This window comes from Kitasatospora sp. NPDC051164, from assembly GCF_044455625.1.
Lineage (GTDB): Bacteria > Actinomycetota > Actinomycetes > Streptomycetales > Streptomycetaceae > Kitasatospora.
Window position 1 is genome coordinate 1 of sequence record NZ_JBITFB010000005.1, and the last position, 55,437, is coordinate 55,437.

Consider the following 55,437-nt stretch of genomic DNA (forward strand, 5'->3'; position numbering starts at 1 on the left):
AACTTCCCGGGCAACTTCGGTTCGTCGTACACGACGGTCATGAGCGACACGGTGAAGAACCTGTTCGAGGCGCCGCAGGTCTACAAGGTCCAGGGTCAGAACCAGTACCTCATGATCGTCGAGGCCCGGGGTGCCAACGAGCAGCGCTACTTCCGCTCGTTCACGGCCTCCAGCCTCAGCGGCGCGTGGACCCCGCAGGCCGCCAGCGAGAGCAACCCCTTCGCCGGCAAGGCCAACAGCGGCGCCACCTGGACCAACGACATCAGCCACGGTGACCTGGTCCGCAACAACCCCGACCAGACCATGACCATCGACCCCTGCAACCTGCAGTTCCTCTACCAGGGCAAGTCCCCCACCGCGACCGGCCCCTACGACCAACTGCCGTGGCGCCCGGGTCTCCTCACCCTGCGGCGCTGACCCGCCGCCAAGTCACGGTCACGCCACCGCGAGCCGTGAGAGCCGACCGCTGGTCGGAGCGTACGGTTCCTGAGCCTCGCCACTTCGCCATCGGAAGTGGCGAGGCCCCGCGCGTCCTCCGCCCGCACCGACCGGCAGCGCCGAGGCACGTCCGGTCGGCGACGGCTACGCGGCCGGCACGTTCGTCCTGCTGAACGCGGTCGGTTCGCCGCTGGACGAGCGGTCGTTCGCGGCGATCGTCCGCGCGGGCCGCCGGTACGGCGTGCCGGTCGAGGAGGTCGAGCCCTCCGAGGTGCCGGCTGTGCAGTCGCTGGACAACGAGCGGCCGCTGCGCGCTCTCCACCTGCCCGACGAGGCGTTTCTGGACGGCCGCGGTTGGCTTGAGTCCCTGGACGCCGCGCTCGACTCGCTGCCGAACGTGACCCGCGTCCCCGACGCCCCGCTGCTCGCCCCTTGGCGACCCGACCGGGCTCCGATCAGCGACTGGACCGTCCAGGAGGCGATCTCCGAGGCAGCCTCCCAGCACCAGGCCCTGGCCTCGGAAGCCCGCATGCGCCCACCGCTCACCGGTGCCTGGCCCCAGGCCCTCGCCGATGCCTACCGCCGGCTCCCCGACGACTTCGTACTCCCGCCCGAACTCGCGCCGCTTGCCTACGAACACGCGCCGGCCCTGACCAAGACGATCATCGGCTACCTGCAACGGCGCGACCTCAGCAGGTAGCCGTACCTCGTTCAGTGGCACGGCCTTGCCGGCCTGCTGGGTGGTGGGCCGCTCGGCCACGCAGAGGATGTTGCCCTCGTTGGTTCGACCCCCGACGCCGGTGCCCGGCCCGCTCGCGGTGAGCGGGCCGGGCACCGGCGGGTCGACCGGACGTCGACCGGCATCAGCCGGTCGCCGGCCGGCCGTCAGCCGATCAGTCGTCCGTCTCGTCGTAGCGGCCGTGGCCGAGGTGACGCAGGTCGAAAGACCAGATGCCGCGGCCGAAGGTGGCGGCATAGAGCTTGCCGTCCGGGCCGATCTTGAGCTGCTGCACCGCGGTGGTGGGCAGGTTGCGGCCAAGGACCCGCCAGTCGGTGGTGCCCGGCGCGCGGTAGAAGGCGGCGAGGTCGGAGCCGAGGGCCACACCGCCGTTCGGCAGGATCTTCACCGAGGTGGCCGGGACGTCGGGCAGGTTGGCCGAGATGTCGGTCCAGGTGGTGCCGCCGTCGTGGGTCTCGAAGAGGTGGCCGACGCCCGCGCCGGGGCCCTCGGTCCAGGTGCGCGAGAAGCCGTTGAAGGCGACGAGGACGTGCTGGGCGTCCTTCTCGTCCACGGCGAAGGAGGAGATGTAGCGGTTCGGCAGGGTTGCGTCGACCGGCAGGTCGAGCTGGTGCCAGCCGGTGCCGTCGGTCTTGCCCACCGCGATGCCGCGGCTGAAGCCGACGTTGTTGCACGGGCCGCACCAGCCCGCGTACACCGTGCCGTCGACCGTCGCGACCGCGGTGGCGACGTGGCCGGTACCGAGGTCGTAGGCCGAGGTCCACTCGTTGCCGCTGCGGATCGCGTAGCCCTTGTGCTGTACCCAGACGTGCCGGCCGCCGGCGATCCAGGTGTTGCCGTCCTTCGGGTCGCTGGTGATCGGCGCGATGAAGCGTGCGGCGCTGGTGTTCTTGTCCGGCGGGGCGACCTCGTAGGAGGTGGCCTTGCTCGGGTCCTTCGTCCAGCTGCCGTCGTTGACGGCGCAGTTCTGGGTGACCCACATGTCGAGGTAGACGTACTCCTCGGCGATGTTGCAGCCGTTGGCCGGGTCGACGAGGGTGTCGGCGCCGTCACCGCCGAAGTTGGAGCCCATCACCTTGTCGTGGGCGCGCAGGATCGACTGACCGTTGTCCTGGAGGCCGCCGCTGACGATCACACCCCGGCCCGAGCGGTCCGCCGGGTCCTTGCCGACGCCGACCGAGTAGTACTGCAGGGTGTCGATGGTGCCGTCGTTGAGCGGCGTCCAGTCCTTGGCGTGGCCGTACGCGTCCAACTGCCCGTTGGCCGGGCGGCGGTAGATACCGCCGTCGTTGCCGACGTAGACGTTGACCTTGCCCTGGTAGCTGCCGAAGGCGACGGCGTGCTGGTCGGAGTGGGTGGTCGGCGAGCAGTCGCCGGTCTGCTTGGCCGGGTCGATGCTCCAGCACGGGAAGCCGTTGTTCCAGTACGGCCCGACGGTGGCCCACTTGGCGCCGCCGTCGGTGGTCTCGAAGACCTCCTCGAGACCCGCGTAGACGTGGTCCGGGTTGGCCGGGTCGACCTGGAGGAACTGGTTGTACCAGGCCTGGATGCCCGGCTGGTAGCCGTCGTCCTGCAGCGCGGAGCCGGAGCCCTTCAGCTTGTCCTTGTCCGCGACCAGCGTCCACGGACCGGACGGGGAGCCGGACTTGGAGACGTAGATGCCCTTGAGGCCGGTGTCCGGGTCGCTGGCCATGACCGCCGGGGACTGGTCGATCGCGTAGTAGCGCGAGCCGTCCGCCGAGCGCGCGAAGGTCACGTTGCCGACGTTCGCCGCGTCCGTCGGCAGGTCGCCGAGCGAGCCGACGCGCTGCCAGGTGCCGTCCGCGGCCTTGCTGTAGAAGCCGTTGTAGGTGTCGCCGCCGCGCCAGCCCACCGCGAGGACCACCTTGTTCGGGTCCTTGGGGTCGATCGCGATGTCGTTGGCGATGTTCTTGTACGGCGCGGCCGGGTCCCCGGCCTTCGAACCACCCGGCAGGTACTCCGGGTTGGGCGCGAACTCGAGCGCCCACGGGCCCGACAGCGTGGTGGTCGAGTGGCTCCAGACACCCCGACTGGTGGCCGCCCACACCTTGCCGCCGGCGAAGCGCAGCGCGTGGATGATGGTCGACTCCAGCTCGGCGCCGCCGACCCGGTTGCCCGGCTGGAACTCACCGTGCTTGGGGTCGGCGAGCACGTACACGCCGGTGCCGACGTACGAGGTCGCGCCGGTGTTGGACTCGCCGGTGGCGTACCAGAGCCGGCCGCCGTCGTCGAGGTTCAGCGTGCCGGTGGACAGCGTGGGCAGCTTGTCGGCGATCGGCTCCCAGTTGCCGCCGCCGGTGCGGGAGCGGAACACGCCGCCGTTGGCACCGCCCGCGTAGACGTAGCCGTCCTTGTCGGCCGCGAGGCCGGTGGTCCGGCCCGTCACCAGGCCGGATCCGCCGCTGGAGTTGGAGTTGACGTCGCGGTAGCGCGGGTCGTCGGAGTTGTACGGCTTGTCCGTGACGTGGTCCCAGCTGCCGCCGGTGTGCGGCATGGACTGCAGTTGGGCCCAGGCCGCGCCGTAGGCCCCCGGCGCGACCACGCCGGGGGCGGTGCGGGCCTCGGTGTACTGCGCGGTGCCCTCGGCGGAGTTCTCCGCCTCGTCACCGCCGTCCCCGGCCTCGGTCTCGGCCCGCGGGCTGAGGCTCGGGGCCGCGGTCGTGGCGCCGGTGGCGCTCCGCACCTTCTGGGCGTGCGCCTTCCCGATGTCCGCCTGGTGCCGGACCTGCCACGGTTGCGGCTCCCGGGGTGCGGGCGGCGCGGCGAGCGCCTGGGTGGTGGTCAGTCCGAGCGCGGTGAGCGTGACGGCGCTCAGCAGCAGCCGTCGTCGTTGCCTGGTGGGCACGGTTGTGGTCCTCCCCTGCGGCCGGTCGCGCGGTCGCGCGACTCGGCGGAAACAGGGGGACAGCCTGCTGGTCCGATCCGGCCAGGGGAAGGGCCGTACGGTAAGAAGGCGGTAAGTTCCTTACCGATTAGAACAGTTGGCATTCACCGAATACGGAGGGCACACCGGACGGACCTCCCGGGCGGCGGGCCCCCGGGCGGCAGGACGCCCCACCGCGAGCGCGTCGGCTGATATCGTCCGATCACCGCCCGCCCCGTCACCGCCCAGCCTGTCACCGCCCGCGCACTCGCCGCCGGGCCGCGCGCACCGAGGTGACCGGGTCGAAGGAGCCGGGGCGGTCCCGGGTCAGCGGGTAGCAGGCGAATCCGATCAGTGCCGCACTGAGGTGGCCGACGCTGGTGTAGTCCCGGCTCTGCTGGACGCCCAGGCCGTAGACGACCAGCACCCCGGCCGCGTACAGGTACCGCCAGGGCCGCACGATCAGGTAGGTGAGCACCGCGACCACGCCGGCGAGCGCGTAGCTCACGCCGTAGTCGAGGGTGTAGACGGCTTTCGGCGAGGCGAGCCCGCGGTGGATCGCCCAGCCGAGCACGCCCTCGCTGAGGTAGGTCGCGCCGACGTGCGCGAGCATCGCCACCGAGATCCAGCGCAGCGTGCCGAGCCACCGCTCGGCGGGCACGTGGAAGAGGTTGTAGAGCAGGAAGTAGGACAGCCACCCGCCGCCCGCGATCCACAGGGCGCTGGTCACCAGGACGCGGACCGGCGAGGTCTGCAGGTGGTGCAGGTTGGTCGAGCGCCGCTCCAGGATGCGGTCGGCGGTCAACGGATCGACGTGCCGGATCACCTGCGTGGTGACGAGCAGGATCGCCAGCCAGACGTAGGTGCCCGGGGCGCGCCGGACGTAGGCCCACACCGCGCGGGCGGCTCGCGCCCACCAGGGCCGCCGGTGCGCCTCGGAGTTCCTGGCGGTGCTGCCGGCCATCGACTGCCTCCTCGACACTCCTCCCCTCGACACTCCCCCCTCGACACTCCCTTGCCCCCCCTCACCGCTTCCCGTCGCCGCTCCCCCTCACCACTTCCCCCACCCTCGCCCCGCCCCGCCGCCACCCGCCGCCGTGGCGGCCCGTACGGGTGATCCGGCCCCTGCCTCCCGGCGGCGGCGCCACCCGTCAACCGCCCGAGGGCGGCATCCGGCGGCCACGCTCCACTGACGTACGCTGGCGCTCTGACCCTCCCGGCCACGACCTCCTCGGCCACGCACCGGGCGTGCCGGTACCGGGAACAGCAGACAAGGGCGCCAGGCACGATGAGCGATCGCCTCGCAACGAGGGCACCGACCGACACCGAGGCCTCCCGGCAGCCCGCGCTGAGAGCGGCCGCCCGGCTGCGGCTCACCACGGCGTACGTCCTGCTGCTGACCGTCACCGCTTCCTGGCTCGCCGCCCAGGGCCACGCCGAGCGGGCCAGGTTCGTCCGGCACAACAGCAGCAACGTGCACCACATGGAAGTCGGTAAATGGTGGACGATGTTCACCAGCGGCCTGGTGGTGGACGGCGTACCGGCCTGGGCGGGCATCGCCGCGGTCGCCGTGGTGCTGGGCCTGGCCGAGTGGCGTTGGGGCCCCGCCCGGGCCGCCGCCGTCTTCGCCTTCGGGCACCTGGGTGCCACTCTGCTCACCGAGGGGGCCATGTGGGTGATGCTGACCGCCCACATCCCCGGCGCGCTCTCCCGGGCCCGGGACGTGGGCATCAGCTACGGGCTGGTCGCCACCGGCGCCTGTCTGCTCGCCCTGGGTCCGGTCCCGCTGCGCCGCTACGGTCTTCCGGCGCTGGCCCTGGCCCTGGCCACCGCCTGGGCGCTGGACCAGCAACTGGCCGACGCCGGGCACCTGGTCGCGCTGGGCCTCGGCGTACTCGCCTCCCGGACGGCCTGGCTGCGCGCCCGGGCGGCGCCCGTACCGCGCTGACGCCGCACCAGCGGGGACGGGCCGGACTCCCCCGGGAGTCCGGCCCGTCGCGGTTCCCACGCTCTTCCCGCCGCCTCCCACCGTTCTTCCGCCGTTCTTCCGCGCTCCGCCCGGATCTTGCCCACCGCACCCGGCACCGGGCCGACGGCCGTCCGGCGAACCACCAACCACGCCGCAGCGCAGATGAGTTGAGCGGACCGGCGGTCGACGGAGGGCGGCTCCGCAAGCAGTCACCCGCATCGACTCGATCGTATGCTCTTGCGTTGCTCTGCAAATCTATGCCACAGTTCGGGCATCGGATCGAATACGCCGAATCCCGTCACATATCGCTGAATCAGGGTCCCGCTCGCGCGGGTCTAAGGGTGCATCCATGTCGAAGGTCTTGAGCAAGCTGCCGGTCGGTGAACGGATCGGCATCGCATTCTCCGGCGGGTTGGACACCTCCGTCGCCGTCGCGTGGATGCGCGAGCACGGTGCGTTCCCCTACGCCTACACGGCCGACATCGGCCAGTACGACGAGCCGAACCTCGCCGACGTCCCCGCCCGGGGCCGCGCGTACGGCGCCGAGCAGGCCCGGCTGGTCGACTGCCGGGCCGCGCTGGTCGAGGAGGGCCTGGCCGCCCTCGCCTGCGGCGCCTTCCACATCCGCTCCGCCGGGCAGACGTACTTCAACACCACCCCGCTCGGCCGCGCGGTGACCGGCACCCTGCTGGTCCGCGCCATGCAGGAGGACGAAGTCTCCATCTGGGGCGACGGCTCCACCTACAAGGGCAACGACATCGAGCGGTTCTACCGCTACGGCCTGCTCGCCAACCCCAACCTGCGGATCTACAAGCCGTGGCTGGACCAGGCGTTCGTCGACCAGCTCGGCGGCCGTAAGGAGATGTCCGAGTGGCTCGCCGAGCGTGACCTGCCGTACCGGGACTCCGCCGAGAAGGCCTACTCCACGGACGCCAACATCTGGGGCGCCACCCACGAGGCCAAGCGGCTGGAGTACCTGGACGCCTCGATGGAGATCGTCAGCCCGATCATGGGCGTGGCCTTCTGGGACCCGGCGGTCGAGATCCGGACCGAGGACATCACCGTCGAGTTCGAGTTCGGCCGCCCGGTCCGGATCAACGGCCAGGAGTTCGCCAACGCCGTCGACCTGGTCCACGAGGCCAACAGCATCGGCGGGCGCCACGGCCTCGGCATGTCGGACCAGATCGAGAACCGGATCATCGAGGCCAAGAGCCGCGGCATCTACGAGGCCCCCGGCATGGCGCTGCTGCACATCGCCTACGAGCGGCTGCTCAACGCCATCCACAACGAGGACACCCTCGCCACCTACCACACCCAGGGCCGCCGCCTCGGCCGGCTGCTCTACGAGGGCCGGTGGTTCGACCCTCAGGCGCTGATGCTCCGGGACAGCATGCAGCGCTGGATCGGCCACCCGGTCACCGGCAGCGTCACGCTGCGGCTGCGGCGGGGCCAGGACTACTCGGTGATCGACACCCAGGGCTCCAACTTCAGCTACCACCCCGAGAAGCTGTCCATGGAGCGCAGCGTCGACGCCGCGTTCGTCCCGGACGACCGCATCGGCCAGCTGACCATGCGCAACCTCGACATCGCCGACTCGCGCAGCAAGCTGGAGCAGTACGCGGTGCACGGCCAGCTGGCGCCGTGGAGCGGCCTGATCGGCGAGCTCGCCCCGGGCGGGGCCGCCCCCATCGCCGCGGGCACCGGCGACGCGGAGGAGTCCACCGCGCTCGACCACGCGGCGATCGAGTCCGGCACCGACTGACGGGTCCGGCACCGACCGAAGGTCGTACAGCGACAAGGCATCGCACCGACCGACGGATCCGGTGCGATCACGGAGGCCGCCGCACCACACCGGTGCGGCGGCCTGCGCCGTTCACTCCGACGGCCGCACCGGCCGTGCACGCCGGGCACCGCCGTAGCTGAATGGCGAACGTGCGCCCGGCGACGGGAAGGCAGGACCCGCAATGGGTGAAGCGGTCGGTTCGATGCTGGCCTCGGCGGTGGCGGTCGCGCTCAGCCCGCTGCCGCTGATCACCGTGATCCTCATCCTGGCCACCCCGCGCGGCCGGACGAAGGGCCTCGCCTTCACGGCCGGCTGGGTGCTCGGCCTCGCCGTGCCGGTCGCCGTCACCCTGGCGGTCGGCAGCGCGCTGAACCGGGTTCAGACCACCCCCACCTGGTCGTCCTGGCTGAAGCTCGCCCTCGGCGCGCTGCTCCTGCTGTCGGCCGCGCGGCAGTGGCACGACCGGCCTCGCGCGGGCCACGTCACGGCGCCGCCCGCCTGGCTGCAGGGGATCGACCGCTTCTCGCCCGCCAGGTCCGCCGGCCTCGCCCTCGCACTCGTCGCGCGCAGCCCGAGGAGCCTGCTCCCGGCCGTCGGCGGCGCCGCCTCGATCGCCGCCACCGCGACCGGCACCGGCGCCGAGGCCGTGGCCGCGGCACTGCTGGTGTCGATCGGCTCGCTCTGCACGCTCCTGCCGCTCGCGGTCCACCCGCGGGACGGAGCCCGGACCCTCGGCGAGTGGCGGGCCTGGACGGCCACCCACCAGGCCGCCGTCCTGACCACGGTCCCGGCCGTGCTCGGAGCCGAGTACCTGGGCGACGCGGTCTCCGGGCTCACGTGAGCCAGACCCCGTCTAGAGGGCACGCGGTCCACGGCCGCGCGCCGGTCGGCCCGCGCCCCTCACCGGATCCGCACCACCCCCCGCCCCCGTACCGCCCGGACGCCCAGCCTTGCGGGGTCCGTCCTCGGGTGCGCCGCCACCGCCTCCCGCAGCGTCAGCAGGATCTCCCCGTCGTAGCGCTCCGCCAGGACCCGCGCCAGCTCGGCCGGACCGCCCGGCCGCACGTCCGGCGCCAGTTCCGGCAGCCGGTCCGGGGCGCTGAGGTCCTGGGCCTGGGCCGCCCAGCGCGCCGCGTCCCGCCGCTCGCCCTCGGCGGTGTAGTGCACGGCCAGGCAGTGCACGGCCAGCTGGTCCCCGTACTGGGCGGCGATCCGCCACCAGAAGACGCCGTCCGGCGCGCGTCCCATCCCGTACAGCAGGCAGCCGAGGGTGCGGAAGGCGGTCTTCTCGGCGAGTTCGAGGTCCAGGGCCAGTTCCGCGGGCTTCACGGCGCCCGCCACGCCCGCGCACAGGTGCCGCAGGTCCCGGCGGAGTTCGGCCCGGCGCCCGGCCCACGGGGACTGTCCCGCCCCCGTGCCCGCGCCTGCACCCGGCCCCCCGCCCGAACCCGAGCCCCAACCCGAACCAGGACTCCAACCCGGCCCGGGACCCGGTCCCGAACCAGGTCCCGGGCCTGCTCCCGGGCCCAGCCCCACCCCCGCGCTCGACCCCGACGCCGGAGCGTGCGGCGGTCGGGCGCCGGCCGGCGGACGGGCGGGGCGTTCGCGCACGGCGGGGGCAGGCCGACGAGCGGCGGCGAGCCGCTCGGCCAGCCGCCGGGTGAAGGCCACCGGGTCGTGGTCGTCGAACTCCCGCTCCAGCTCGGCGGAGTGCGCACGCAGCAGGTCCCCGACCCTCACGTCTCCGCCTCGTCGTCGTCCGGGTGCTCCAGCAGGTACTCCAGGTGGCGCCGCCCCAGGCTGTAGTAGGTGCGGGCGGTGGTGTGCGCGATCCCGAGCGACCGGCCGATGTCGGGGTACGACAGGCCGGCCTGGCGCAGTCGGACCACATCGGCCTGGACCGGCGCGGCCCGCGCGAGCTCGTCCATCGCCCAGTCGAGGGCGTCCAGTTCGGCGAGTTCGTCCAGTTCGTCCTGGCTGTTGTCGGGGCTGCGCTGGGCGATCACCCGCAGTCGTTTGCGTTCGGTGCGTCGGCGGTCGCGCATGACGTCCACCACCGCGTCCTTCACGACCTTGAAGGCGAAGGCCTGTGGATCGGCGCTGGCCAGGGCCCGGCGCCAGTTCTTGTAGAGCGTGGCGCCGGCGTTCTGGACCGCGTCCTGGGCGTCCTCGCGGTGCCGCAGGCGCTGCTGGGCGTAGCGGAGGTAGCCCGAGTTCTCGCGGGTGAAGAAGGCCTCGAAGTCGTTCGGCAGGTCGCCGAGCGGGTCCGCCCGAAGGCCCCGCTCCTCGCCCGGCCCGGGACTGTTCATGCACGCCCCCTCTCGTGGGTCAGCTGGCCGGCCCACCGGGTGGCACGCCGACGGCCCCTTGGGGGCTCGTGGTGTAACCGTCCGGGAGGCGCGGGATGTCGACCGGATCGGGCGGACAATTGGTGAACGTTTCCGTTCACTTTTGAACAGCACGACTGACCTGCCGATTCGGGCCCTTCAGCCCCGCCGGAATACCGACTATGTGACCCAGATCACATCGGACGGGGCGTCGGCTTGACAAGCCCCATGGTGCCGATGTGGCGACACCGGACGCCACCCGCCAGCGCCACCCCGCGTCACCACCCTCGCGTCGCCACCCCCGTCGGCAGCCTCGCGCGCTACCCGGCCCTACGGCGCCGGCTCCACCGCCGCCGAGTCCAGCGCGGCGGTCACCCGCTCCAGCAGCCCCCGCAGCGCCGCCAGGTCCTCGACCGGCAGCCCGGTCGCGGTGAGCAGACGGCGCGGGACCTGCCCGGCCCGCTCGCGCAGCGCCGACCCCTCGGGCGTGAGCGCGACGGTGACCGACCGCTCGTCCTGCGGGCTGCGCTCGCGGCGCACCAGTCCGGCTGCCTCCAGCCGCTTGAGCAGCGGGGAGAGCGTGCCGGAGTCGAGCCGCAGGCGCTCGCCGATCCGCTTGACGGGCAGCTCGCCGTCCTCCCAGAGCACCAGCATGACCAGGTACTGCGGGTAGGTCAGCCCGAGGTCCCGGAGCAGCACCCGGTAGGTGCCACCGAAGGCCCGCGAGGCCGCATTGAGCGAGAAGCAGATCTGCTGGTCGAGGCGGAGCAGTTCCTCGTCCGCCATGCCGGGAAGCGTGGTCATGGGTCCATGGTACCGATCGCACTCGCGCCACTTAGTTGTGCGCAATTGAATTGCGTGCTCTACTTATCTCACGGCAGGGCACCGGACAGGCCGCCAGAACACCGGCGGCGCCCCCGGGCCCACCCATCCGAGCAACGTGAAGCACCACGAAGGGGACCGACCATGGACGCGCTCTACACCGCCGCCGCCACCGCCAACGGCCGGGAGGGCCGCGCCGTCAGCTCCGACGGCCGACTGGACCTCCCGCTGGCGATGCCGGCGGCGCTCGGCGGCAACGGCGAGGGCACCAACCCCGAGCAGCTGTTCGCGGCCGGCTACGCCGCCTGCTTCGCGAGCGCCCTCGGCCTGGTCGGCCGGCAGTCCCGGGTGGACACCAGCGAGGTCTCGGTGACCGCCGAGGTGTCCATCGGCAAGGACGGCGCCGGCTTCGGCCTCGCCGTCGTACTGCGCGTCGAGCTGCCCGACTCCCTCGCGGGCGAGACCGGCGAGCTGCTGGTCAAGCAGGCGCACGAGGTCTGCCCGTACTCCCGCGCCACCCGGGGCAACATCCCGGTCGAGCTGGTCGTCGAGTAGTCGGGCAACTGCGTGGGTCCGCGGGTCGCGATACCGCGCCGAAGCCTTCGCAGGCACACCGGGCCCGCCGCACAGCACGTGCGGCGGGCCCGGCCCCTGCGCCCTGCGCGATGCCGCCCACACCGACACGCGCCGGCTCAGCCTCCTCCCGGCCCGTTCGCCGAGCGCAGCGTCTCCAGTCTGTGCCGGTACTCCTCCGCGTCGATCTCGCCCCGCGCGAACCGCTCCGCGAGCATCTGCTCCGGGGTCGGCCCCGACGCCCAGCCGCGCGAGCCGCCCGGCCCATGACCGCCGGGGCCCGGTGCCGCCGGACCGGGCGGGATCGGCTGCCGCGAGCGCGAGACGTACCGGAACAGGGCGACGGCGAGGACCACGATCAACGCCAGGACCAGCAACGTCCCGATCACCATCATCCCGACGCCCCAGCCACCCATGCCGTGGCCGTGCCCGAACCCATGCCAGTGCCTCATCAGGACCTCCTCCTCCGGCCCCGTCGGGGCCCGCCGAGGTGATCAGCGCCTTACCACCATCGTGCGCCCGGCACCGGTGAAAGTGCCGTGAAGAAAGCCTGAAAAAACGTTCCGGCGCCCCGGCACGCACCCACGGGGGTAGCGTGCCGCTTGTGAACCGGCACCCGCCCACGACCCGCCACCCGCCCGACGACGGCCGCTCCCCCGAGCAGCTCGTCGCCGCCGGAGTGCTGCGGCGCCACGCCGACCCCAGCCCCCACCCGACGCTCGGCCACTCCCCAATCACCTATGTCGCCACCGCGCTCTGGGCCGAACTCGCCGCCCTCGCCATCGCGCCGTCCGCCGCCGAGGCCACCGCCACCGCCCTGCTGCGCGAACTCGCGGACCAGGCCGTGGACGCGGCCCTCGCCCCGGGCAACGAGCACGCCCCGCGCGACGACCTGTACGTGACCGACCCCGCCCACATCGGCCGGAACCGCCGCGCGGTCTGGTTCCACCGCTTCGGCCCGCACGGCCCGATCACCGCCGCCTTCGCGCCGTGAACAGCAAGCCGTACGCGCCGTGAACAGCAAGCCGCACACGCCGCGAACCACAGGCCGAAGGGTCCGTCCGTCTCAGCGCTCGACCTGCAGGCTGTGGCAGACCCAGCTGAGCCGGTCCGGCCCGTCGATCGGCGGCCGGTCGTGGTACGTCCCGTCGGCCACGGACAGGTTGACGATCAGGTAGGCGTGCCAGTTGGACCCCACCCCGTGCAGGTCCGCGTAGACCAGCTCGTCCTCGACGTACCAGTCCACCGAGTGTGCGCCGAGCACCACCCGCAGGCCGAAGGTCGCCCCGGGGCCGATCCCGACGCCGCCGCCGTGCCAGTACCGGAAACCGCCCCGGACGTGGTTGGAGATCTCCAGCAGGTCCGGGTTGTCGGGGTGGTACTCGAAGACGTCCACCTCGTTGCCGCCGTCCCGCCAGGTCCAGATCGCCGGCCACGCGCCCAATTCGACGGGCAGCGTCACGCGCGCCGACAGCACGTCCCCGGTGCGGACCTGGAAACCGTCCGGACTGCCCTCGGTGGTCAGCAGGTTGCAGCTCCACAGCCCGCCGCTGCTCCGCCGGGTGGCGGTGAACAGTCCGCCGGGGCAGTACCCGCGGACGAGGTAGTCGAGCTTGTGGTCGCTCCGATTGGTCGGCCCCATCCGGGGATAGGCGCTGCTGCGCCCGGTAATCCACTGCCTGGTCGAAGTGAAGTCCGCGTCGAACACGACTGTCACGGCCGCCTCCCCGGTGCACCGATGTCCCGGCAGCCATCAGCCGGGCACACAGGGTGAGTTACCCGATACGCTCCGCTGTATGCGAAGTGGACCGCCCGGGTCCGAGCCGGCACTCACGGCGACGGAGCCGAGAGGCCGGAACAGAGGGCCGGAAGCCGGATCAGCCGACCGTCGCCGCGCCCCCGGCACCGAGCCGGTCGGTCACCGAGACCACGCCGTCCACCGAGCGGCACAGGTTGAGCACGATCGGCACCAGGTGCGGTTCGGGCACGGTGCCGCTGAGCACCACCCGGCCCTGGTTGACCTCCACCCCGATCTCCGCCGGGCTGACCCCTTCGATCCGGCCGAGCACCTCCTCGACGATCTCCCGCCGGATCACCATGTCCTCGCGCAGGAACACCCGCAGCAGGTCCCCGCGGCTGACCATGGCGATGACCCGCCCCTCCTCGTCCAGCACCGGCAGCCGCTTCAGTCCGTGCCGGCTCATCATGCGGGCCGCCGCGACCACGCTGGTGCCGGGGGTGGTGCAGACCGGTTGGGCCGTCATCAGGTCGGCGGCGGTGACCTCGCCGCCCGGGCCCGCCTGCACCGACTCGGGCGCCGGCAGCAGGCTGCCCGGGTCCTCCTGCGCGGCCAGGGTGCGCAGCAGGTCGGCCTCCGAGACCACGCCGAGCGGCCGCCCCTCCGGGTCCGTCACCGGCACCCCGGTGATGTCGTACTCGCTCAGCAGCGTCACGATCTCCCGGAACCCGGTCTCGGGGGAGACCAGGACCACGGGGCTGGTCATCACGGATTCGACAGTGGCATGCCGCACGCCGGTTCACCTCGTCCAACAGTGCTGGTCCGACCGGGCGCGGATCGTCCCGGCCGGTTACCGGCAGCATGGCGCGCGGCCGCGCGGATCGCCAGGGGCCAAGGGGCCGAATGGGTGGGACCTTGGGCCCCGGCCCGCTCCTGGTACACGGCCCCGACCGGAGCTCCGCGCACCCCTCGATCGCTTCCGATCGCCCGCCGGGATCCCCGGACGGCGCAACCATCACATGATCGACTCGTTGGACCGTCCACCACGACAGCACCACGGCTCCCGGGAGGCCCCTTTGCCAGGACGGACGGTGGGCGCGGCAGCGCCGGCCCGAGGGGTCCCGGCGCGTCCCGTGGCCCGGGCGGAGGCCGCGCTGGTGCGCCACTACCGCAGGCTGGTCCGGCTGGCGTACCTCGCTCTGCCGGCCGACCGGGACCGGCACACCCGGGTGCTCGCCGCGCACGCCGCCGTCCAGCGCGCCCTGCCCTTCCGCTGGACCCGCCGTGACGAATCGGGCACCGCCGAAGCGGACCCGGTGTACGCCGCGCTGCGCCTGCGGGTCCTGCGCGCCGCGCTCCGCCCGCACCCGGCCGCCCGCCTGTTCGCGCCCCGGGTCTGGGGGCTGCGGCTGTTCACCCCGCACGGCGGCGAGGAGGACGCGGAACTCGACCGCGCGCTCGCCGCGCTCGACACCCCGGCCCGGGCCGCGTTCGCCCTTCGGACGGTCGAGGAGCTGGACGCGGACGAGGCCGCGTCGGTGCTGCGGCAGGCGGGGGTGGCACAGCCGGACGAGGCGGTGGCCGCGGCCGCCGCCGTCCCGTCCGGCCCGGACCCGCAGCCACCCGCCTTCGACCCGTGCGCGGTCCGAGTGCAGCCCACCGACCTGCTGCGCCGCCGCCGGACGCTGACCGCGGCGTTGGCGGTCGGCGTGCTGGGGCTCACCACCACGGCCGCCGTCCTGGGCGGATCCGGCCCCGCGACGCCCACCGGACCGGCGTCCGGGCCCGCCCCGGGCGCCGCCGATCCGGCCCGGCTGGTCCGGGTGGCGCTCGACGCGTGGCAGCACACCGCGCGGGTGGACTTCTCCGCCTGGCCCGCGCGGGGCGACCGCCGCGAGGACGGCGCGCTCCTCGGCCACGCCCTGGTCGCCTGGGCGCAGCCCGGACCGCGGACCCGCGCCGAGCCGGGCACGGACGCCGCCCCGCCCGCCGAAGCACCGCAGCTGCTGTTCGCCGGGACGGTGGACGGCACCGGCGTGGTGGTGCTGTACGACGGCCGGCGGATCGCCCGCTACACCGACGGCCGCGACGGCGGTCTGGACCTCGCCCGCGCCGACGACGCGGACCTGACCACGGCGGGCGCGGTGGCACTGCGCCGCCAGGGCACCGCCGTCCGGTATCTGCTGGCGCCCTGGGTGGACGCCGCCGAGACCCGTCGGATCGACCAACCCGACGCCCCTGCCCGCCCGTTGGAGCACCCCGACGGCATCACCACCCCGGCCGCCGGCGGCGGTCCCGCCGACTGCCAGGGCGCCACCCTGCTCCAGTTGCACTCCTCCCCCGTGGTCGCCAAGCACGCCTTCCTGCTGGCCGACCTGGGCGGCCTCGTCCCCGCGCACCTCACCTACGCCGCGCCGCCGGACCGCACCCAGCCCGACCGCACCGCACCCGACCGCTCCCGGCCGACCCGCGAACCCCACGAGGCGACCGCCCAGGACGCGCTGCAGGCCTGGGCCCGGGCCGGCTGCGCCGTCCCGGACGGCAAACCGGGCGTCAAGCAGCTCGACCTGTGGGCCTTCGCCGTCCAGCCGCTGCCGCAGAACGTGGGCTCGGCCGCCTGGGTCTGCCTGCGCGCCGACCGCTGGAACGGCGAGGGCAGCGCGGCCACCGCCGTCGTCCTGCCGGCGGCCCGCGGACCGCAGCGCACCGGCGGCGGCCCGGGCCGGGCGTGCAGCCGCTTCGAGCAGGACACGGTGGCCTGGGCCTGGTGGCGCTCCCCGCAGGGCACGGAGTACCTGCTCGCGGCGGGCAGCCGCCGCGTCACCCGACTCTCGGTCAAGGGCCCGGACTGGTCCGCCGACCGGCCCGCCGCGGACCACACCCTCGCCGTCGAGCGCCCTGCCCGCGCGGCCGTCCAGGTGGAGGCGCTCCTCGACAACGGCACCCGCATCGGCCCGCTGCACTGACCCCCCATTCAGCCTGCTGCACCTGACAACTCCGCCTCGTAGTCCGGAAGTTCGACGCTACTGACCTTCTTCCCCAGCTCCAGCATCTTCTCCAGCGCCCACCGCCGGTTCAGTACCGCGTTGCGGAACCGCAGCCCGGTCGCCGTGCGCGGCGCCAGGAAAGCCCCGGTGCGGTCGCCGCCCTTCTGGCAGCCCTGCGCGTAGCCGCGCAGCAGCGTCTCGTACCGCTCGAAGGCGGCGCGGTGGTCGCCGCGCGCCCGGGCCAGCTCGCCCGCCAGGACGTACGCGGCCACCACCGCCGTCCCGGTGCCCATGCCACCGATGGTCGCGCCGCAGGCGGCGTCGCCGATCAGGGCGATCCGGCCGCTCGACCAGGTGGGCGTGTCGGCCCGGCTGATGGAGTCGAAGTACAGCTCGGGGGCGGCGTCCAGGCTTTCCAGCAGCTGTGGCACCCGCCAGCCGAGATCCGCGAAGGCGGCCCGGACCAGGGTTTTCTGCTGCGCCTGGTCGTGGCGGTCGTAGCGCAGCTCAGGCGAGGCGAACAGGCAGAAGGCGCCCGCCCGGTTCGGGTCCCGGTGGGCGGCGCCGACGGCCATCAGCCGGCCGGGGACGTTCAGTCCCACCGTTCCGACCGGCAGTCCGAGGCCGTTCGGCAGCTGCCAGGTGGCCGCGTAGTAGCCGAGGTGGCGGACGTAGCGCTCCTCCGGGCCGAAGGCGAGCCGACGGACGTTGGAGTGCAGCCCGTCGGCGCCGATCACCAGGTCGAACTCGCGCGGCGCACCGTGCCGGAAGGCGACCCGGACTCCGCTCGGCGTCTCCTCCAGCGCGGTGATCGAGTCGCCGAAGAGGTACTCGGCGCGGGCGCTGCTGTGCCGGTACAGCAGCTGGGCGAGTTCCCCGCGCGGTATTTCCAGGTCGCCGCCCGCGAACTCGGCGGGCAGGTGCAGCAGTCGGCTGCCGTCGGCGGCCAGGAAGGTCATCGGGCTGCCACCGGTGGCGAGTGGACGCAGCTCGTCCAGCACGCCCATCCGTTCCAGCACGGTCAGGTGGGTGCGGCCGCGGAAGTCGACGTCCTGGCCGCCGTCGCGCAGTGCGGGGGCCAGCTCGACCACGGTCACCTCGAAGCCGTACCGGCCCAGCCAGTGGGCCAGCGCGGGGCCGGCGATGCTCGCGCCCGAGATCAGGATCTTGGTGCTCATGGGGACCACTCCGTCCGAGGATTCCGAAAACTGTGTCCAGCGGACACTGTTTGCTGCTGTGTACGGTAGACACAGTTGGAGTGGATGGGCAACCCCCAAGGCAGCACGACGGGAGCGGACGATGAGCGAGGCGGCGAACGACACGGTGCGGCTGCTCTGGGGGCCGCCGGCCAAGCCGACCCGGGGGCCGAAGCCGGCCCTCACCCTGGAGCGGATCGCCGCGGCCGGCGTCGAGGTCGCCGACGCGGAGGGCCTGGGCGCGGTGTCGATGCAGAGGGTGGCCGGGCTGCTCGACTTCACCAAGATGTCGCTCTACCGCTACGTCCCCGGCAAGGCCGAACTGATCGCCCTGATGGTCGAGTCGGCCGTCGACGAGCCCCCACGGCCCGCGGACGGCGCCGACTGGCGGGAGCAACTCTCCGCCTGGGCAGTCCACTTGGCCGCCACCTTCGCCCGGCACCCGTGGCTGCTGGACGCCACCGTCGGCCCCCGGGTGGTCGGCCCGAAGGAACTCACCTGGCTGGAGCGGGTGGTGGCCGCACTCGACGGCCACGGGCTGACCGGCCCCGAGCGGATGGACGCCGCCGTCCTGCTCGCCGGGCACGTGCGCGGGATCGCCGAGCAGTCCCGCGCCGCCGGACCCGCCGGCTCCCCCGAGGCCGAACTCCTCACCGTCCTCGACACCGTGGTGCGCCGGCACGCCGACCGCTACCCCGCCGTCGCGGCCGCCATGGCCGACCCGGGCGGGCGCGACCAGGCGCTCGACTTCGGCCTGGAACGCATCCTCGACGGCCTGGCCGCCCTGATCGAGCGCCGCACCCGGCAGACCTGATCCGCACCGGGCAGGCCTGACCGCGAGGATCCGGCTCAGCCGCGCACCCGGAAAACCCCTCGGACCACCGCCCGTCCGCCCGCTACCATCGCGCCCCATGGCGATGTTCGTGCACCTGACCGCCGCGGCCAACGCGCCGCGCATCCGCCGCGCCGGGATCCGGGCCGACAGCCGCGGGCAGGGCGGAGCGCGCGGGCTCTACTGCTTCCCCGTGCTGCCCTCGTACACGCTCACCCACCAGTGGCTGCGCGAGCTGGCCCGGTTCGGACCCAAGGGTTCCCTGGTCGCGGTGCACGTCCGACTGGACGACGCGCTGGAGGTCCTGGCCGGGCACTACCGCGACCGCGCCAAGGGCGCCCAGCAGTCGGTGTCCGCGGCCGAGGCGGTGCGGCGGATCGGCGCGCTGGCCGATCCGCGCGGCTGGGAGGTCTTCCTGCCGCGTGCGGTGGGCGCCCGCGAGGTGCACCGGATCCGCGCCGTGCCGCAGGTCGCCGGCTGGCGCTACCTGCCGAACGCCCACGGCACCCGGCCCTGCACCTGCTTCGGCTGCCGGATCCGCGGCGAGTACGGCGGACGCCGGCTGCGCGAGCGCCGGCCGCACCCGCTGGACGGTCCGCCGCCGCCCGTCCCCGTCCTGCTCTCCCGGATCGAGGCGGCCGGCGACCCGGGCGACCCGACCGAGCTGCGGGCCGCCCTGCACTGGTTCGCGATGCGCCGTCGCGGCCCGGTGGACGCCCTGGCCCGCCTGGCCGCGCACCCCGATCCCGGCGTGCGCGAGGATCTGGTCTGGACGGTCGGCACCTGGTCCACCCCGGGAGCCGCCGGGCTGCTGGACGGCCTCGCGGACGATCCGGACCCGGATGTCCGCGAGGCCGTCGAGGCGATGCGGGACCGCTGAGGCCCCGCCGCCACCGGAAGCCGTCAGGAGACGCGCATCCCGTCGGTGACCTGCGCCGCTCTCCGCCGACGTGCCCGTCCGGCCGATCCGGGTGAGCATGGGACAAACCGCGTCTTCGGCGACTCGGCGACTCGGCGATTCGGCGCGCCGGTCGGCTCCGGTGGCGCCCGGAAGGTGGACTGCGATGTTCCAGCTCCTGTGGATTCTGCTCATCGGCTTCGTGCTCGGCGTGCTCGCCAAGCTGATCCTGCGCGGCCCGCAGGCGATCCCCTGGTGGCTGACCATGCTGCTCGGCGCCGCCGGGGCCTGGCTCGGCAACGCCGTCTCCGGCTGGGTCGGCGTCCGCCACACCTCGGGCATCGACTGGATCCGGCACATCCTCCAACTCGCCTTCGCCGTCGGCCTGGTGGCCTTCGTTGCGCCCGCCTGGACCAGGTCCCACCACAGCCGCTGACCTCATAGCCCCGGCCGGCCCGCCGGGCTGAGCGGTACGGCCGCACCCCGCGGCCGTACCGCTCAGCCCACGTGCACGGCCGGACGGCGCGAGCGGTCCGGTTCGGCCTCGCGCAGCACCTCGCGGGTGACCGGTGCGATCTCGCCCTGCCCGAACAGGAAGAACCGCAGGAACTGCGCGAAGGGGCTGCCCTCGGTCCACTCGAAGTAGATGTGCGGCTGCTGCCCGGTCAGGTCGCGGACCTGCAGCAGCAGGGCGGCCAGCGCGTTGGGGACGCTGGAGCTCTGCAGCGACAGCACCCGGTAGCGGGCGTGCATCACCTCGCCGCGCACGGTCAGTTCGGCTTCGAAGTCGGACGGGTCGAGCACGGTGACCTCGACGAAGACCAGGTCGTCCTCGACCGGGATGTCGTTGTCCCGGCGGATCTGGTGGATCTTGTCGCGGTACTCGGCGAGGTGCCGGCTGTTCGGCTCGTTGGCGATCAGCCGCAGCGGGCGGTGCATGTAGTCCCGGACGAACCGCTCCGCGACGTCGTCCAGCACCACGTCGGTGACGCGCAGTTCGAAGGCCCGCTTGAGCCGGGAGAGGAAGGAGACCAGCATGATGCCCGCGATGAAGCAGGCGCCGATCTTGACGCCGTCCGGCCGCTCGGCGATGTTGACCGCCGTGGTGTAGAGGAACACCGCCGCGATCACCGCGAAGCCGGACCGCCAGCGGCGCTGTCCGGCCTTGTGTGCGGCAATGGTGACGGCGATCGCGGCGGAGCTGATCAGCACCAGGACGCCGGTCGCGTACGCGCCGCCCTGGGCGTCCACGTTGGCGTCGAAGAGCCAGGTGACCAGGAAGGCGATCAGGGTGAGGACGATGACGGTGGGCCGCACGGCGCGGGCCCAGTGCGGCGCCATGCCGTAACGGGGCAGGTAGCGCGGCATCAGGTTGAGCAGTCCGGCCATCGCGGAGGCGCCGGCGAACCAGAGGATCGCGATCGTGGACAGGTCGTAGATGCTGCCGAAGGCGCTGCCGAGGTACTCGTGGGCGAGGTAGGCGAGAGCCCGCCCGTTGGCCGCGCCGCCCGGCTTGAAGGCGTCGGCCGGGATGAGCAGCGTGGTGATGAAGCTGGTGGCGATCAGGAAGCAGCTCATGATCGCGGCGGCGGTGGTGAGCAGCAGGCGGGCGCCCCGGATCCGGCCGGTGGGCTTCTCCTCGGTGTCGTCGGGGTCGCCCTCGATGTGCGGCATCACGGCGACGCCGGTCTCGAAGCCGGACAGGCCGAGCGCGAGCTTGGGGAAGACGATCAGGGCCACGCCGACCATGGCGATCACGTTGCCGTGCTCCATGATGAGCGCGTCGGTCCAGTCGCTGAACAGGTACGGGGCCTTGAGCACGTTCCAGAGCCCGTCGGCGACCACCACGACGTTCAGCGCGAGGTAGACCGCGACCAGCACCACGGCCAGGCCGATCGCCTCGCCGAAGCCCTTGAGGAAGACCCCGCCGAGCAGCGCGATCATGATCAGGGTGAGGAGGACCTCCTTGCCGGTCAGCGCGCTGTGCAGGTGCGGGTTCTCCACCAGGTGCGCGCTCGCGTCGGCGGCGGACAGGGTGATGGTGATCATGAAGTCGGTGGCCGCGAAGCCCAGCAGCGCGAGGACGAACAGCTTGCCCTTCCAGAACGACAGCAGCCGCTCCAGCATCGCGATCGAGCCCTCGCCGTGCGGGCTCTCCTGGGCGACCCGCCGGTAGACCGGGAGCGCGCCGAGCAGGGTGACGATCACCAGCACGATGGTCGCCAGCGGCGACACCAGGCCGGCCGCGAGAGCGGCGATGCCGGGCTGGTAGCCGAGCGTGGAGAAGTAGTCCAGGCCGGTCAGGCACATGACCCGCCACCAGCGCTGCCCCTTCACGTGCGGCACCTGGGCGTGCGGGCCGGGGTGCTGCTTGGCCCTGTCCGCCAGGCCTTCGAGCATCCACGCCCGGAACCGCCCGCCCTTGGGCCGGGACGGCGCCCCCGGTTCGGCCGAACCCGACGAGACCACGTACACCCCTGTCCACGACTCGGTCGGCCGCCTACGGGGCCGGACCCCCTGTGGCCGCCGGACGGCGGGCCTGGTCAGGCTAGGTGACCGGGTCGGGCCCGCCCGGGAACCGCGCGGGCCAACACGCCAGGGTGCGCCCGTACGGCCCTCCCGGCCGGCGGGCGGCGTCCGGCCGTGCCCGGCGGCCCGGCGCGTTTACCCGGACTCGGCCTCCGGAACGGGTGAGGATGTCCGCGCGCATTGACGCACGAGGTTGACGCTCCGGGTCGGCGACGGCCGATCGACACCATCGACACAGTTGCGAACCAGAGGGAGGCCGCGGTGGCGGTACCGAGCCGACGGGGGATCCTGGGCCTGGGCCTGATGGCGGCCGCCGTCACCTCCTGCGGTGCCCGTCACCCGGAGCCGGCACCGGCCCCGCACCCCTCCGCCGACCCAACGGCCGGCCCCGGCCCGGGCGACACCGACCCCGGCGCGGGCGACGCCGGCCGGCACGCCGGGCCGACCAACGACCTGAAGCACGAGCAGGCCCTGCCCGGCACGCCCGGCTGGGAGATCACCGACCCCGGCCCGGACGCCGCCATCGCGGGCTTCGCCGACCGGGTCAGCGTGCTGCCCGGCGAGAGCTTCGGCCTGCACGTCTCCACCCCGGCCTCCGCGTTCACCGTCTCCGCCTACCGGATGGGCTGGTACGACGGCGCCCGCGCCCGCCTGGTCTGGCGCCGCGAACACGTCCCCGGCGACCAGCAGCCCACGCCGCACGTCGACCCGGCGACCCGCACCGTGCTGACCGGCTGGCAGCGCACCCTCGCCGTGGACACCACCGGCTGGCCCGAGGGCGCGTACCTGCTGCGTCTGGACACCGAGGACGGCTCCGGCCACCGCTACGTGCCGCTCACCGTCCGCTCGGCCGTCACCGCCGGGAAGACCGTGATCATGAGCGCCCCGGCGACCTGGCAGGCCTACAACGAGTGGGGCGGCTACAGCCTCTACAACGGCCCGACCGGAGGCCTGGCCACCCGTTCGCTGAAAGTCGTCTTCGACCGGCCGTACGACTACGACCACGGCGCCGGGCTGTTCCTGGTCTACGAGGCGCCGCTGGTCGCCCTCGCCGAGCGGCTGGGTCTGCCGCTCGCCTACACCACCGGCATCGACGTGGCCCGCGAGCCCGGGCTGCTGACCGGCGCGACCACCGTCGTGTCGCTGGGCCACGACGAGTACTGGTCCCCCGAGCAGCGCGCCCGGGTGGTCGCCGCCCGCGACGCCGGGACCAACCTGGCGATCCTGGGCGCCAACTGCTGCTTCCGCCGGGTCCGCTTCGAGCCGACCGACCTCGGCCCGGAGCGCACGGTGGTCTGCTACAAGGGCGCCTGGGCGCAGGACCCGGGGTACCAGGCGGGCGCCCCGGCGACCACCGACTTCCGGGCCGACCCGGGCGCCGACCCGGAGAGCTCGATGCTCGGCGTGATCTACGACGGCTACCCGGTGGACGCCCCGTACGTGGTCACCTCCCCCGGGCACTGGGCCTTCGAGGGGACGGGCGTCGCGGCCGGGGCGTCCTTCCCGCACCTGGTCGGCGTCGAGTACGACCGGGTGGACACCGCCTTCCCCACCCCGCGCCCGATCGAGGTGATCGCCCACTCCCCCGTGGTCTGCGAGGGCCGCCACTCCCACTCCGACACCGCCTACTACACCGTGCCCGGCGGCGCCGGGGTCTTCGCCTCCGGCACGATGCGCTGGGTCGAGACCCTCGACGCCCACAGCCCCGGCGGCGGCAAGGCCGACCACGGCATCGACGCCCAGGCCGGGGACCTGGTCCGCAGGACCACCGAGAACGTCCTGCGCACCTTCGCCGCCGGCCCGGCTGGCCGCACCCACCCGGCCCAGGACAACCTCGGCGCCGTCTACGGCACGGCGTAGCGGCGAGTTCTCCGGACAACCATTTCGGGCGGGGGCGGCCCGCCGCGGGAGCGCATCGTGGTCGAACGGACGTCCGACCGCCGCCCGCGGCAGGAGGGGGCCCGCGCCCCCGATACACTCACCCGGTCCAACCAGCGCAGGTCGTCCAGGCAAACCGACCGGTGCGGCCCGGGTGCCGACCGGCGAGTGCACGAGGGAAACAGAACATGGTCGAGGCCTCCCCCAAGGTCGTTGTGGTCGTCCCCACGTACAACGAGCGGGAGAACCTCCCGGTCCTCGCGGGCCTGCTCGCAGAGCTTCCGGTGCCGAACCTGCACCTCCTGGTGGTCGACGACAACTCGCCCGACGGCACCGGCGAGATCGCCGAGAAGCTCGCCGCGGACTCCGGCGGCACCGTCGGCGTGCTGCACCGCACCGAGAAGAACGGCCTCGGCCGCGCCTACCTGGCCGGCATGGACCGGGCCCTGGACGAGGGCGCCGACGTCGTGGTCCAGATGGACGCCGACCTCTCGCACCCGGCCTCGGCGATTCCCGAGATGGTGCGGACCCTGCTCACCGACGACACCGGCGTGGTGATCGGCTCCCGCTACGTCACCGGCGGCTCCACCGCCGCCGAGTGGCCCTGGCACCGCAAGGCCCTGTCCGCCTGGGCCAACCTCTACGTCAACACCATCCTCGGCCTGGGCGTCAGGGACGCCACCGCCGGGTTCAAGGCCTGGCGCGCGAGCACCCTGCGCGCCATCGACCTGCCGACCGTGCAGAGCAACGGCTACTCGTTCCAGGTCGAGATGAACTACCGGGTGGTCAAGCAGGGCATGACGATCCGCGAGGTGCCGATCCGCTTCGAGGAGCGGATCGAGGGCGCCTCGAAGATGAGCATCGGGGTGCAGGTCGAGTCCGCGCTGGCCCCCTGGAAGCTGCGCTTCCACCGCGGCAACTGACCGGAGGCAGCCGGAAGGCGACCAGTAGCCGGTCGGAACCGCTCGTTTTCACGGGTCCTGCGGGTTCATACGGGTTCATCCGGGCTCATACGGGTGCCGGACGGGCCCGGGACCGGTGTGAAGGGCGGCGGCGGGGAAAGAAGGGCGACATGGCCCTTCTCCCGGAGTCACTCACGGCCCTGATCCGCCGCAGCGCGCGGGAACCCTTCGTGGTCCAGACCATGCGGGCCACCGTCGCGGCCACCATCGCCTACGCGGTGGCGACGCAGCTCAGCGCCGAGCCCGCCCCGCTGACGGCGCCGCTGACCGCGCTGCTGGTGGTCCAGGTCACCGTCTACTCGACGCTCAAGACCAGCATCCGCCGGGTCAACTCGGTGGTCGTCGGGGTGCTGATCGCGATCGGCTTCAGCGCCGTGGTCGGACTCTCCTGGTGGAGCCTCGGGCTGATCATCCTGGCCTCGCTGGTCGTCGGCCGGTTCGTCCGGGTCGAGGAGTTCGTCCAGGAGGTCGCGATCAGCGCGATGCTGATCCTGGGCGTCACCAAACTGGCCTCGCAGGCCTGGGACCGGGTGTTGGAGACGCTCATCGGCGCCGCCGTCGGCCTGCTGTTCAACCTGGTGTTCGCGCCGCCGGTCTGGGTGGACACCGCCGGGGAGTCGATCGAGGACCTCGCCCGGCGGGCCCGGCAGCTGCTCGTCGACATCTCCGAGGAACTGGGTCGGCCCACCCCGGTCGCCCGGGCCGCCGAGCGGCTGCACGAGGCCCGCAGGCTGGACCAGGCGATCTCCGAGGTGGACGCGGCGCTGCGGCAGGCCGAGGACAGCCTGCGGTTCAACCCCCGGATCAGCGAGGGGCTGCTGTCCCGGCTGGTGCTGCGCACCGGGCTGGACACCCTGGAGATCTGCGTCGTGGTGATCCGGGTGCTGGCCCGCTCGCTGACCGACCTGGCCAAGCGGCGCGCGCCCGGCGAGCGGCTCTTCCCACCGGACGTCGCGGTGGGCCTGGAGGAGCTGCTGGACCACGTCGGCGGGGCGATGGTGAGCTTCGCGGTGCTGGTGACCACCCAGGTGAGCCGCAGCGCCGAGGAGGCGGAGACCCGGCTGACCGCCGAGCTGGCGGCGGCCTGGGCCTGCCGGGAGAACGTCGCCCCGGTGCTGCTGCGCAAGGTGCAGGAGCACCCGGAGGCCTGGCAGCTGCACGGTTCGATACTGGCCGAGGTGGACCGGATCCTGGACGAGCTGGACCTGGAGCACCGCAGCCGACGGCTGATGGAGGAGCTGGACCGGGCGTCGGTGGCGAACCGGGAGCGGTTCGCGCGGTTCGCCGGGCTGCGCCGGTTCCTGCGCGGCGAGCGGGGGCGCGGGCGGGGGCGCGGGCGGGGAACGGCGGGGCGCCCGGCAGCGGAGGCCGGGCGCCGATCCGCTGCCGGGCGCTGACGGCCTGCGGGGCCTCAGGCCATCAGCGCATCAGGGCCTCAGGGCCTCAGGGCCTCAGGGCCTCAGGGCCTCAGGGCCTCAGGGCATCAGCCAGGGCTGCTGCGGGAGCGGGTGGCCGGTCTCCAGGTAGGTCTTGAGGTTGGAGAGCACCGCCGCCCAGCCCTCCTCGGCGTTCGTCCGCTCGGCCTCGTCGGCGAGGTTCTCGTGGGTGACGGTGAGCCGGGTGAGGTCCTGCCAGCTGCGGATGTCGAAGGTGACCCGCGAGGGCCCGCCGGGGCGCCGCTCCTGCGGGCCGGCCCAGGTGGTGACCAGCCGGTGCGGGCGGTCGGCGGCCTCGACGGTGCCGACGACATCGGAGATCCCGGAGTCGTCGGTGCGCTGGTGCTCCCAGGGCGCGCCGGGCAGCCAGGTCGAGACGTTGCGGTGGCCCCAGTAGAGGCCGGACTCGTCGGCGTTGGTGAGCGCGTGCCAGACCCGCTCGGGGGCGGCCCGCAGGTAGACGATCGCGCGGTGGGCGGAGGCGGTCACGGCATCAGCCCTCGGCCGCGTCGAGCAGCTGTCGGATGTCGAGCTTCTGCATCCGCAGCACGGCCGCCATCACGCGGTCGGCCTTGGCCCGGTCGCGGTCGCCGATCAGGTCGAGCAGGACGCGCGGCGTGATCTGCCAGGACAGGCCGAAGCGGTCCTTGAGCCAGCCGCACGGGCCCTCCTGGCCGCCGTCGGCGGTGAGCTTGGCCCAGAGCTCGTCGATCTCCCGCTGGTCCTCGCACTCCACCTGCAGCGAGACGGCCTCGGTGAACGTGAACTCCGGGCCGCCGTTGAGGGCGACGTACTCCCGGCCGGCGAGTTCGAAGGCGACGGTCATGACCGAGCCGGCCTCGCGGGGGCCGGCCTCGCCGTAGTGGGTGACCTGCGTGATGCGGGAGTTGGGGAAGACCGAGGTGTAGAAGGCGGCGGCCTCTTCGGCCTGGTCGTCGAACCAGAGGAAGGTGCTGATTTTCTGCATGGGCCCGACGGTAGCGGCGGGGCCCGACAGGAAGGCCGAGCCACGGCCGGGGGTCACCGGTTCGGCGCCCCACGGCCGTGGCGGGAGCACGGATCAGTGCACCCAGCCCGCGTAGCGCTGGGTGAAGCGCTGACCGGTGTGGGCGGTCACGATGACGTCGTAGCGACCCTGCCTGTCCAGCGGCCAGGCCAGGTCGGCCTGCTTGCCGGGCTTGACCCAGACGGTCTGCGCGGTGCCCGCGAAGTCGTTGGGCGCGGCGGTGAAGGCCACGTCGGTCATTCCGTCGTTGGCCAGTTGGAGGCTGAACTTCCCGTTGCCGCGTAGGTCGGCGGTGACGATCGGCACGCCGATGTCGTTCTGGCCGTCCTGCCCGTCCCGGACCACCGTGCCGGCGAAGCGGCGGACGAAGCCGTCCGGGCCGTGGACGGTGAAGTCGTAGCGGCCGTCGGTGGCGGCCGCGTCCCACACGTACCGGGCGGTGGCGCCGGGGGCGACGGTGTACGGGGTGCCAGCGAAGGGGAACACCATGTTGGGGTAGACGGTGTACGGGAACGCCACCGCACCGTCGTTGCTCATCGTGCAGGTGACCTTGCCGGTCTTCCGGTCCACCTCCACGTCGGCCCACGGCTGGTACGGCAGGGGGCGGTGCGGGCGCTCGCCGCGCTCCTGGACGGGCATCGACTGGGCGCCGACCGCCGGCAGGACGACGCCGGGCAGCTTGGCGCCCGCGTCGGCGTTGGCCATCAGGGCCTTGGTGTCGGGCAGCTTCGGGATCGAGTACTCGGGGGCGGCGAAGTCGAAGCAGCTGGTGAGGTCACCGCAGACGGCCCGGCGCCAGGCCGAGATGTTGGGCTCGGCCACGCCGGTGACCTGCTCCATGAAGCGCAGCACCGAGGTGTGGTCGAAGACCTGGGAGTTGACCCAACCGCCGCGCGACCACGGCGAGATGACCCAGAGCGGGACGCGGTTGCCGAGGCCGATGGCCCGTCCCTGGGTGAACTCCTCGGGGGTGCCGGGCTCGGGGGTGGGCGGGACCATGTGGTCGAAGTAGCCGTCGTTCTCGTCGTACATGACCAGGAAGACGGTGTGCCGCCAGACGTCCGGGTTGGACATCAGCGACTGCAGCGCCTGGTCGACCCAGTGCGCGCCATAGGCCGGTCCGGCCTCCGGGTGCTCGGAGAACAGGTAGGGCGCGACCAGCCAGGAGACGGTCGGCAGGGTGCCGTCCTTGCAGTGGCGGTCGAAGTCGGCCGGGTCGAACTTGGTCATCGCGTTGACGTACCGCGGGTCGTCGGGCGCGAACGCGTGGAACTGCTTGAAGTAGGAGAGCGCGTTGTCGTCGTAGTCGCCGGTGCGGTCGTCCTTGCTGGGGTTGTGGTAGACGCGCCAGGTGACGCCGGCCGTCTGCAGCCGCTCGGCGTAGGTGGTCCAGTCGGCGACGGGGTTGTCGGTGACCGGGGTGTTGTCGATCCACGGGCCGGTGGTGCCGTCGCGGCCGGGGCCGGAGGTGCCGGTCCACAGGTAGAGGCGGTTGGGGTCGGTGGGGCCGGCGAGGGAGGTGAAGTAGGCGTCGCAGACGGTGAAGGCGTCGGCCAGGGCGTACTGGTAGGGGATGTCGTCGCGGGTGAAGTAGCCCATGGTGCGTTCGCCCTTGGCGGCGATCCACTTGTTCATCGCACTGTTGTTGATGGCCTGGTGGCCGGTCGCCCAGTCGTGGGCCAGGCCGCCGGCGTTCTGCGCGTTGTACTTGGCGGTGTCCATCCGGTACGGCAGCATCGCGCCGCCGTCGCTGCGGCGGGTGTCCGGCTGGCGGAACACGTCGGTGCCGTCCGGGAACCGGAGCGCCTGCTTGTCGCCGAAACCGCGGACGCCGGCGAGGGTGCCGAAGTAGTGGTCGAAGGAACGGTTCTCCTGCATCAGGACGACGACGTGCCTGACGTCCTTGATGGTGCCGGTGGCCCGGTCGGATCCGGCGGGGGCAGGAGCGGGGGCGGCTTCGGCGGTGCCAGCGGCGGACGCGGCTTCGGCCGGGGCGGCGGCCAGACCGGTCAGGGCGGTGGCGCCGACCGCCGCAGTGGCGCCGACGAAGGTTCGGCGGGAGAGCTCGGGCATCACGAACTGGCCTCTCAGAGCTGGAAGGTGGCGACGGCGGCGGCGGTGTCGGAGGGCCACTCGTTGGTGGCGGTGTTCGGCTCGGGCTGCGGCCAGTCGGCGACCAGGGTGTGCGCCTCGACCAGCTTCAACGGACCGGCGTACTGGACGTAGTCGATGCGGTCCTGCGGCTCGGGCCGGTCGCCGCGCTGCTTGCGGGTGGGCGACCAGGTGGCCCCGGGGGCCTTGGCCGGGTCGCGGTACTCCTCGCGGAAGGCGTCGGTCAGCCCGGCGGCCTCCAGGGCGACGGTGACCGGCCAGTCGAGCGGGCCGACGCCGTGGTGGGCGGCGGCGGTGGCGGCCGTCCAGTCCCGGTGGGAGGGCGAGGAGAGCGCGCCGCCCAGGACGACCGGGACGCGCCGGGCGAGGTCCGCGCGCACGGCGGCGGCCAGCAACCCGGCCTGCTTCACCCGGAGCGAGCCGTTCTCGGCGGCCACGGTCTGCGCGGCGGAGCTGCCGTCCTGGACCGCGTACGGGCCGTAGCCCGCCTCGTCCAGGTGAGCGGCCCAGAAGCGCACCTCGCGGCCGCCGGGCAGCCGGAGGGTCGCCGCGGCGGCGGGCAGGTCGGCGGTCGGCGCGGTGACGTCGGCGAGCGGGTAGCGGCTGAGGATGCCGACGCTGCCCGGGCTCTGGTAGGCGTACCAGCCGAGGGCGTCGGCCAGGGTCTTGGCCCGCTCCCCCGCGGTCTCCTGCAAGGCGAGCACGTCCAGGCGCTGGGCGAGGACCACGCGCAGCTGCTTCTCCAGTGCATCCGTGGAGGCCGCGCCCGCGTTGTGCAGGTTCCAGCTCGCGGCCTTGAGGCGGGGCGGCGCGGCCGGGTCGACGACGGGGACCAGGACGGTGACGGTGTCGGTGGCGCCCGCACTGTCCTTGACGCCGACGACGACCACCTCGGGGTTCTTGCCGGTGGTGGCGGGAGCGGTGCCGGTCAGCGTGCCATCGGCGCTGACCGAGGCCCAGGCCGGGCCGCTGACCTTGCGGAAGGCGGCGGAGCCGGGCACATTGCCGACCGGCCGGGACCAGAGGCCGCCGAGCTTGACCTGTACGGCGGCGCCCGGGGCGACCGGCGTCGCGGTGAAGGCGTCGACGGCGGCGTGCGGGCGGACGACGGCGGGCTTGGGACGGAAGCCGAACGGCGCGCTCCGGGCGAGGATGCCGTACCCGTCCTTGGCGAGGAGGTAGGCGGTGTACGGGCCGCCGGTCAGCGCGGAGGTGTCGATCTGCACGTCGCCGGAGGTGCCCGGGACGTACTTCCACAGGAGCGACGAACCGGTGCCGGGCTGCCGGGTGCCGTCGTAGATGCCGACCCAGTTCTTGGCGTCGGGCACGTCGGTCGTCCAGTGGAAGGTGAGCCGGTCGCCTTCGGTGGGGTCGGTGGATGAGGTGATGGTCAGGGCGCTGCCTGCGGCCACGGTTGTCCTGTCCGCCGCCCGGTGCCCGGTCCGCCGGGGGACGGTTCGCCGGGGCCGGGTACGGCTGGTCACGGAAGGCTGGGAGGAAGAGGTGCTCCACAGTTGGCTGTACAACTGCGGGCTGCCTCATTCATCCGAAGGCCAGCGACCTGCACATGAACGACGCATGACGGAACATCGGGCGGTACGGGAACATCCGCGCACAGCGAAAGGGCCGCGACGGGTGATCCGTCGCGGCCCTCCTACGGGTATGCGGTTGTCGGCTCTCAGCTGCCGACTGTCAGCGGTGACGCGTTGTCGGCTGTGGTGCCGTTGTCGCCGGGCTCGTGGCGCCGCTCAGGCCAGGGCGAGGAACAGCTGCCAACCGCTTCCCCGCCGGTTTCCCCCGCGCGACGTCAGCGGCGGGCCAGCCGGCGCTCGCCACCGGCGCCGGTCGCGTACGGAAGCTCGTAGTGGGCGAACACGGCGGGCTCGTCCTCGGCGGGCAGGACGTCGTCGGTGCCGATCGCCGGAGCATCCTTGACCTGGTTCTTCGCATACGCCACCCGGACGTAGTCCGGCCCGACCACGGAGCCCTCCAACGGCACGAACACCAGCCGGCGCCGAGCGGCGAAGCCCACCGTGACGGTGGCGAAGAACGGCTCGTCGCTGGCCGTCTCGACGTAGACCGACTCCAGCGTGCCGATGCGGTGGCTCTTCTCGTCGACCACGGCATGGCCACGCCACTCGCGGATGTCTGCCATTGCGATCACCACGGCCCGGACCTCCCGTCGCCGGCTGTTCCACTGCCCCGGGACTTCCATCCTGCGCCGGGAGGGACCGCGGCGCGCGGCGAGCCTCCGCGCACGCCCGGCGAGATGGAATGGACAAACGGGGGCGGCCCGACCAACCGGCACCAGGGCCGTGGCCTGGGCTGCAGGCTGTGCGCCGGCAAGGCCGCGAGTAGACCATCAGACCCTTGCGGGCAGCGGTTCCGGGCGAGGGTTCCGGGGGGCCACTCGCCGAGCTGCGGGCGGCTGCCGCCGGGTGGCGGCCGGAGGTGTGGACGATGCCGTCGCGGGCGGGGGCGAGGCACACCCGAGGAAAAGGCGGGTCTTTCGCCTCCTGGTCGGTGCTCCCGTAGGGTGCGCGGGTCGTGGTCGCGGGGAGGGCGGTTCGGAACGTGGTGGCACCGGGGGCGGTCGGGCGGCAGCGGTTGGCGGAGGCGGCGCGGGCCGCACTGGGCCGCGGGCGGCGGCTGGAGGCCGTCGAGCGGCTTGCGGGTGGCAGCAAGAAGGGCGTGTACCGCCTGGTGATGGACGATGCGGCGACGGTGGTCGCCTACCTGTGGGATGACGCCGAGAACTACTGGCCGGCGGCCGAGGGCGACAGCGACCTCACCGACCCGTTCTCCCCCGGCCTCGGGCTCGACCTGTTCGAGGCCGCGCACGCGCGGCTGGACGCGCTCGGCGTCCGGGTCCCGGCGATCCGGCTCCTGGACCGCGACGGCGTCCACGGCCCGTCGGACCTCGCGATCGTCGAGGACCTCCCGGGCGGGAACCTGGAGGACCTGCTCGCGCGCGACCCACGCTCGGCCGCCCCGGTCGTCGCCCGGCTCGGGGAGGCGCTGGAGGCGATGCGAGGTCATCGGGCGTCCGGGTACGGCAAGGTGGCTGTGGTCGACGGAGGGGGAACCTCGCGCGGTACGTCCTGCGAGGCGGTCGTCCTGGACCGTGCGCTGCGCGACCTCGCCGAGGCTGCGTCGCGCGACCGGCGGATCGCGCACACCCAAGGTCGGCTGGAGGAACGGCTGCTGGGCCTGACGGCGGCGGTGCGGCCGCGCGCGGAGTACGCGGTCGTGCACGGCGAACTCGGGCCCGACCACGTCCTGGTGGACGCGGACGGGCACCCGGTGCTGATCGACATCGAAGGCACGATGTACTTCGACGTCGAGTGGGAGCACGTCTTCCTGCGGATCCGCTTCCACGACGCCTACCGGCCGCCGGCGGTGGACGGGCTGGACGAGGCCCGGCTCGCCCTCTACACGCTGGCGCAGCGGCTGTCGCTGACGGCGGGCCCGCTGCGGCTGCTCGACGGCGACTTCCCTGACCGGTCGGCTATGGCCGGCATCGCCGAGTACAACCTCCGGCAGGCGCTGGCCCTGCTGTGACGTGGGCTCGGATCGGCTGGACGAGCAGCTCCGAAACCGGTCAGTGGTCGTAGGTGATCAGTGAGGTGATCAGTGAACGGTCCGGCCCCCTGGTGATCATGTCGACAGGTTCATCAGGTACGTCACGACCCCAACAGGGCCATCCGGCCCGGGGTGAGGACGGCGTTGTCACCGGGTCCGCCGGGTCCGCCGCGTTCGTCGGGTCCTCCGCGCTCGTCGGCTTCATCGGCTTCATCTGCTCCGTCGAGCAGGAGCGCGGCGACTGCCTGCGGCGCCTCGCGCATCGGGTTGTGGCCGGTCGGCACGTCGTGGACGGTCCATCCCGGGTCGGCGAGCAGCCGGGTGCGCTGGTCGGCAAACGGTGTGCGGTCCTCCCATCCCGAGCAGTAGACGAACTCGCGGCGGGTGACCTCGGCGAGGGCGCCCGTGAGGTGGACCGTCTGCAGGAAGGCGGCGAGCGGGTGCGGGCGGCGGCGCGGGTCGCCGTCCGGCCGCCACGGGGGTTGGACGGCGTAGCCGATGGTGGCGGCGCCGGCGACGAACGACTGCCGGTAGCCCTCGTTCATGATGGACCAGCACGACTCGCCGTCGCGCGGCACGCAGGCGTCCAGGTACACCAGGCGGGAGACCCGGCCGCCGGCGCGGTCGGCGGCGGCGGTGATCACCATCCCGCCGTAGCTGTGACCGACGAGCGTCACGTCGCCGAGGTGGGCGCGCTCCAGCAGGCGCAGCACGTCCTCGGCGTGGGTGTCGAGGTTGGCGGCGGCGATCGTGGCGGGGTCGTCGTGGGGGCGCAGGCCGGTCAGGGTCAGGGTGTGGACGGTGTGGCCGGCCCGCTCCAGCAGCGGGACCACCGCCTCGAACGCCCAGGAGCCGTGCCAACCGCCGGGTACGAGAACGAACGTCGCCATGGGACTTCCCCTTTTCGTGCTCGGCCGTGGCACCGGGGGCCACGGCTCATGACGGAAAGTCTCGTCGGCGCGCACCGTGGCGTGCCACCGATAGGCTGCCAACCGATGCCCGTTCGCCGCCAAGCCCGCCCCGGACGCCGGCACCTCACCGCGACGCTAGGGGCGTTCGTTTCAGGAGGTCGTCGACGAGGGCGATGTAGCGCTCGGGCTCCTCGGCCCAGGGCCGGTCGCCGGAGCGATTCGCCGGATCGTGGGCGAATGGAACGACCGGACGGGAAATGCCGCTCCGGCTACACCCGTCGAGTGCGCACGTCGGCGCGTGCACCCGGAGCGGGGTCACCCGAGAGTCAGAGACCGACCTGGATCTCGGCGCGGTGCCGAATGTACTCGTCGGGGTGCGAGCGGGCGATCGCGACCGCCGCCTCGACCAGGCCGTGCAGTTCCGCCGGGTAGGCGCGCGGCACGAGCGGGAGGCCGGGGAGGATGCAGCGGCGGACGTCCAGGTCCTCGTTGGCGACGAACTCCCGCAGCGCGGTCTCGTACCAGGCGTCCCGGACGCTCGCGCCCTCGTCGGCGGCGGCGCCGTTGCGCCCGTCCCCGATCGACAGGGCCGTCCAGTACCAGGCCCGCGCGGCGCCCGCCCGCTCCGGGCCGGTGCCGGTGCGCAGGTAGCCGAGCAGGGCGAGGCGGACCCGGCGCTGCCCGAAGGCGAGCAGGGCCGGCTCGACGAAGCGCCGGTTGAAGCTCGGGTTGGGGTCGTGGACCGCCGCCTCCAGCAGCGCCTCGAAGTACTCCTCGGGCAGCTCGGACCTTCCGGCGACCACCTTGTGGACCTCCCACCGGGCCGAACTCTGGTAGTCGGGACCGGGTGCGGCCTCGACCCCGAGCAGGCGGAGCAGTCGCGCGAGCCGAAGGTCGAACGCCTGAGATGCATCCGCCGTACGCCCGGGCAACGGCTGGAGAACCCGCACCTCGCCGGCCGTGTCCTTGGTTGTCACGAACATCCTCCTCATTCTGAGTCACCGGCAGACTACTCGCTGATACACCAGTTCGGGGGTCGTTTTCGGCCAGGCCAAGAACCTGATCCGCTTCTGCTGCGGAAATTTGACGGAGACTCAGCCATCAGGCTGCTCGAAATGACGCGAGTCGGCGGTGATCAGGACGGACGGCCGGGCGGGACCAGGCCGGACTGGTAGGCGATCGCGACGAGTTGGGCGCGGTCGCGGGCGTCGAGCTTGGCCATCGCCCGGTGCACGTGGGTGCGGACGGTGAACGGGCTGACGAACATCCGCTCGGCGATCTCCTCGTTGGTGAGGCCGGTGGCGGCCATCGACATCACCTCGCGCTCGCGGGCGGTGAGGACGGCAAGCCGCTCGCTCGCCGGGCCGACGGCGCCCGGGTCGGGCTGGGCCAGGAACTGGTCGATCACGGCCCGGGTGGCGGCGGGCGAGAGCAGGGCGTCGCCGGCTGCGACGGTACGGACGGCGGCGAGCAGTTCCTTCGGGTCGGCGCCCTTGCCGAGGAAGCCGCCGGCGCCCGCGCGCAGCGCCTGGGCCACGTACTCGTCGATCTCGAAGGTGGTGAGGATGAGCACCCGGGTGCCCGACAGTTCCTCGTCGCCGCAGATCGCGGCGGTGGCGCCGAGGCCGTCGGCGCCGGGCATCCGAATGTCCATCAGGACGATGTCGGGCCTGGTGGCCCGGGCGAGCTCGACGGCCTCGCGCCCGTCGGCGGCCTCGCCGACCACCTCCATGTCCTCCTCCGCGTCGATCAGCATGCGGAAGGCGCCGCGCAGCAGGGCCTGGTCGTCGGCGAGGAGCACCCGGATGGTCATGCGTGGTCCCTGTCCTCTCGGACCGCGCGTGCCGGTCGGGCGGCGCGGTCCTGTCCTTCGGCTTCGTGCGTACGGGCGGCGCGGTCCTGTCCTTCGGCTTCGTGCGTACGGGCGGCGCGGTCCTGTCCTTCGGCTTCGTGCGTACGGGCGGCGCGGGCGGTTCGGGGGCTGCAGAGGGGCGCGGCGCCGCCTCCCCGAACGGCGTGATCCTGTCCACCGGCCCCCGGCGAGCCGACCCCGCGGGCACCGGCCCCTGGTGAGCCGGCCCCGTGTGCACCGGCCGGGTGCGGACCGGCCGCACCGGCATGGGCCGGGCCGTCGTCGAGGGCGCCGGTGCGCAGGGGGAGTTCGGCGGTGACCAGGAAGCCCCCGTCAGGCCGTCGGTCGGCGCTGAGCCGACCGCCCACCGCGCCGGCCCGCTCGCGCATGCCGATCAGGCCGAAGCCGCTCTCGCCCGGGGCGGGCTGGGGCAGCAGTGCGGCGCGGGGGCTCCCGGTCGCGGCCGGACGGCTGTTGGCGACGCTGACCGTCACCCGGCTCTCGCTGTAGGCGAGGGTGACCTCGGCGTCGGCGCCGTGGGCGTGCTTGGCGACGTTGGTCAGCGACTCCTGGACGATCCGGAAGGCGGTGAGGTCGACGCCGGGCGACAGCGGCCGGGCGTCACCGCGGACGGTGAGGCGGACCGGCAGCCCGGCCCGCTCGAAGGAGCCGAGCAGCTCGGGCAGCCGGTCCAGGCCCGGGGTGGGTTCGAGCGGGGCGGGCTCCTCGGCGCGGCGCAGCAGGCCGACGGTGGCGCGCAGCTCCTGCAGGGCCGAGCCGGTGGCGTCGGTGATGTGGCTGAGCACCTCGCGGGCCTGCACCGGGTGGTTGTCCATGAGGTGGACGGCGATGCCGGCCTGGGCGTTCGCCAGGGCGATGTGGTGCGCGACCACGTCGTGCAGGTCGCGGGCGATCCGGATCCGCTCGTCGGCGACCCGGCGGCGGGCCTCCTCCTCGCGGGTGCGTTCGGCGCGTTCGGCGCGTTCCTCGATGGCCGCGAGGTGGGCGCGGCGGTTGCGGATGGAGTCGCCGAGGGCGCCGGGCAGCAGGGCCCAGGCCAGGACGCTGATCCGCTCGCCGATCGGGCCGCCGGGGCCGAGCAGCAGGGAGATCCCGGTGAGCAGGACGGCGGTGGCGATCGAGGCGCGCAGGGCGGTGGCGCGGTCGGTGCGGACGGCGAGGAAGTAAAGCGCGAGCAGGAGGGGGGTGGCCAGCATGGGGGTGAGCCGGGGGCTCGTCCCGGCGAGCACCATCGTGCAGAGCAGTGTGACGGCGACGACCGCGCGCGGGAAGCGGCGGTGGGCGAACACGGCGACGGCGGAGACCAGGGCGATCACGCCGGTGGCCGGGTCGGGCATGGTGACGGGCCCGTTGGTCTGGTCGACGGTGGCGCCGAGCGCGGTGACCGTGATCAGGGCGGCTCCGCCGACGGCGTCGAGCAGCCGCGGGTGGTCGCGGCGCAGGCGCTGCCAGGTGTCGGTCATGGTCGTGCTCTCCGGGTCGGGGGCCCTGGCCGCAGCCTCGCCGGGCTCGCCAGTTCGTGCCGCGCCGCGTCCGGGTGAGGGCGGCGGGCCGGACCGGGGACCTCCGCGCGGGCGGCGGCCCCCGACAGCAACGGTAACGGTAGGGGCTCGAACCAGTGTCGAGCCGGACGGGGCAAGCAGTGCCGAGCGAGGCGAGCTGTGCCGGCCGGCGCCAGCGGTGCCGACCGGGTCCGGACGGGTCCGGGCGTGTTCCGCCCGGCCCCGTCCTGCCTGCCTGCCTGCCTGCCTGCCTGCCTGCCTAGACGGTGACCGACTCCGGGGCCGGGGCCGGTTCGGAGGCGGGCGGCTGCAGCTTGCTGCCCTCGACGTCCACGTCCGGTATCAGCCGGTCGAGCCGACGCGGCAGCCACCAGGCACGGCGGCCGAGCAGGGCGAGGACGGCCGGGACGATGGCCATCCGGACCACGAAGGCGTCGAAGGCGACGGCCGCGGCGAGCCCCAGGCCCATCATCTTGATCATCGGCTCGCTCATCCCGATGAAGCCCGAGAAGACGGCGATCATGATGAAGGCGGCGGCGGTGACCACCCGGGCGTTGTGCCGGAAGCCGGTGACGATCGCCTCGCCGGGCTCCTCGCCGTGGACGTAGCCCTCCCGGATCCGGGTGACCAGGAACACCTCGTAGTCCATGGCGAGGCCGAAGACCACGCCGATCATGAAGATCGGCATCATGCTCATCACCGGGCCGGTCTGCTCCACGCCGACCAGGTCGGCCAGCCAGCCCCACTGGAAGACCGCGACCACGGCGCCGAGGGCGGCGGCCACCGAGAGCAGGAAGCCGAGCGCCGCCTTCAGCGGGACGAGCACGGAGCGGAAGACCACCAGCAGCAGGAGGACGGCGAGGCCGACCACCACGGCGAGGTAGGGCACCAGTGCGTCCGTGAGCTTCTGCGAGACGTCGATGTTCATCGCCGTCGTACCGCTGACCAGGACCGTCGCGCCGGTGGCCGACTTCAGGGCGGCCGCGTCGCCGCGGATGGCGTGCACGATGGCCTTGGTCTCGGCCTCGCTCGGGCCGGTCGCCGGTATCGCGTTGAGCAGGGCCGTGTCGCCGGCCTGGTTGAACATCGGCGGTGTCACGGTGACGACGCCCGGCAGGCCGGAGACCCTCTGGGAGACCTCGTTCGCCGCGGCCTTCGGGTCGGCGACGCCCTTGGCGTCCACCAGGACGGTCAGCGGGCCGTTGAAGCCCGGGCCGAAGCCCTCGGAGAGCAGGTCGTAGGCGCGGCGCTGGGTGGTGGAGATGGGCTTGGCCTCGTCGCCCGGCAGGCCGAGCCGTAGGTCGAGCGCGGGGGCCGCGAGCACGCCGAGTCCGATCACGCCGCCGAACAGCACCGCGAGCGGGCGGCGCAGCACGAACCGGGCCCAGCGGGCGCCGCCGTTCTCCTTGGTCGCCTCCCGGGCGGCGACGCCGCGGGCCTTGCGGACCTTGCGCGGCAGCACCTTGCGGCCGAGGAAGCCGAGCAGCGCCGGGACCAGGGTGAGCGCGACCAGCACGGCGATGACGACCGTCCCGGCGGCGGCCATGCCCATCTTGGCGAGGATCGGGATGCCGACCACCGACAGCCCGGCGAGGGCGATCACCACGGTGAGGCCGGCGAACACCACGGCGGACCCGGCGGTGCCGACGGCCCGGCCGGCCGCCTCCTGGGGGGTCCGGCCCTCGGTGAGCTCGGCCCGGTAGCGGGAGACGATGAACACCGCGTAGTCGATGCCGACCGCGAGGCCGAGCATCATGGCGAGCGTGCCGGTGGTGCTGGACAGGCCGAGGGTGCTGCCGAGCGCGGTGATCAGCGCCATGCCGAGGCCGACGCCGACGACCGCCGTGAGCAGCGGCAGGCCGGCCGCGACCAGCGAGCCGAAGGTGATCACCAGCACGACGGCGGACAGTGCCATGCCGATCGTCTCGCTGCTGCCGCCCGCGCCGGGCTTGGCCGTCAGCGCGTTGCCGCCGATCTCGACCTTGAGCCCGGCGTCCCGGCCGTGCTGGGCGGCCTGCTCCAGGGCGTGGGTGGCGCCCTGGGACAGCTCGCCCGCCTTGACGGAGTAGTTCACGGTCGCGTACGCAGTGCTGCCGTCCTTGGAGACGACGCCCGCCTTGAAGGGGCTGACCGCCCCGGTGACCTGCTCGGCGTGGGCGAGCTCGTCGACCGTCCGCTCCACCGCCTGCTGGTGGGGCGCGGCGGTGATCTTCTGCCCGGAGGGCGCGACGAACACCAACCTGGCCGAGGCGCCGTCGGCGTGACCGCCGGGGAAGCGCTCGTTCATCAGGTCGAAGGCCTTCTGCGCTTCCGTGCCGGGCATCGCGAAGCCGTCGTCGGGTGCGGCGGGCGCCTTGGCCGCCAGGACTCCGCCGACCGCCAGCACGGCGACCCAGAGCAAGGTCACCAGCCGGCGCCGGACGAAGGCCCATCGGCCCAGGCGGTAGAGGAACGTGGCCACGGGAGAGCGGACTCCTTCGGATGCGGTGTCTCGGTACAGGGCGCGCCGCGGGCGGGCCGTACGCCCCCTGAGGACGCAGTCCGCCGCAGCATGACCAATCCTTGATCGCCGACCCCTGCTCCGTCGTCGTCCCTGCGCAGGCCGTTTGCGTACTGCGGACGCAGTACGGCCGTCCCCCGGACGGAGGAGCGCACGCCCTGCGTCGGGAGTAGCCCTCCTACCTGCGGAGGAAGCAGCCGGGTCACCCGTGCGGGGGGCGACGACAGGCCGTGACCCGGCCGGGCGAAGTAGCGTGATGTGCCTGACCCGACCGCTTTTGTGCGGTTCGGGATGATCCGACCCGATCGGTGCTGCGTCGGCAGCCCCGCCGCCGGAGGTGCCCCATGGGCGTGCCAGCCGCCCGCATCGTGTTCGACGAGAGCGACCGCGCGGCCGTCGCCGAGGCGGTGACCGAGATGCTCACCACCGGTGCCCTGACCCTCGGTCCCTGGACCGAGCGCTTCGAGCAGGGCTTCGCCGCCGAGCACGGCGCCTCCCACGCCGTCGCGGTGAGCAGTGGCACGGCGGCGCTGGAGATGATCCTGCGCACCGTCGACGTCCGGGGCCGCGACGTGGTCGTCCCCGCCCTCACCTTCTACGCGACCGCCGGCGCGGTGCTCCACGCGGGCGGGCGCCCGGTGTTCGCCGACGTCGACCCGGCCACCCTCGCGCTCTCCCCCGAAACCCTCGAGGAGGCCCTCACCCCGGACACCGCCGCCGTCGTGCTGGTGCACATCGGCGGGCTGGTCACCCCGCAGGTCGACGCCCTGCGGGCACTCTGCGACCAACGCGGCATCCCGCTGGTCGAGGACGCCGCGCACGCCCACGGCAGCAGCGTCAACGGGCGCGCCGCCGGGACCTTCGGGCTGGCCGGAGCCTTCTCCTTCTACCCGACCAAGGTCACCACCAGCGGTGAGGGCGGCATGATCCTCACCGAGTCGCCGGAGTTGCGCGACGAGGCCCGGATCTACCGTGACCAGGGCAAGGGCTCCTTCACCACCAACCACCACGTGCTGCTCGGCTACTCCTGGCGGATGAGCGAGCTCCACGCGGCGGTCGGCGCCGTGCACCTGCGCCGGCTCAAGGAGTTCATCGAGACCCGCCGGGCCGTCGCCCGTCGCTACGACGCGGCGCTGGCCGGGCCGGACGGCCTGCAGCCGGTGCTCGAACCGCCCGGCTGCCGTGGCAACTACTACAAGTACGTGGTGCTGCTGCCGCCCGGCACGGATCGTGCGGCGTTCAAGCGGGCGGTCGCCGAGGAGCACGGCGTGCGGCTGTCCGGCGAGGTCTACGACCTGCCGCTGCACCTGCAGCCCGTGCTCGCCCCGTACCGGCGCGGGCCCCTGCCCGTGGCCGAGGACCTCTGCGCACGGCAGGTCTGCCTGCCGGTGCACTCCGACATGACGGAGGACGAGACGGAGCAGGTCATCGGAGCCGTCTCGGCAGTGTACCGGCGGTCGGCCGGTTAGCCGGCCGGCCGGAGCGAAGGGAGCAAGAACGTGCGGATAGCCGTCACCGGGGGCTGCGGATTCATCGGCTCACACGTCGTGGACCACCTGATCGCGGCCGGCCACGACGTCCTCGCGGTGGACACCACCGACCAGTACCTCAACCCCGACGCCGAACACGCGCGGATCGACGTCCTCGACCTGAAGGCTCTCACCTCCGCCCTGGCGGGCAGCGAAGTGGTCTACCACCTCGCCGCGATGGCCGACGTCGAACAGGTCTCCGCCGACCCGGTCCGCGCCGTGCGGACCAACATCGACGGCACCGAGGCCGTCCTGGAAGCCGCGCGGCGCAGCGGCCTCAGCCGCACCGTGCTCGCGAGCACCGTCTGGGTCTACGGCGCCGCCCTCGGCGGCGAGCAACTCGGCGGCGAAGAACAGGAATTGGACGAGCACGTCCCGATCGAGCTGGAGCACAGCGGCCACCTCTACGTGGCCACCAAGCTCGCCGCCGAAATGCTGGTGCACAGCTACCGCGAGCTGTACGGGCAGCACTTCACCATCCTGCGCTACGGCATCCCGTACGGACCCCGGATGCGCGACGAACTGGTCGTCGCACGGTTCGTCCAGGCCGCGCTGGCCGGGCGGCCGATCACCATCGCCGGCGACGGACGCCAGAGCCGCAACTTCGTCTACGTCGAGGACCTCGCCGACGCCCACGTCCGGGCCCTGTCCCCCGCCGCCGAGGACCAGACCTTCGCCCTCGAAGGCTCCACCGCCGTCTCCGTACGCAACATCGCCGACACCGTCGACGAACTGCTCGGCCCCGTCAGCATCGAACACATCGGCGGCCGGAAAGCCGACTACACGGGCCGTCGGATCTCCTCCGCACAAGCCAAGCGACTGCTCGGCTGGTCACCGCGGACCAACTTCGCGGACGGCGTGCGACGGTACGCCGACTGGTACCGGGCCGCCACCGCCGCGTCCACCACCACCTGACCGGGACCACCCGATGCCGCACGCCCTGCTGATCTCCGGCTCGCTCGGCCAGGGCCACGACGTGATGGCCCAGGCCTGCGCCGACACCCTGCGGGACCGCGGCTGGACCACCGACACCGTCGACGCCATGGCCCTGCTCGGCGAACGCTCGGGCGCCGCCGGGGAGGCGGTCTTCCGCCACCTGCTCGGCCTCCCCGGGGTGTACGACGCCTTCCACTTCTCGGCGCTGCGGCCGGGCACCCGGATCGCCCGGCTCACCGACGCGGCGGCCCGCACCCGGCTCGTCCCGGCACTGCGGAAACTGGTCGAGACCCAGCGGCCGCAGCTCGTGGTCTCGGTGTTCGCCACCGCGACCTCGGCGGTCAACCGGCTGCAGGGGTGGGGACAGGGACGGGAGTTCCGGCACTTCGTGTTCTGCACCGACGTGACGCCGCACCGGCTCTGGGTACAGGAGGGGACGGACCTGTTCCTGGTCACTTCCGAGGTCGCCGCCTGCGCGGTGCGGCGGTACCGCCCGGACGCCGACATCGCCGTCGTGCCCGCGCCGCTGCGGCAGCCGTTCTACCACCCGCCGGGACGCGCCGAAGCACGGAACGAGCTGGGCGTACCGGCGGACGTCCCCTGCGTCCTGCTGATGTCCGGCTCCTGGGGGCTCGGCCCGCTCGCCCGCACCGCCACCTCACTCGCCGCCACCGGGCCGCACGTGCTCGCGGTCGCCGGACGCAACCGCGCACTCGAGCAGCGCCTCCGAGCCGCCGCCCACCGGCAGCCCCGGCTGCACCCGTTCGGCTACACCGACCGGATCCCCGCGCTGATGACCGCCGCCGACCTCGTCGTCACCAGCTCCGGCGACACCTGCAGCGAAGCCCGCGCACTCGGCCGACGACTGCTGCTCCTCGACGTCGTCCAGGGCCACGGGCGCGACAACCTCCAGCACGAACTCGAACTCGGCCACGCCGACGTCACCTCCGCCCGCCCGTCCGACGTCGTCCGCAATGCCCTCGCGGCCCTGAAGCGGCCCTCCCCCGTGCCCTCGCCCGGCGCCACGCCGACGGGATGGCAGGCAGGGTTCGCGGAGGCACTGCGGCGGGTGGGGCTGGGGTAGGTCGCGCGCACCGTGCCGGCACGGGCGCGAGCCCGGCTAGCCGGGCGGCACCGCGTGGTCGCGGAGCGGGCCGAGGGTGAGGTGGCGGGTGCGGCAGTGGCCGGCGATCAGGGGTAGGGCGGCGAGGGTGGCGCGCCAGGAGTCGGGGGCGGAGGTGCAGTCGGAGTCGTGGAGGAGGAGGGTCGCGCCGCCGGTCAGGCCGGGGCGGGCGGTCGCGTAGACGGAGGCGCCGGTGGCCTCCGCCGTCCAGTCGCGGCCCCAGGCGGTCCACAGCACGCTGCGCAGGCCCAGGCGGCGGGCGGCCAGGGCCGGGCCGGCGGTCAGGACGCCGTACGGCGGGCGGTACCAGAGCGGGCGGGCGCCGCAGAGGTCGGTCACCGCCTCGCTTGCGCGGCGCAGTTCGCGCAGGTCGCGGGCGGGGGCCGGGTACCACTGCTGCCGGTGGTGCCAGCCGTGGACGGCGACCTCGTGGCCGCGCCGCACCAGCTCGCGGCCGAGCGCGGGGGCCCGTTCCAGCATCGCGCCCAGCAGGAAGAAGGTGGCGCGGACGCCGAGTTCGTCCAGCGTGTCGAGGACGTACGGGGTGCTACGCGGGTCGGGGCCGTCGTCGAAGGTCAGGGCGATGTGGCCGGGGGCGGTGCCGTGGCCGGCCGTGCGGCGCGCCAGGGTGCGGCGCAGCGGCGGGAGGCGGACGGCGGCCGGGGCGAGGTGCAGCAACTCCACCCCGGCCACGGCGGCCCCGGCGAAGACGGCCTTCGTGATGACCGCCTCGGTGCTGACGGCCCCGGCGCTGACGGCCTCGGTGGCGACGCCCATCCGGCGCTCACCCGAAGCGGGAGGCCATCCGGCGGAACACGCCCGGGGCGACGCCGTGGATGCGGGCCGGGAAGCCGAGCCAGTGCGGCACGTACAGGCGGTCGCGTTCGGTGCTGATGGTCGCGACCACGGTGTCCGCGACCCGCTCCGCCGAGACGGGGCGCGGCCGCTCCCGCTGGTACGGCGTGCCGCGCCGGTCGAAGAACGGGGTGTCCACCGCCCCCGGGAGTACCAGGCGCACCCCCACGCCCGTACCGCGCAGCTCGTACCAGAGGCTCTCCGCGAACATGGTCAGGCCGCCCTTGGTGGCCGAGTAGCCCGATTCGTCGCGCACGCCGACCTGGCCGGCCATCGAGCCGAGCAGCACGATCCGGCCGTGGCGGCGCTCCAGCATGCCGGGCAGGAGCAGGCGGACCAGGCGCAGCGGGGCGGCGAAGTTGACCTCGAACATCCGGTCCAGGGTGTCGAGGGGGGTGTCCGCGAACGGGCCGCGCCAGCCGAGGCCGGCGCTCGCGACCAGGGCGTCCACCCGGCCGGCCTCGGTCAGGGCGGCGTCGGCGAGGCGGCGCGGGCCGTCCGGCTTGCTCAGGTCCTCGGGCAGGGCCAGGCCGCCGGTGCGGTCGGCGACCTCGTCGAGGCGGGCGCGGTCGGTGCCGGAGAGCAGGGTGTGCCAGCCGGCCTCGGCCAACCGGATGGCGGTGGCGAGGCCGATCCCGGAGGAGGCGCCGGTGATCAGCGCGACGGGACGCTCGGTCGGTACCGACCGCCGAGATCCGGGGTGGGGTTCCGATCGGGGTTCCTCCGCCATCGCGCACCTGCCGCTCTGAGGCCGTGTCGCCGTCCGATTTGTCCGGCAAGTCACCTTCGCACGGCGGAGTCGTCCGGGCTACCGGGGCGGGACGGCCGACTCCGCCTCGGCGCCCGGGTACGGCATCGACAGCTCGGCCGACTCGCCCTCGAGTTCACCGAAACGGGACAGCAGGAAAGTGCCGCCCACCGCCACCGCGAAGCCCGTCAGCGCGCACCACTCGAACCCGGGGCGCGCGGCGTCGCCGAGCGCCGCCACGCCGACCAGGGCCGGGCCGAAGGTCTCGGCCACCGTCCCGGCGGCGGTCGCGGCCGTCACCGTGCCGCGCTGCAGGGCCAGTGCGTACGCGAGATAGCCGCCGAGGCCGCCGACGGCCAAGGCGTAGGCGGCCGGGTCGGAGAGGACCGCGAGCGGGCCGGAGGCATCCAGGACGCGCACCGCGAGGCTGGTCACCCCGAAACCGACCCCGGCCAGCAGGCCCAACCCGGCGGCCGCCACGGTGCCGTCCCGGCGCACCAGCACGAGGGTGGCCAGCAGCATGACGGCGGTGGTGGCGAGCAGCGACCAGTGGAACGCCGCCGGGGCGTCGTTCCGGCCCTCCTTGCCCGAGCCGAGCGCCAGCAGGGTGAGGCCGACGACGACGACAACGATGCCCGCGACGTCCCCCCGGCGCAGGCGCGCTCCCAGCAGCCAGACGGCGGCCAGGGCCGTGACGGCCAGGCTGGCGTTGGTGACGGCCTGCACCAGGAAGAGCGGAAGGCTGCGCAGCGCCACGATGCTCAGCACGAAGCCGGCGATGTCCAGCACCGTCCCGACCAGGAACTGCCACGACCGCACCAGCGCGGCCAGCAGCCCCGCCCGCACCCGGTCGGCACGCGGGGCCGACCGTGCCCCGCGCGCCTGGAAGACCGCCCCGAAGCCGAAGCAGACGGTCGCGACCAGCGCGGTGGTGAGTCCCAGCAGCATGCGTCTCCCAGCCTCGCGGGACAGCATCGGTCCACCACCAGTCTGTCCCCGGGGCGACGCGGGCGCACGGGTGAGTAAGGGGCGTCAGCGAGTGGCAGCGGGTGGACCCCGCACGGGCGGGACGGGCGGTGCTGCGGGTCGGGGCACGGAACAGCAGCCGCGGCCGCCGAGGGCGGGGCCGGGCGGCGACGGCGCGCACGTGGTGCGGGCCGTCGCCCGGCCGGTGCGGGGGTGGCACGTCGGGCGCGGGGTTACCCGAGGACGGGGGCGAGCAGGGCGGCGGTCTTCGCGACGAGGGGTTCGTCCTTGGGGGCGGCGGCGTCCGCGGGCTTGGTGGTGAGGACGGCAAGGAGGACGGGGGCTCCGGTCGGGGTCCAGGCAATGCCGACGTCGTTGGTGGTGCCGTAGCTGCCGGTGCCGGTCTTGTCGGCGAGGGTCCAGTCCTGCGGCAGGCCCTCGCGGAAGCGGTGGGTGCTGGTGGTGTTGGCCCGCAGCCAGGCGGTGAGCCGGTCGCGCTTGGCCGGTGGGAGCGTGCGGCCGAGGGCGAGGCGGCCGTAGGTGCGGCCGATGGCGTGCGGGCTGGTGGTGTCGGTGATGCGGTCGGGCTCGGCCGTGTTGAGTTCGGGCTCCCAGCGGTCCAGCCGGGTGACGCGGTCACCGATCGAGCGGCAGAAGCGGGTGACGGCCGTCGGTCCGCCGAGTTCGCGGAGCAGCAGGTTGCCGGCGGTGTTGTCGCTGTGGTCGAGGGCGGCCGCGCAGAGTTCGGCGACGGTCATGCCGCTCGCCAGGTTGCCGGGCTCGCCGGTGATCGGTGCGCCGCCGGCCCGGTCGACATCGGCCTGGGTGTACCGGATCCGCCGGGCGAGGAACTCGCCGTCGCGGTCGAGGTCGCGCAGGACGGCGGCGACGGCGACGGTCTTGAAGACCGAGCAGATCGGGAACAGTTCGTCGGCGCGGTAGTGGACGGTCCGGCCGGTGGTCAGGTTCCGGGCGTAGACGCCGAGCCGGGCGGAGTGCTCCTGTTCGAGGGCGGCGAGCCGGCGGTGGAGGTCGGAGCCGTCGGGCGTACCCGGGGCGGACGCAGCGTAGGCCGGTCGGCCGCTGGTGGACGCGGCGCGGGCCGGTCCGCCGGTCGCGGCCGTGACGGCGACGGCCGCCCCGAGGCCGAGGACCGCGCGGCGGCTGTGACGGCGGTGGCGGGCTTCCGAAGGCTGCGAGTACATGGTGCCCCTCTGGTCGAGTGTCGCGGCGCGAACCGCCTTCTCGATCACAGGACGCTACGGGGGCCCGGGTGGTTCGTCGACCATGGGTCAGGGCCGGAGGGCCACCGCCGCGTACGCCGAGGCCTCCGGGGCGGAGACCGGGGGTTCGTCCGCCGAGGGCCGCCACTGGGGGGTGGGGACGACGCCCGGGGCGAGGAGGGTCCAGCCGTCGAAGAAGCGGGCGACCTCGGCGCGGGTGCGGGCCTGGACGGCGGTGCCGCCGGACCCGTAGATGCGGACCAGGTTGGCGATGTCCTCGGGGGCGAAGTCGGGGGTGGTGTGGGTCACCACCAGGGCGCTGCCGGGGGCCAGGACGGATTTGAGGTGCTCGATGATCTCGTACGCGCCGCGGGCGTCGGGGACGAAGTGGAGCAGGGCGTTGAGGGAGAGCGCGACGGGGCGGTCCAGGTCGATGGTGTCGCGCAGCCCGGGGGCGGCGAGCAGCCGGGTGACGTCGGTGACGTCGGCCTCGACGTAGGCGGTGCGGCCCTCGGGGGTGCCGGTGAGCAGGGCCTGGGCGTGCGAGAGGACGATCGGGTCGTTGTCGGCGTAGACGACGCGGGCGTCCGGCCGGACGCGTTGGGCGACCTCGTGGAGGTTGGGCGAGGTGGGGATTCCGGTGCCGATGTCGAGGAACTGGTCGAGGCCGGCCTCGGCGAGGGCGCGGGTCGAGCGGTGCATGAAGGAGCGGTTGGCGCGGGCGCCGGTGCGCAGCCAGGGCGCGACGGCGAGGGCGTGTCCGGCGGCCTCGCGGTCGGCGGCGAAGTTGGTGAAACCGCCCAGGAAGTAGTCGTACATCCGGGCCGAGTGCGGCACGTTCAGCCGCAGGTCCACCCCGTCGTAGAGACCCATCGTTTCCCCCTCGGTACCTCGATCGCAACCGACCGATTGCTGCCCACGGTATCCGGGGACCAATCCCTGCGGGGCCAATCCCGGCGGGACCGATTCAACCAGTCGCCAGATCCCATGAGATGACAATCTGTATTCACTTTGCAGCCTGGAGTAACAGGCCTGATGGAATGAGGATGGGCACGGACAGCCCGACCCTCGGGTGGCCGGGTGAGCAGCCGACGGCCACGGAAAGCAGGATCGATGACGATCGACAGGGGTGCCCCGGTGCGCGGGTACCGGGGCGGGGCGGCAGTGGACTGCGCCGGCGGGAACGGGCCGGAGCGAGGGGTCGGCGGGGACCTCGGCCTCAGCCTGGACCTCACCTACGCCGCGTTCTGCGAGACGCATGAACCCGCTTGGCACGCCCTCGCGTTGACCAGGATAGGCAGCCAGGCCGACGCCGCGCTGGTGGTCAAGGTGGTGAAGGCCGACCTGGCCCGCTGCTGGCCACAGGTGCTGCGGTTCGAGGAACCGGCCGCGTACGCCTGGCGGTTGGCCAACCGGCAGGTCTCGGACTGGGTCGCCGCCGAGGAGCCGGTGGAGGTGGAGGCGGTCACCTTCGCGGCGGTGATCAATGCGTTCAAACAGGTGGCCAACGGGCTGCTGCACAGCGAGGCGGACGAGGTGCGGCTGTACGCGGCGATCCTCGAACTGCCGGACCGACAAAGGGATGTGGTGATCCTGCGCTACCTGCTGGGTCTGCACGTAAAGGTGATCGCGGCGTACCTGGGAGGGCCCGTGGCGACGGTGCACTCCAACCTGCGGCATGCCCGAGAACGGCTGGCGCGCCGGCTCGGGGTGGGCGAACTCCCGGACCGTGGCGACGAACTGTGACGGGCCGACGGACGACCGCATCGCCGGGCGGGGCGTGCACCACGGGCGGGGGGCGTGCGGTCCTCCGCGTGCCACGGCCCCAACGCGCCCACGCCGAGCGGATCGCCGAGGTCCGCCAGGCCCGGCTGACGGCCGCGCCGACCCACCTGCCGTCAGAGCACGAGCAGGCCGCCTTCGAGCTGGGCCTGGTGGTGGCCCTGCTCCTGGGCGCGCCGGACGCCTCGCGCGGACTCGACCTGCTGGTGAACGCGCGCCGGATCCAGCCGGAGGGGGCGGAGGTGTTCGGCGCACTGCTGTACGCCACCGGCAAGGAGGAGGGCGCCGAGTTCTGGTGGCGCTTCGCGGCGGGCTCGGGCAGCGGGACGGCCGCGTACTGCCTGCACCTGCACCACCTGATGCTCGGCGAGACCGACGACGCGGACTACTGGCGGGCCTGGTCGAACCAGCTGTCCACGGCCGAACGCCCGCCCGGGCCAAGGCCGTTGCGGATGAGCCGACCGCTACTGCCGGAGGACGTACGGCGCGACATCCTGTCCCGGGTGCACCGGGGGCTGGCGCCGCAGCTGCCGCCCGCACTGGTCGCCGTGATCGACCGGCTGCCACTGCAGGGCGACGACGACGCGGAGGAGGTCCCGAGCCCGTGGGGGCTCACCTCGGGGGCGACCTCCGCATGTTCGTGGGACCTCTCGCGGGGGCTCGGCGACGGCGGCGAGGGTTCGCCGAGGCACTCGCCGGAGTGAACGACGCGGCACTCGCGAGAGTGAGCGCCGACGATTCGCGAGAGTGAGCGGCGAAGACTCGTGAGGATGAGCGGCCCGTGGCTGCCCGCGATCATCCCTTCAGGTGAGTGCGGACAACCGGGCGACGATCTCCGGGTCGCGTCCGCTTCCGGCGTGGAACTCCTCGCCGTCCGACGTCACCCGCCGGATGACGTAGTGGTGCGGCGCCATCGCGGTGTCGCGGCCGGGCAGGGCGGCGACGACGGCCCGGTGGGCGGCGGCGGGGTCGAGCGCGGGGTCGTCGGTGACGATCTCGGCCACCTACCACGTCGACCGGGCCGTCGACTCCGTCGAACTCGGTGACGGCAGAAGGCTGTTCACCGCGATGTCGGAGGAGCGGGTGCTGGCCGCCTGCCCGGACGTGCTGGACTGCACGGTGGTGACGGTCCGGGACGGCGATCGCGTGGTCACCGACGTCCTGCTGCTCCTCACCGAGGACGCCGACCAGGCCGTGAACCGATCGGCCGACCTGGCCGTAGAACAGGCCGTAGACCACGCCGCCGAGCAGGCCGTAGACCACGCCGCCGACCGGGCCGCCGACCGCACCAAGGCCGTCGTCGCCGCGTTGGACGAGGCCGCCGCCGCGACCGTCCGCCGGGTGCTGGTGGTCTCCCCGGAGGACCTCCCGCTCGGCCCGACCGGCAAGGTCCGCAAGGTCCTGCTGCGGCAGCGCCACCTCGCGGCGGTGCAGGCATGAGCGAGCGCCGCAGCGGTGCAGGCACGACCCCGCGCCGCGGCGCCGTCGTCACCGGCATCGGCCTGGTCTCCCCGCTCGGCCGCAAGCCCGCCGAGGTGTTCGAGGCGCTGGCCGCCGGCCGCTCCGGCGTCCGCGCCGTGCCCGAGGGCCACGCCGCGCACGGCTGGCTGCCCGCCGCCGGGATCGCCCCCGCCGTGGACGGCCGGGAGGTGCTGGCGCCCACCGAGACCCGCTGCGTGGACCGCTTCGTGCTGCTCGGCCTGGCCGCCGCCGACGACGCGCTGGCCGACGCCGGCCTGGTGGTCGGCCGGGACGCCGACCCGCACCGCACCGCCGTGGTGCTGGCGACGGGCGGCGGCGGGCTGGAGACCTTCGAGCGGCAGTCGCACCGCCGGCTGGAGCGCGGCCGCCCGGGTGTCAGCCCGTACCTGCTGCCGGGCATGCTCTCCAACATGGCCGCCGCCCGGGTCGCCATCAAGCACGGCGTCCGCGGCTACAGCTCCGCCGTGGTGACGGCCTGCGCGGCCGGTGCCCAGGCGATCGCCGAGGGGCTGCGGCTGATCCGGGCCGGCGACGCGGAGGTCGTGGTGTGCGGCGGCACCGAGTCCTCGCTGCACCCGACGATCGCCGCCGCCTTCACCAACGCCCGCGCCCTGGCGCACGGTTGGGACGATCCCGAGCAGGCCGGTCGGCCCTTCGACGCCCGGCGCAACGGCTTCGTGCTGGGCGAGGGCAGCGCCGTCCTCGTCCTGGAGAGCGCCGAGCACGCCGAGGCACGCGGCGCAGCCGGCTACGCGGAGGTCCTCGGCTGGGGCGCCTCCACCGACGCCCACCACCCGACCATGCCCCGGCCCGACGGCACCGGCGCCGCCGACGCGATGCGCGCCGCGCTCGCCAACGCGGGCCTGGCCCCGGGCGACATCGACTACGTGAACGCCCACGGCACCGGCACCAAACTCGGTGACGTGGCCGAGACCGCGGCCCTGCGCGCCGTCTTCGGCGCGCACCCGCCCGCGGTCAGCTCCACCAAGGGCGCCACCGGCCACCTCCTCGGCGCCGCGGGCGCGTTGGAGGCGGCGGTGACCGCCCTGGCGGTGGCGAGGGGGACGCTGCCGCCCACGCTCAACCTGACCGACCCCGACCCGGCCTGCGACCTGGACCACGTCCGGGGCGCCGCCCGGCCCGCCCGGGTGCGCGCCGCGCTGAGCAACGCCTTCGCCTTCGGCGGCCACAACCTCAGCCTCATCCTCGGCCCGGCCGCCACCCGGGCCGCCCGGTAACCGCCGCCCGGCCCGACCTGCCACCCATCCCTCCGGGGGGAGATCCCGTTGTCCGTCCAGACCATCACCCACGCCGAGTTCCACTGCGCCGACGCCGACAAGACCGCGGCCGGACTCTGCGCCGACTACGGCTTCGCCACCGACGCCCCGGCGACCGCACCGGACGGCACCCGCACCGTCGAGCTGCGCCAGGGCACCATCCGTCTGCACCTGGCCTCCGCCGCCGACCCCGAGCACCCGGTGGCCGACTTCGTCGCCCGGCACGGGGACGGCGTCGCCGTCCTCGCCCTCGGCTGCACCGACCCGCGCGCCGCGCTGGAGCGTGCCGAGCGGCACGGCGCCCGGGTGCTGGACCGCGCCGGCGCACTGATCGCCGGCTTCGGCGACACCGCGCTGCGCTTCGTCCCGCTGCCGACCGCCGAGCCCACCCCGGAGCCCCGCCTGCTGGACGAGCTCGACCACGTCGCGATCTGCCTCCCGGCCGGCCGACTCGCCGAATCCGTACGGTTCTGCGAGGCCGCGCTGGGCTTCCACACGATCTTCGAGGAGTACATCGAGGTCGGCAAGCAGGCCATGGACTCCAAGGTGGTGCAGAGCCCCTCCGGCGCGGTCACCTTCACCCTGATCGAGCCCGACACCAGCCGCCGCCCCGGCCAGATCGACGACTTCCTCGCCGCCCACGGCGGCGCCGGCGTGCAGCACCTCGCCTTCAGCACCCGCGACATCACCACCGCCGTCCGGACCATCCGCTCGCGCGGCGTGGAGTTCCTGACCACGCCGGGCGCCTACTTCGACGTCCTGGCCGAGCGCTTCGGCGAGACGGTCATCCCGGTGAAGACCCTGCGTGACCTGCACGTCCTGGTCGACCAGGATCACGGCGGCCAGCTGTTCCAGATCTTCGCCCGCTCGACGCACCCCGCTGGCAGGAGCTGCCCTCCGGCGAGGACTCCACCCGGCACTTCGCCGACCGCGACCGCTCCGAGCTGGACGGCATCCTGGCCGCCAACGCCGCCCACAACGGGCAGCAGGTGACCAAGGTCCCGATGCTGATCCCGCGCGGCCACCTGTCCTTCCACCACTGCCGCACCTACCACGGCAGCGGCCCCAACCTGTCCGCCCACCCGCGCCGCGCCGTCTCGCTGCACCTGCAGGACGGCGCCAACGAGTACCGGCGGCACGACCGGGCGGACGTCGGCCCGGTGGTGTACAACCACGACGTGCTGGTGCGCCGCACCGCCGACGACCGGCCGGACTACGCCGACCCGCGGTTCTGCCCGGCGATCTGGCGGGGACGGCCGTGACGGCTCCCCCGAAGGCCGCAGCCAGGCCGGACACGCCCGCCCCGCTCGGCACGCCCACCCCGCTCGACACACCCGCCGAGCGCTACCGGATGCTGCGGCTGATCCGCGGCTTCGAGGAGCTGGCGCTCGGCCTGGTGAAGTCCGGTGCGATCCCCGGCGGCATCCACCCTTACATCGGGCAGGAGGCCGTCGCGGTCGGCGTCTGCTCGGCGCTGCGCCCGGCCGATCGGCTCACCAGCACCCACCGCGGCCACGGCCACGTGCTCGCCCGGGGCGCCGCGCCGCACCGGCTGCTCGCCGAACTCCTCGGCCGGGTCGGCGGGTTGAACGGCGGCCGGGGTGGCTCCATGCACGCCGCCGACCTCTCGCTGGGCATCCTCGGCGCCAACGGCATCGTCGGCGCCGGCGCCCCGATCGCGGTCGGCGCCGCCTGGGCGGCCCGGCGGGCCCGGGCCGCCCAGGAGCCGTCCAGCGACGGCGTCCCGGTGGCGGTGGCCTTCTTCGGCGACGGCGCGCTCAACCAGGGTGTCCTGCTGGAGTCGCTCAACCTCGCCGCGATGTGGCGCCTGCCGGTGCTGTTCGTCTGCGAGAACAACGGCTACGCCACCACCCTGCCCGCCGCCACCGCCGTCGCGGGCAGCGCCACCGGCCGGGCGGCCGCCTTCGGCATCCCCGCCGAGGAGGTGGACGGCATGGAGACCGAGGCGGTCCGCGCCGCCGCCCTGGGCGCCGTCGACCGGGCCCGCAGCGGCGGCGGCCCGGGCTTCCTGGAGTGCCGCACCTACCGCTACGAGGGCCACCACACCATGGAACGCCGGATGAAGCTGCGCTACCGCACCCCCGAGGAGGTCCAGGCCTGGCGCGAGCGCGACCCGCTCCCCCGGGCCGCCGCCCTCCTCGACCCCGCGGCGGTCGCCGAGCTGGACCGGTCGGTGGCCGAACAGCTCGCCGCCGCCGAGGAGTTCGCGCTCGCCTCCGAACACCCGGACCCGGCGGGCGCCTTGGACCACCTGTACGCCGACGGGCTGCGGCCCCGGGCGGGAGTGACACCGTGACCAGGCTCTCGTACACCAAGGCGCTCAACCGGGCGCTGGCCGACGAGCTCGCCACCGACCCCGAGGTCTGCGTCTTCGGCGAGGACATCGGCGCCGGCCTGGCCGGGCCCACGCTCGGCCTGCTGGACCGCTTCGGGTCCGGGCGGATCGTCGACACCCCGCTGTCCGAGCAGGCCTTCACCGCGATGGCGGTCGGCGCCGCGCTGGCCGGCCTACGCCCGGTGCTGGAGTTCCAGATCCCCTCGCTGCTGTTCCTGGTCTTCGAGCGAGCTCGGCGAGGGCTACACCAGCCACTTCGAGCTGTACCTGGAGGGCATGCGCCAGGCCGGCGCCGACGTCCGCCCGGTGCAGGAGTTCCTGGGCCTGCTGGGCACCGGCACCGCCGTGCCGGAGGCGCTGAAGGCGGCCGAGGCCCCGCAGGCCGCCGCCGACTTCACCGGCACCACCTGGTCGATCATCGAGAACGCCCCGGTGCACTGCCGGGCCGCCGCCTTCGCCTTCGGCCGCGAGGACCTGATCCCGGACATGTTCACCCGGGTGATCGCGATCGACGACCCGGACGGCGTGCTCACCGCCTTCAAGGACTACCTGGCCCGGCACATCGAGGTCGACGGCGAGCAGCACACCCCGATGGCGATGCAGATGCTGATCGACCTGTGCGGCGACGACCAGGCCAAGTGGGACTCCTGCGCCGAGACCGTCCGCACCGCCCTGCAGGCCCGTTCCAGGTTGTGGACGACGATCGAGGAGTCGTTCCGGTAGGACGCCGCGGGCGCTCCGGCGGGACGCCGCGGTCGCTCGGACCGGAGCCGCGGTCGCTCCGGCAGCGGTCAGACGACCTTCGCCGGCACGGCCGCCGACGCGGGCGGCTCGTCGGCCGCCGTCCGGTACCGGTGCAGCGCCGCCCGGCCCGCCGCCCCGCGGACCCGGGCGGCGAGCCTGGCCGGCAGCACCACCGTGCTCAGGTACCCCTCGCCGCGGAACCCCTCGACCGTCCAGCACACCCACGGCAGCGGATAGTTGGCGGCCGGGCTGAAGAACACCGGGCGGCGCCCCTGGAAGCTCACCCGGTAGGCGCCGAAGCGGCTCCAGTTGGAGAAGCTGAACCGGCGCGCCCGCGGATCGAAGCCCAGCGGTACGCACTCGCGCAGCCGCGAACGGCCGAGCGCGGCCAGGAAGCCCAGGTTGGACCGGAGGTTGAGGTGCGCGGTCGGGAACTCCTCTACCGCCGTCCGCAGCGCGCCCGCGAGCGCCGCCGGGCCGTCCTCGGGCCGGTGCGGTACGTGGACCTCGCTCAGCAGGTTGCCGACCAGGGCGGGTGAGAGGCCGAGCGGGCGGCGCACGTTGACCGGGACGGTCAGCATCCGCTCGGCGTCGTCGCCGTCCAACTCCCGCAGGGCGCCGAGGAGATGGGCGCAGAGCACATCGCCACAGGAGAGCCGGCGCCCGGTCGTCGCGCCGAACTCCTCGCACATCCGCGCCACTTCGGCATCGGTGAAGGCGATCTGGACCGTCCGGTTGGCGCGCGGCCCGGCCGCCACCTCGCGGGCCAGCAGCTCCGTCTCCTCCGCCGAGGGCACCCGGAAGCCGGGGCGCCCGCAGTCCTCGGCGGGGAGCGTCTCGTCCAGCAACGCGTCCTGGTCGCCGACGAGTTCGGCCTCCGGGAGCGGCTCTCCCTCGACCGCCGCCGACCAGATCCGCAGCAGCAGCATGAAGCTGTGC

General features: G+C 73.7%; 53 protein-coding genes and 1 pseudogene (1 of these 54 only partly in view). 27 read left to right on the forward strand and 27 right to left on the reverse strand.

Annotated features, from left to right (window positions below):
* Positions 1–417, forward strand: a 417-nt coding sequence (locus ACIBEC_RS09140; RefSeq protein WP_396287820.1) for a non-reducing end alpha-L-arabinofuranosidase family hydrolase, incomplete at its 5' end; no start/stop codon positions are given.
* Between the two features lie 262 nt (positions 418–679).
* Positions 680–1,138: a hypothetical protein gene (locus ACIBEC_RS09145; protein ID WP_396287821.1), complete on the forward strand. Its 459-nt coding sequence runs from the start codon at positions 680–682 to the stop codon at positions 1,136–1,138.
* Positions 1,139–1,331: 193 nt separating this feature from the next.
* Here ACIBEC_RS09145 and ACIBEC_RS09150 read toward each other — a convergent pair whose 3' ends face one another.
* Both ACIBEC_RS09150 and ACIBEC_RS09155 read right to left on the reverse strand, forming a co-directional pair.
* Positions 1,332–4,043, reverse strand: coding sequence for a glycosyl hydrolase (locus tag ACIBEC_RS09150; protein WP_360504477.1), 2,712 nt, complete (start codon positions 4,041–4,043; stop codon positions 1,332–1,334).
* A gap of 271 nt (positions 4,044–4,314) precedes the next feature.
* The gene (locus ACIBEC_RS09155) at positions 4,315–5,025 is read right to left on the reverse strand and encodes a rhomboid-like protein (protein ID WP_360504479.1); all 711 of its coding nucleotides are present in this window, start codon (positions 5,023–5,025) and stop codon (positions 4,315–4,317) included.
* Between the two features lie 324 nt (positions 5,026–5,349).
* Between ACIBEC_RS09155 and ACIBEC_RS09160 the strand changes: the two genes are divergently transcribed.
* The 3 genes from ACIBEC_RS09160 (at position 5,350) to ACIBEC_RS09170 (ending at position 8,654) form a co-directional block, all read left to right on the forward strand.
* Positions 5,350–6,009: a rhomboid-like protein gene (locus ACIBEC_RS09160; protein WP_360504481.1), complete on the forward strand. Its 660-nt coding sequence runs from the start codon at positions 5,350–5,352 to the stop codon at positions 6,007–6,009.
* A gap of 370 nt (positions 6,010–6,379) precedes the next feature.
* The gene (gene argG, locus ACIBEC_RS09165; protein ID WP_360504483.1) at positions 6,380–7,792 is read left to right on the forward strand and encodes an argininosuccinate synthase; all 1,413 of its coding nucleotides are present in this window, start codon (positions 6,380–6,382) and stop codon (positions 7,790–7,792) included.
* 202 nt (positions 7,793–7,994) lie between these two features.
* The gene (locus tag ACIBEC_RS09170; RefSeq protein ID WP_360504485.1) at positions 7,995–8,654 is read left to right on the forward strand and encodes a GAP family protein; all 660 of its coding nucleotides are present in this window, start codon (positions 7,995–7,997) and stop codon (positions 8,652–8,654) included.
* A 59-nt stretch (positions 8,655–8,713) separates the two neighbouring features.
* On the opposite strand, the gene ACIBEC_RS09175 is transcribed toward ACIBEC_RS09170, so the two are convergent.
* The 3 genes from ACIBEC_RS09175 to ACIBEC_RS09185 all read right to left on the reverse strand — a co-directional run bounded on the left by ACIBEC_RS09175 (position 8,714) and on the right by ACIBEC_RS09185 (position 10,944).
* Positions 8,714–9,142 (reverse strand): hypothetical protein, encoded by a 429-nt coding sequence (locus ACIBEC_RS09175; protein WP_360504487.1) that lies wholly within the window; start codon positions 9,140–9,142, stop codon positions 8,714–8,716.
* Between the two features lie 407 nt (positions 9,143–9,549).
* On the reverse strand, positions 9,550–10,122 hold the full coding sequence (locus tag ACIBEC_RS09180) for a sigma-70 family RNA polymerase sigma factor (protein WP_360504489.1): 573 nt from the start codon (positions 10,120–10,122) through the stop codon (positions 9,550–9,552).
* Between the two features lie 348 nt (positions 10,123–10,470).
* A complete protein-coding gene (locus tag ACIBEC_RS09185) occupies positions 10,471–10,944 on the reverse strand; it encodes a MarR family transcriptional regulator (RefSeq protein WP_360504491.1) in 474 nt (157 codons plus the stop codon).
* A 162-nt stretch (positions 10,945–11,106) separates the two neighbouring features.
* Between ACIBEC_RS09185 and ACIBEC_RS09190 the strand changes: the two genes are divergently transcribed.
* Positions 11,107–11,517 (forward strand): organic hydroperoxide resistance protein, encoded by a 411-nt coding sequence (locus ACIBEC_RS09190; RefSeq protein WP_360504493.1) that lies wholly within the window; start codon positions 11,107–11,109, stop codon positions 11,515–11,517.
* A gap of 137 nt (positions 11,518–11,654) precedes the next feature.
* Here ACIBEC_RS09190 and ACIBEC_RS09195 read toward each other — a convergent pair whose 3' ends face one another.
* On the reverse strand, positions 11,655–11,987 hold the full coding sequence (locus tag ACIBEC_RS09195; RefSeq protein WP_360504495.1) for an SHOCT domain-containing protein: 333 nt from the start codon (positions 11,985–11,987) through the stop codon (positions 11,655–11,657).
* Positions 11,988–12,139: 152 nt separating this feature from the next.
* On the opposite strand from ACIBEC_RS09195, the gene ACIBEC_RS09200 reads away from it, so the two are divergent.
* Positions 12,140–12,529 carry a hypothetical protein gene (locus ACIBEC_RS09200; protein WP_360504496.1) on the forward strand — a complete coding sequence of 130 codons (390 nt, stop codon included), beginning with the start codon at positions 12,140–12,142 and terminating at the stop codon, positions 12,527–12,529.
* A gap of 72 nt (positions 12,530–12,601) precedes the next feature.
* Here the strand turns inward: ACIBEC_RS09200 and ACIBEC_RS09205 are convergent, their stop codons facing one another.
* Positions 12,602–13,252: a beta-glucanase gene (locus ACIBEC_RS09205; protein WP_360504498.1), complete on the reverse strand. Its 651-nt coding sequence runs from the start codon at positions 13,250–13,252 to the stop codon at positions 12,602–12,604.
* A 160-nt stretch (positions 13,253–13,412) separates the two neighbouring features.
* Entirely contained in the window at positions 13,413–14,039 is a 627-nt protein-coding gene (locus ACIBEC_RS09210) for a CBS domain-containing protein (protein ID WP_360504500.1), read from the reverse strand.
* 367 nt (positions 14,040–14,406) lie between these two features.
* Here ACIBEC_RS09210 and ACIBEC_RS09215 point away from each other — a divergent pair, with 367 nt between their 5' ends.
* On the forward strand, positions 14,407–16,239 hold the full coding sequence (locus ACIBEC_RS09215) for a hypothetical protein (protein WP_360504501.1): 1,833 nt from the start codon (positions 14,407–14,409) through the stop codon (positions 16,237–16,239).
* 8 nt (positions 16,240–16,247) lie between these two features.
* Here ACIBEC_RS09215 and ACIBEC_RS09220 read toward each other — a convergent pair whose 3' ends face one another.
* A complete protein-coding gene (locus ACIBEC_RS09220) occupies positions 16,248–17,438 on the reverse strand; it encodes an FAD-dependent monooxygenase (protein WP_360504503.1) in 1,191 nt (396 codons plus the stop codon).
* Positions 17,439–17,559: 121 nt separating this feature from the next.
* On the opposite strand from ACIBEC_RS09220, the gene ACIBEC_RS09225 reads away from it, so the two are divergent.
* The 3 genes from ACIBEC_RS09225 (at position 17,560) to ACIBEC_RS09235 (ending at position 19,622) form a co-directional block, all read left to right on the forward strand.
* The gene (locus tag ACIBEC_RS09225; protein WP_360504505.1) at positions 17,560–18,270 is read left to right on the forward strand and encodes a TetR/AcrR family transcriptional regulator C-terminal domain-containing protein; all 711 of its coding nucleotides are present in this window, start codon (positions 17,560–17,562) and stop codon (positions 18,268–18,270) included.
* A 97-nt stretch (positions 18,271–18,367) separates the two neighbouring features.
* A complete protein-coding gene (locus ACIBEC_RS09230; protein ID WP_360504507.1) occupies positions 18,368–19,168 on the forward strand; it encodes a HEAT repeat domain-containing protein in 801 nt (266 codons plus the stop codon).
* A gap of 184 nt (positions 19,169–19,352) precedes the next feature.
* Entirely contained in the window at positions 19,353–19,622 is a 270-nt protein-coding gene (locus tag ACIBEC_RS09235) for a GlsB/YeaQ/YmgE family stress response membrane protein (protein ID WP_360504509.1), read from the forward strand.
* A gap of 62 nt (positions 19,623–19,684) precedes the next feature.
* Here the strand turns inward: ACIBEC_RS09235 and ACIBEC_RS09240 are convergent, their stop codons facing one another.
* The gene (locus ACIBEC_RS09240; RefSeq protein ID WP_360504599.1) at positions 19,685–21,586 is read right to left on the reverse strand and encodes an amino acid transporter; all 1,902 of its coding nucleotides are present in this window, start codon (positions 21,584–21,586) and stop codon (positions 19,685–19,687) included.
* A 390-nt stretch (positions 21,587–21,976) separates the two neighbouring features.
* On the opposite strand from ACIBEC_RS09240, the gene ACIBEC_RS09245 reads away from it, so the two are divergent.
* The 3 genes from ACIBEC_RS09245 to ACIBEC_RS09255 all read left to right on the forward strand — a co-directional run bounded on the left by ACIBEC_RS09245 (position 21,977) and on the right by ACIBEC_RS09255 (position 25,952).
* A complete protein-coding gene (locus tag ACIBEC_RS09245; protein WP_396287824.1) occupies positions 21,977–23,575 on the forward strand; it encodes a N,N-dimethylformamidase beta subunit family domain-containing protein in 1,599 nt (532 codons plus the stop codon).
* Between the two features lie 206 nt (positions 23,576–23,781).
* Positions 23,782–24,516 (forward strand): polyprenol monophosphomannose synthase, encoded by a 735-nt coding sequence (locus ACIBEC_RS09250; protein ID WP_360504511.1) that lies wholly within the window; start codon positions 23,782–23,784, stop codon positions 24,514–24,516.
* Positions 24,517–24,665: 149 nt separating this feature from the next.
* On the forward strand, positions 24,666–25,952 hold the full coding sequence (locus tag ACIBEC_RS09255; protein WP_360504513.1) for an aromatic acid exporter family protein: 1,287 nt from the start codon (positions 24,666–24,668) through the stop codon (positions 25,950–25,952).
* A 78-nt stretch (positions 25,953–26,030) separates the two neighbouring features.
* Here ACIBEC_RS09255 and ACIBEC_RS09260 read toward each other — a convergent pair whose 3' ends face one another.
* From ACIBEC_RS09260 to ACIBEC_RS09280, 5 genes are all read right to left on the reverse strand, one after another.
* Positions 26,031–26,480 carry an SRPBCC family protein gene (locus tag ACIBEC_RS09260; RefSeq protein WP_360504515.1) on the reverse strand — a complete coding sequence of 150 codons (450 nt, stop codon included), beginning with the start codon at positions 26,478–26,480 and terminating at the stop codon, positions 26,031–26,033.
* Between the two features lie 4 nt (positions 26,481–26,484).
* A complete protein-coding gene (locus ACIBEC_RS09265) occupies positions 26,485–26,958 on the reverse strand; it encodes a VOC family protein (protein WP_360504517.1) in 474 nt (157 codons plus the stop codon).
* Between the two features lie 93 nt (positions 26,959–27,051).
* Positions 27,052–29,070, reverse strand: coding sequence for a phosphocholine-specific phospholipase C (locus ACIBEC_RS09270; protein ID WP_360504519.1), 2,019 nt, complete (start codon positions 29,068–29,070; stop codon positions 27,052–27,054).
* A 14-nt stretch (positions 29,071–29,084) separates the two neighbouring features.
* Positions 29,085–30,521, reverse strand: coding sequence for an endonuclease/exonuclease/phosphatase family protein (locus ACIBEC_RS09275; protein WP_360504521.1), 1,437 nt, complete (start codon positions 30,519–30,521; stop codon positions 29,085–29,087).
* A gap of 395 nt (positions 30,522–30,916) precedes the next feature.
* Positions 30,917–31,264 carry a PRC-barrel domain-containing protein gene (locus tag ACIBEC_RS09280; protein ID WP_360504523.1) on the reverse strand — a complete coding sequence of 116 codons (348 nt, stop codon included), beginning with the start codon at positions 31,262–31,264 and terminating at the stop codon, positions 30,917–30,919.
* Positions 31,265–31,686: 422 nt separating this feature from the next.
* Between ACIBEC_RS09280 and ACIBEC_RS09285 the strand changes: the two genes are divergently transcribed.
* Positions 31,687–32,670 carry a phosphotransferase gene (locus ACIBEC_RS09285; protein ID WP_360504602.1) on the forward strand — a complete coding sequence of 328 codons (984 nt, stop codon included), beginning with the start codon at positions 31,687–31,689 and terminating at the stop codon, positions 32,668–32,670.
* A 122-nt stretch (positions 32,671–32,792) separates the two neighbouring features.
* Here the strand turns inward: ACIBEC_RS09285 and ACIBEC_RS09290 are convergent, their stop codons facing one another.
* The 5 genes from ACIBEC_RS09290 to ACIBEC_RS09310 form a co-directional block, all read right to left on the reverse strand.
* Positions 32,793–33,581, reverse strand: coding sequence for an alpha/beta fold hydrolase (locus ACIBEC_RS09290; RefSeq protein WP_360504525.1), 789 nt, complete (start codon positions 33,579–33,581; stop codon positions 32,793–32,795).
* 347 nt (positions 33,582–33,928) lie between these two features.
* Entirely contained in the window at positions 33,929–34,579 is a 651-nt protein-coding gene (locus ACIBEC_RS09295; protein ID WP_360504527.1) for a hypothetical protein, read from the reverse strand.
* A gap of 158 nt (positions 34,580–34,737) precedes the next feature.
* Positions 34,738–35,415, reverse strand: a complete 678-nt coding sequence (locus ACIBEC_RS09300) for a response regulator transcription factor (RefSeq protein WP_360504529.1) — start codon at positions 35,413–35,415, stop codon at positions 34,738–34,740.
* Positions 35,412–36,938 (reverse strand): sensor histidine kinase, encoded by a 1,527-nt coding sequence (locus ACIBEC_RS09305; RefSeq protein ID WP_360504531.1) that lies wholly within the window; start codon positions 36,936–36,938, stop codon positions 35,412–35,414. The genes ACIBEC_RS09300 and ACIBEC_RS09305 overlap by 4 nt, the downstream gene beginning before the upstream one ends.
* Before the next feature lie 298 nt (positions 36,939–37,236).
* The gene (locus ACIBEC_RS09310; RefSeq protein WP_360504533.1) at positions 37,237–39,438 is read right to left on the reverse strand and encodes an MMPL family transporter; all 2,202 of its coding nucleotides are present in this window, start codon (positions 39,436–39,438) and stop codon (positions 37,237–37,239) included.
* Between the two features lie 383 nt (positions 39,439–39,821).
* Between ACIBEC_RS09310 and ACIBEC_RS09315 the strand changes: the two genes are divergently transcribed.
* From ACIBEC_RS09315 to ACIBEC_RS09325, 3 genes are read left to right on the forward strand one after another with little or no spacing between them, the layout of a single operon-like run.
* The gene (locus tag ACIBEC_RS09315; RefSeq protein WP_360504535.1) at positions 39,822–40,946 is read left to right on the forward strand and encodes a DegT/DnrJ/EryC1/StrS family aminotransferase; all 1,125 of its coding nucleotides are present in this window, start codon (positions 39,822–39,824) and stop codon (positions 40,944–40,946) included.
* A 30-nt stretch (positions 40,947–40,976) separates the two neighbouring features.
* Entirely contained in the window at positions 40,977–41,921 is a 945-nt protein-coding gene (locus tag ACIBEC_RS09320) for an NAD-dependent epimerase/dehydratase family protein (RefSeq protein ID WP_360504537.1), read from the forward strand.
* Between the two features lie 13 nt (positions 41,922–41,934).
* Positions 41,935–43,026, forward strand: a complete 1,092-nt coding sequence (locus ACIBEC_RS09325; protein ID WP_360504539.1) for a hypothetical protein — start codon at positions 41,935–41,937, stop codon at positions 43,024–43,026.
* A gap of 36 nt (positions 43,027–43,062) precedes the next feature.
* Here the strand turns inward: ACIBEC_RS09325 and ACIBEC_RS09330 are convergent, their stop codons facing one another.
* The 5 genes from ACIBEC_RS09330 to ACIBEC_RS09350 form a co-directional block, all read right to left on the reverse strand.
* The gene (locus tag ACIBEC_RS09330) at positions 43,063–43,842 is read right to left on the reverse strand and encodes a polysaccharide deacetylase family protein (protein WP_360504541.1); all 780 of its coding nucleotides are present in this window, start codon (positions 43,840–43,842) and stop codon (positions 43,063–43,065) included.
* Between the two features lie 7 nt (positions 43,843–43,849).
* On the reverse strand, positions 43,850–44,650 hold the full coding sequence (locus tag ACIBEC_RS09335; RefSeq protein WP_360504543.1) for an SDR family NAD(P)-dependent oxidoreductase: 801 nt from the start codon (positions 44,648–44,650) through the stop codon (positions 43,850–43,852).
* A gap of 78 nt (positions 44,651–44,728) precedes the next feature.
* On the reverse strand, positions 44,729–45,616 hold the full coding sequence (locus ACIBEC_RS09340) for a DMT family transporter (protein ID WP_360504545.1): 888 nt from the start codon (positions 45,614–45,616) through the stop codon (positions 44,729–44,731).
* A 251-nt stretch (positions 45,617–45,867) separates the two neighbouring features.
* Positions 45,868–46,839: a class A beta-lactamase gene (gene bla, locus ACIBEC_RS09345; protein WP_360504547.1), complete on the reverse strand. Its 972-nt coding sequence runs from the start codon at positions 46,837–46,839 to the stop codon at positions 45,868–45,870.
* A gap of 87 nt (positions 46,840–46,926) precedes the next feature.
* A complete protein-coding gene (locus tag ACIBEC_RS09350; protein ID WP_360504549.1) occupies positions 46,927–47,730 on the reverse strand; it encodes an SAM-dependent methyltransferase in 804 nt (267 codons plus the stop codon).
* 240 nt (positions 47,731–47,970) lie between these two features.
* Between ACIBEC_RS09350 and ACIBEC_RS09355 the strand changes: the two genes are divergently transcribed.
* Positions 47,971–48,603 carry a sigma-70 family RNA polymerase sigma factor gene (locus ACIBEC_RS09355; protein ID WP_360504551.1) on the forward strand — a complete coding sequence of 211 codons (633 nt, stop codon included), beginning with the start codon at positions 47,971–47,973 and terminating at the stop codon, positions 48,601–48,603.
* A 68-nt stretch (positions 48,604–48,671) separates the two neighbouring features.
* On the forward strand, positions 48,672–49,343 hold the full coding sequence (locus ACIBEC_RS09360) for a hypothetical protein (protein ID WP_360504553.1): 672 nt from the start codon (positions 48,672–48,674) through the stop codon (positions 49,341–49,343).
* Between the two features lie 99 nt (positions 49,344–49,442).
* Here ACIBEC_RS09360 and ACIBEC_RS09365 read toward each other — a convergent pair whose 3' ends face one another.
* Positions 49,443–49,643: a hypothetical protein gene (locus tag ACIBEC_RS09365; protein WP_360504555.1), complete on the reverse strand. Its 201-nt coding sequence runs from the start codon at positions 49,641–49,643 to the stop codon at positions 49,443–49,445.
* Here ACIBEC_RS09365 and ACIBEC_RS09370 point away from each other — a divergent pair.
* The 7 genes and pseudogenes from ACIBEC_RS09370 to ACIBEC_RS09400 all read left to right on the forward strand — a co-directional run bounded on the left by ACIBEC_RS09370 (position 49,627) and on the right by ACIBEC_RS09400 (position 54,477).
* Complete coding sequence (locus ACIBEC_RS09370; protein WP_360504557.1) at positions 49,627–50,079, forward strand: hypothetical protein; 453 nt, start codon at positions 49,627–49,629, stop codon at positions 50,077–50,079. The two genes, ACIBEC_RS09365 and ACIBEC_RS09370, sit on opposite strands and share 17 nt — an antisense overlap.
* Positions 50,076–51,359 (forward strand): beta-ketoacyl-[acyl-carrier-protein] synthase family protein, encoded by a 1,284-nt coding sequence (locus ACIBEC_RS09375; RefSeq protein WP_360504559.1) that lies wholly within the window; start codon positions 50,076–50,078, stop codon positions 51,357–51,359. The genes ACIBEC_RS09370 and ACIBEC_RS09375 overlap by 4 nt, the downstream gene beginning before the upstream one ends.
* A 48-nt stretch (positions 51,360–51,407) precedes the next feature.
* Positions 51,408–52,391: a VOC family protein gene (locus ACIBEC_RS09380; RefSeq protein WP_360504561.1), complete on the forward strand. Its 984-nt coding sequence runs from the start codon at positions 51,408–51,410 to the stop codon at positions 52,389–52,391.
* A complete protein-coding gene (locus ACIBEC_RS09385) occupies positions 52,388–52,660 on the forward strand; it encodes a phytanoyl-CoA dioxygenase family protein (protein WP_360504562.1) in 273 nt (90 codons plus the stop codon). Before ACIBEC_RS09380 ends, ACIBEC_RS09385 begins: the two co-directional genes overlap by 4 nt.
* Positions 52,657–53,715: a thiamine pyrophosphate-dependent dehydrogenase E1 component subunit alpha gene (locus tag ACIBEC_RS09390; RefSeq protein WP_360504564.1), complete on the forward strand. Its 1,059-nt coding sequence runs from the start codon at positions 52,657–52,659 to the stop codon at positions 53,713–53,715. Before ACIBEC_RS09385 ends, ACIBEC_RS09390 begins: the two co-directional genes overlap by 4 nt.
* Positions 53,712–53,939, forward strand: a pseudogene (locus ACIBEC_RS09395) (alpha-ketoacid dehydrogenase subunit beta); the annotation flags it as partial. The gene ACIBEC_RS09390 and the pseudogene ACIBEC_RS09395, both read left to right, overlap by 4 nt.
* 91 nt (positions 53,940–54,030) lie before the next feature.
* The gene (locus tag ACIBEC_RS09400; protein WP_396287827.1) at positions 54,031–54,477 is read left to right on the forward strand and encodes a DUF3050 domain-containing protein; all 447 of its coding nucleotides are present in this window, start codon (positions 54,031–54,033) and stop codon (positions 54,475–54,477) included.
* 68 nt (positions 54,478–54,545) lie between these two features.
* Here ACIBEC_RS09400 and ACIBEC_RS09405 read toward each other — a convergent pair whose 3' ends face one another.
* Positions 54,546–55,437 carry the 3' portion of an acyltransferase gene (locus ACIBEC_RS09405; protein ID WP_360504566.1) on the reverse strand. The gene runs 458 nt beyond the window's last position, so 892 of the gene's 1,350 nt are visible here — the last part of the coding sequence; the start codon falls outside the window, past its right edge; it ends in the stop codon at positions 54,546–54,548.

Excerpts from the sequence above, each read along its gene's own strand:
- ACIBEC_RS09155 (WP_360504479.1), bottom strand. The coding sequence starts at position 5,025 with ATGGCCGGCAGCACCGCCAGGAACTCCGAGGCGCACCGGCGGCCCTGG.
- ACIBEC_RS09160 (WP_360504481.1), top strand. The coding sequence starts at position 5,350 with ATGAGCGATCGCCTCGCAACGAGGGCACCGACCGACACCGAGGCCTCC.
- argG (WP_360504483.1), top strand. The coding sequence starts at position 6,380 with ATGTCGAAGGTCTTGAGCAAGCTGCCGGTCGGTGAACGGATCGGCATC.
- ACIBEC_RS09170 (WP_360504485.1), top strand. The coding sequence starts at position 7,995 with ATGGGTGAAGCGGTCGGTTCGATGCTGGCCTCGGCGGTGGCGGTCGCG.
- ACIBEC_RS09180 (WP_360504489.1), bottom strand. The coding sequence starts at position 10,122 with ATGAACAGTCCCGGGCCGGGCGAGGAGCGGGGCCTTCGGGCGGACCCG.
- ACIBEC_RS09185 (WP_360504491.1), bottom strand. The coding sequence starts at position 10,944 with ATGACCACGCTTCCCGGCATGGCGGACGAGGAACTGCTCCGCCTCGAC.
- ACIBEC_RS09190 (WP_360504493.1), top strand. The coding sequence starts at position 11,107 with ATGGACGCGCTCTACACCGCCGCCGCCACCGCCAACGGCCGGGAGGGC.
- ACIBEC_RS09195 (WP_360504495.1), bottom strand. The coding sequence starts at position 11,987 with ATGAGGCACTGGCATGGGTTCGGGCACGGCCACGGCATGGGTGGCTGG.
- ACIBEC_RS09210 (WP_360504500.1), bottom strand. The coding sequence starts at position 14,039 with ATGACCAGCCCCGTGGTCCTGGTCTCCCCCGAGACCGGGTTCCGGGAG.
- ACIBEC_RS09220 (WP_360504503.1), bottom strand. The coding sequence starts at position 17,438 with ATGAGCACCAAGATCCTGATCTCGGGCGCGAGCATCGCCGGCCCCGCG.
- ACIBEC_RS09225 (WP_360504505.1), top strand. The coding sequence starts at position 17,560 with ATGAGCGAGGCGGCGAACGACACGGTGCGGCTGCTCTGGGGGCCGCCG.
- ACIBEC_RS09230 (WP_360504507.1), top strand. The coding sequence starts at position 18,368 with ATGGCGATGTTCGTGCACCTGACCGCCGCGGCCAACGCGCCGCGCATC.
- ACIBEC_RS09235 (WP_360504509.1), top strand. The coding sequence starts at position 19,353 with ATGTTCCAGCTCCTGTGGATTCTGCTCATCGGCTTCGTGCTCGGCGTG.
- ACIBEC_RS09240 (WP_360504599.1), bottom strand. The coding sequence starts at position 21,586 with ATGCTCGAAGGCCTGGCGGACAGGGCCAAGCAGCACCCCGGCCCGCAC.
- ACIBEC_RS09250 (WP_360504511.1), top strand. The coding sequence starts at position 23,782 with ATGGTCGAGGCCTCCCCCAAGGTCGTTGTGGTCGTCCCCACGTACAAC.
- ACIBEC_RS09255 (WP_360504513.1), top strand. The coding sequence starts at position 24,666 with ATGGCCCTTCTCCCGGAGTCACTCACGGCCCTGATCCGCCGCAGCGCG.
- ACIBEC_RS09265 (WP_360504517.1), bottom strand. The coding sequence starts at position 26,958 with ATGCAGAAAATCAGCACCTTCCTCTGGTTCGACGACCAGGCCGAAGAG.
- ACIBEC_RS09270 (WP_360504519.1), bottom strand. The coding sequence starts at position 29,070 with ATGCCCGAGCTCTCCCGCCGAACCTTCGTCGGCGCCACTGCGGCGGTC.
- ACIBEC_RS09280 (WP_360504523.1), bottom strand. The coding sequence starts at position 31,264 with ATGGCAGACATCCGCGAGTGGCGTGGCCATGCCGTGGTCGACGAGAAG.
- ACIBEC_RS09290 (WP_360504525.1), bottom strand. The coding sequence starts at position 33,581 with ATGGCGACGTTCGTTCTCGTACCCGGCGGTTGGCACGGCTCCTGGGCG.
- ACIBEC_RS09300 (WP_360504529.1), bottom strand. The coding sequence starts at position 35,415 with ATGACCATCCGGGTGCTCCTCGCCGACGACCAGGCCCTGCTGCGCGGC.
- ACIBEC_RS09305 (WP_360504531.1), bottom strand. The coding sequence starts at position 36,938 with ATGACCGACACCTGGCAGCGCCTGCGCCGCGACCACCCGCGGCTGCTC.
- ACIBEC_RS09315 (WP_360504535.1), top strand. The coding sequence starts at position 39,822 with ATGGGCGTGCCAGCCGCCCGCATCGTGTTCGACGAGAGCGACCGCGCG.
- ACIBEC_RS09325 (WP_360504539.1), top strand. The coding sequence starts at position 41,935 with ATGCCGCACGCCCTGCTGATCTCCGGCTCGCTCGGCCAGGGCCACGAC.
- ACIBEC_RS09330 (WP_360504541.1), bottom strand. The coding sequence starts at position 43,842 with ATGGGCGTCGCCACCGAGGCCGTCAGCGCCGGGGCCGTCAGCACCGAG.
- ACIBEC_RS09335 (WP_360504543.1), bottom strand. The coding sequence starts at position 44,650 with ATGGCGGAGGAACCCCGATCGGAACCCCACCCCGGATCTCGGCGGTCG.
- ACIBEC_RS09340 (WP_360504545.1), bottom strand. The coding sequence starts at position 45,616 with ATGCTGCTGGGACTCACCACCGCGCTGGTCGCGACCGTCTGCTTCGGC.
- bla (WP_360504547.1), bottom strand. The coding sequence starts at position 46,839 with ATGTACTCGCAGCCTTCGGAAGCCCGCCACCGCCGTCACAGCCGCCGC.
- ACIBEC_RS09350 (WP_360504549.1), bottom strand. The coding sequence starts at position 47,730 with ATGGGTCTCTACGACGGGGTGGACCTGCGGCTGAACGTGCCGCACTCG.
- ACIBEC_RS09355 (WP_360504551.1), top strand. The coding sequence starts at position 47,971 with ATGACGATCGACAGGGGTGCCCCGGTGCGCGGGTACCGGGGCGGGGCG.
- ACIBEC_RS09375 (WP_360504559.1), top strand. The coding sequence starts at position 50,076 with ATGAGCGAGCGCCGCAGCGGTGCAGGCACGACCCCGCGCCGCGGCGCC.
- ACIBEC_RS09400 (WP_396287827.1), top strand. The coding sequence starts at position 54,031 with ATGCGCCAGGCCGGCGCCGACGTCCGCCCGGTGCAGGAGTTCCTGGGC.